The organism is Pantoea sp. PNA 14-12, from assembly GCF_004364735.1.
Classification (GTDB): Bacteria; Pseudomonadota; Gammaproteobacteria; order Enterobacterales; family Enterobacteriaceae; genus Pantoea; species Pantoea stewartii.
The window spans coordinates 115,076-172,746 of record NZ_SOAJ01000007.1 but is presented as its reverse complement, the minus strand read 5'-3'; the positions used below and the strand labels follow the sequence as shown (position 1 = coordinate 172,746).

Annotated in this window: 48 protein-coding genes and 1 pseudogene (2 of these 49 running past the window's edge); 15 read left to right on the top strand and 34 right to left on the bottom strand. The window is 54.9% G+C overall.

Annotated elements, in window-relative coordinates:
• From yrfG to pckA, 4 genes are all read left to right on the top strand, one after another.
• A protein-coding gene (gene yrfG / locus C7434_RS20330; RefSeq protein ID WP_033741616.1) for a GMP/IMP nucleotidase crosses the window boundary here: on the top strand, positions 1 to 106 show its 3' end. The gene continues 563 nt to the left of window position 1, outside the view; 106 of the gene's 669 nt are visible here — the last part of the coding sequence; the start codon falls outside the window, past its left edge; the stop codon is at positions 104 to 106.
• On the top strand, positions 103 to 504 hold the full coding sequence (gene hslR / locus C7434_RS20325; protein ID WP_006121008.1) for a ribosome-associated heat shock protein Hsp15: 402 nt from the start codon (positions 103 to 105) through the stop codon (positions 502 to 504). The genes yrfG and hslR overlap by 4 nt, the downstream gene beginning before the upstream one ends.
• 46 nt (positions 505 to 550) lie before the next feature.
• Positions 551 to 1,417, top strand: a complete 867-nt coding sequence (hslO, locus tag C7434_RS20320) for an Hsp33 family molecular chaperone HslO (protein ID WP_006121009.1) — start codon at positions 551 to 553, stop codon at positions 1,415 to 1,417.
• A gap of 281 nt (positions 1,418 to 1,698) precedes the next feature.
• Positions 1,699 to 3,318: a phosphoenolpyruvate carboxykinase (ATP) gene (gene pckA, locus C7434_RS20315; protein WP_054686900.1), complete on the top strand. Its 1,620-nt coding sequence runs from the start codon at positions 1,699 to 1,701 to the stop codon at positions 3,316 to 3,318.
• A gap of 36 nt (positions 3,319 to 3,354) precedes the next feature.
• Here the strand turns inward: pckA and envZ are convergent, their stop codons facing one another.
• Positions 3,355 to 4,719, bottom strand: a complete 1,365-nt coding sequence (envZ, locus tag C7434_RS20310; RefSeq protein ID WP_033741588.1) for a two-component system sensor histidine kinase EnvZ — start codon at positions 4,717 to 4,719, stop codon at positions 3,355 to 3,357.
• Positions 4,716 to 5,435, bottom strand: coding sequence for a two-component system response regulator OmpR (gene ompR, locus C7434_RS20305; RefSeq protein ID WP_001157751.1), 720 nt, complete (start codon positions 5,433 to 5,435; stop codon positions 4,716 to 4,718). The genes envZ and ompR overlap by 4 nt, the downstream gene beginning before the upstream one ends.
• A gap of 533 nt (positions 5,436 to 5,968) precedes the next feature.
• On the opposite strand from ompR, the gene yjbE reads away from it, so the two are divergent.
• The 4 genes from yjbE to C7434_RS20285 all read left to right on the top strand — a co-directional run bounded on the left by yjbE (position 5,969) and on the right by C7434_RS20285 (position 11,176).
• On the top strand, positions 5,969 to 6,217 hold the full coding sequence (yjbE, locus tag C7434_RS20300; RefSeq protein ID WP_006121012.1) for an exopolysaccharide production protein YjbE: 249 nt from the start codon (positions 5,969 to 5,971) through the stop codon (positions 6,215 to 6,217).
• Between the two features lie 148 nt (positions 6,218 to 6,365).
• Positions 6,366 to 6,842 (top strand): transcription elongation factor GreB, encoded by a 477-nt coding sequence (gene greB, locus C7434_RS20295; protein ID WP_033741594.1) that lies wholly within the window; start codon positions 6,366 to 6,368, stop codon positions 6,840 to 6,842.
• A 99-nt stretch (positions 6,843 to 6,941) separates the two neighbouring features.
• Positions 6,942 to 9,266, top strand: coding sequence for a Tex family protein (locus C7434_RS20290; RefSeq protein ID WP_033741596.1), 2,325 nt, complete (start codon positions 6,942 to 6,944; stop codon positions 9,264 to 9,266).
• A gap of 224 nt (positions 9,267 to 9,490) precedes the next feature.
• A complete protein-coding gene (locus C7434_RS20285) occupies positions 9,491 to 11,176 on the top strand; it encodes a sugar phosphorylase (protein ID WP_054632969.1) in 1,686 nt (561 codons plus the stop codon).
• Here C7434_RS20285 and C7434_RS20280 read toward each other — a convergent pair whose 3' ends face one another.
• On the bottom strand, positions 11,177 to 11,446 hold the full coding sequence (locus tag C7434_RS20280) for a YdgH/BhsA/McbA-like domain containing protein (RefSeq protein ID WP_006121016.1): 270 nt from the start codon (positions 11,444 to 11,446) through the stop codon (positions 11,177 to 11,179).
• A gap of 169 nt (positions 11,447 to 11,615) precedes the next feature.
• Positions 11,616 to 12,392, bottom strand: coding sequence for a pimeloyl-ACP methyl ester esterase BioH (bioH, locus tag C7434_RS20275; protein ID WP_033741601.1), 777 nt, complete (start codon positions 12,390 to 12,392; stop codon positions 11,616 to 11,618).
• Between the two features lie 38 nt (positions 12,393 to 12,430).
• Between bioH and gntX the strand changes: the two genes are divergently transcribed.
• The gene (gene gntX / locus C7434_RS20270) at positions 12,431 to 13,111 is read left to right on the top strand and encodes a DNA utilization protein GntX (protein WP_133745862.1); all 681 of its coding nucleotides are present in this window, start codon (positions 12,431 to 12,433) and stop codon (positions 13,109 to 13,111) included.
• 58 nt (positions 13,112 to 13,169) lie between these two features.
• Complete coding sequence (gene nfuA, locus C7434_RS20265; protein ID WP_033741605.1) at positions 13,170 to 13,745, top strand: Fe-S biogenesis protein NfuA; 576 nt, start codon at positions 13,170 to 13,172, stop codon at positions 13,743 to 13,745.
• A 37-nt stretch (positions 13,746 to 13,782) separates the two neighbouring features.
• On the opposite strand, the gene malQ is transcribed toward nfuA, so the two are convergent.
• From malQ to glpE, 5 genes are all read right to left on the bottom strand, one after another.
• Complete coding sequence (malQ, locus tag C7434_RS20260; protein WP_133745861.1) at positions 13,783 to 15,855, bottom strand: 4-alpha-glucanotransferase; 2,073 nt, start codon at positions 15,853 to 15,855, stop codon at positions 13,783 to 13,785.
• Positions 15,856 to 15,864: 9 nt separating this feature from the next.
• Positions 15,865 to 18,270 carry a maltodextrin phosphorylase gene (gene malP, locus C7434_RS20255; protein ID WP_133745860.1) on the bottom strand — a complete coding sequence of 802 codons (2,406 nt, stop codon included), beginning with the start codon at positions 18,268 to 18,270 and terminating at the stop codon, positions 15,865 to 15,867.
• A gap of 152 nt (positions 18,271 to 18,422) precedes the next feature.
• On the bottom strand, positions 18,423 to 19,181 hold the full coding sequence (locus tag C7434_RS20250; RefSeq protein WP_006121023.1) for a DeoR/GlpR family transcriptional regulator: 759 nt from the start codon (positions 19,179 to 19,181) through the stop codon (positions 18,423 to 18,425).
• A gap of 39 nt (positions 19,182 to 19,220) precedes the next feature.
• On the bottom strand, positions 19,221 to 20,039 hold the full coding sequence (glpG, locus tag C7434_RS20245; RefSeq protein ID WP_054632965.1) for a rhomboid family intramembrane serine protease GlpG: 819 nt from the start codon (positions 20,037 to 20,039) through the stop codon (positions 19,221 to 19,223).
• Positions 20,040 to 20,068: 29 nt separating this feature from the next.
• On the bottom strand, positions 20,069 to 20,395 hold the full coding sequence (gene glpE, locus C7434_RS20240; RefSeq protein ID WP_006121025.1) for a thiosulfate sulfurtransferase GlpE: 327 nt from the start codon (positions 20,393 to 20,395) through the stop codon (positions 20,069 to 20,071).
• A 231-nt stretch (positions 20,396 to 20,626) separates the two neighbouring features.
• Here glpE and glpD point away from each other — a divergent pair, with 231 nt between their 5' ends.
• Positions 20,627 to 22,132 carry a glycerol-3-phosphate dehydrogenase gene (gene glpD, locus C7434_RS20235; RefSeq protein ID WP_133745859.1) on the top strand — a complete coding sequence of 502 codons (1,506 nt, stop codon included), beginning with the start codon at positions 20,627 to 20,629 and terminating at the stop codon, positions 22,130 to 22,132.
• A gap of 1,503 nt (positions 22,133 to 23,635) precedes the next feature.
• Here the strand turns inward: glpD and glgP are convergent.
• The 6 genes from glgP to asd all read right to left on the bottom strand — a co-directional run bounded on the left by glgP (position 23,636) and on the right by asd (position 35,071).
• Complete coding sequence (gene glgP, locus C7434_RS20225) at positions 23,636 to 26,083, bottom strand: glycogen phosphorylase (RefSeq protein ID WP_033738164.1); 2,448 nt, start codon at positions 26,081 to 26,083, stop codon at positions 23,636 to 23,638.
• Between the two features lie 18 nt (positions 26,084 to 26,101).
• The gene (glgA, locus tag C7434_RS20220) at positions 26,102 to 27,535 is read right to left on the bottom strand and encodes a glycogen synthase GlgA (RefSeq protein WP_033738165.1); all 1,434 of its coding nucleotides are present in this window, start codon (positions 27,533 to 27,535) and stop codon (positions 26,102 to 26,104) included.
• A gap of 63 nt (positions 27,536 to 27,598) precedes the next feature.
• Positions 27,599 to 28,891 (bottom strand): glucose-1-phosphate adenylyltransferase, encoded by a 1,293-nt coding sequence (glgC, locus tag C7434_RS20215; RefSeq protein ID WP_133745858.1) that lies wholly within the window; start codon positions 28,889 to 28,891, stop codon positions 27,599 to 27,601.
• A gap of 13 nt (positions 28,892 to 28,904) precedes the next feature.
• Positions 28,905 to 30,884 (bottom strand): glycogen debranching protein GlgX, encoded by a 1,980-nt coding sequence (gene glgX, locus C7434_RS20210; RefSeq protein ID WP_162835476.1) that lies wholly within the window; start codon positions 30,882 to 30,884, stop codon positions 28,905 to 28,907.
• On the bottom strand, positions 30,881 to 33,064 hold the full coding sequence (gene glgB, locus C7434_RS20205) for a 1,4-alpha-glucan branching enzyme (RefSeq protein WP_039342704.1): 2,184 nt from the start codon (positions 33,062 to 33,064) through the stop codon (positions 30,881 to 30,883). The genes glgX and glgB overlap by 4 nt, the downstream gene beginning before the upstream one ends.
• Before the next feature lie 897 nt (positions 33,065 to 33,961).
• Positions 33,962 to 35,071: an aspartate-semialdehyde dehydrogenase gene (gene asd, locus C7434_RS20200; RefSeq protein ID WP_133745857.1), complete on the bottom strand. Its 1,110-nt coding sequence runs from the start codon at positions 35,069 to 35,071 to the stop codon at positions 33,962 to 33,964.
• A 219-nt stretch (positions 35,072 to 35,290) separates the two neighbouring features.
• Between asd and C7434_RS20195 the strand changes: the two genes are divergently transcribed.
• Positions 35,291 to 35,884 carry a YhgN family NAAT transporter gene (locus C7434_RS20195; RefSeq protein ID WP_006121032.1) on the top strand — a complete coding sequence of 198 codons (594 nt, stop codon included), beginning with the start codon at positions 35,291 to 35,293 and terminating at the stop codon, positions 35,882 to 35,884.
• 42 nt (positions 35,885 to 35,926) lie between these two features.
• Here the strand turns inward: C7434_RS20195 and gntU are convergent, their stop codons facing one another.
• From gntU to C7434_RS20175, 4 genes are all read right to left on the bottom strand, one after another.
• Positions 35,927 to 37,267 (bottom strand): gluconate transporter, encoded by a 1,341-nt coding sequence (gene gntU, locus C7434_RS20190; protein WP_039342707.1) that lies wholly within the window; start codon positions 37,265 to 37,267, stop codon positions 35,927 to 35,929.
• Between the two features lie 3 nt (positions 37,268 to 37,270).
• Entirely contained in the window at positions 37,271 to 37,807 is a 537-nt protein-coding gene (gntK, locus tag C7434_RS20185) for a gluconokinase (RefSeq protein WP_006121033.1), read from the bottom strand.
• A gap of 136 nt (positions 37,808 to 37,943) precedes the next feature.
• Positions 37,944 to 38,939 carry a gluconate operon transcriptional repressor GntR gene (gene gntR / locus C7434_RS20180; RefSeq protein WP_054632941.1) on the bottom strand — a complete coding sequence of 332 codons (996 nt, stop codon included), beginning with the start codon at positions 38,937 to 38,939 and terminating at the stop codon, positions 37,944 to 37,946.
• Positions 38,940 to 39,039: 100 nt separating this feature from the next.
• Positions 39,040 to 39,735 (bottom strand): pirin family protein, encoded by a 696-nt coding sequence (locus C7434_RS20175; protein WP_033738177.1) that lies wholly within the window; start codon positions 39,733 to 39,735, stop codon positions 39,040 to 39,042.
• Between the two features lie 359 nt (positions 39,736 to 40,094).
• Between C7434_RS20175 and C7434_RS20170 the strand changes: the two are divergent.
• A pseudogene (locus C7434_RS20170) lies at positions 40,095 to 40,588 on the top strand (GNAT family N-acetyltransferase).
• A 33-nt stretch (positions 40,589 to 40,621) separates the two neighbouring features.
• Here C7434_RS20170 and ggt read toward each other — a convergent pair.
• Positions 40,622 to 42,373: a gamma-glutamyltransferase gene (gene ggt / locus C7434_RS20165; protein WP_133745856.1), complete on the bottom strand. Its 1,752-nt coding sequence runs from the start codon at positions 42,371 to 42,373 to the stop codon at positions 40,622 to 40,624.
• 201 nt (positions 42,374 to 42,574) lie between these two features.
• Here ggt and C7434_RS20160 point away from each other — a divergent pair, with 201 nt between their 5' ends.
• Positions 42,575 to 42,862 (top strand): DUF2756 domain-containing protein, encoded by a 288-nt coding sequence (locus C7434_RS20160; protein ID WP_133745855.1) that lies wholly within the window; start codon positions 42,575 to 42,577, stop codon positions 42,860 to 42,862.
• Here the strand turns inward: C7434_RS20160 and ugpQ are convergent.
• The 10 genes from ugpQ to C7434_RS20110 form a co-directional block, all read right to left on the bottom strand.
• A complete protein-coding gene (ugpQ, locus tag C7434_RS20155) occupies positions 42,859 to 43,602 on the bottom strand; it encodes a glycerophosphodiester phosphodiesterase (protein WP_133745854.1) in 744 nt (247 codons plus the stop codon). The genes C7434_RS20160 and ugpQ overlap by 4 nt on opposite strands.
• Positions 43,599 to 44,672, bottom strand: a complete 1,074-nt coding sequence (locus C7434_RS20150) for a sn-glycerol-3-phosphate import ATP-binding protein UgpC (protein ID WP_033738186.1) — start codon at positions 44,670 to 44,672, stop codon at positions 43,599 to 43,601. Before C7434_RS20150 ends, ugpQ begins: the two co-directional genes overlap by 4 nt.
• A gap of 2 nt (positions 44,673 to 44,674) precedes the next feature.
• Positions 44,675 to 45,520, bottom strand: coding sequence for a sn-glycerol-3-phosphate ABC transporter permease UgpE (gene ugpE / locus C7434_RS20145; RefSeq protein ID WP_006121040.1), 846 nt, complete (start codon positions 45,518 to 45,520; stop codon positions 44,675 to 44,677).
• Positions 45,517 to 46,404 carry a sn-glycerol-3-phosphate ABC transporter permease UgpA gene (ugpA, locus tag C7434_RS20140; protein WP_006121041.1) on the bottom strand — a complete coding sequence of 296 codons (888 nt, stop codon included), beginning with the start codon at positions 46,402 to 46,404 and terminating at the stop codon, positions 45,517 to 45,519. The genes ugpE and ugpA overlap by 4 nt, the downstream gene beginning before the upstream one ends.
• Positions 46,405 to 46,459: 55 nt before the next feature.
• Positions 46,460 to 47,776: a sn-glycerol-3-phosphate ABC transporter substrate-binding protein UgpB gene (ugpB, locus tag C7434_RS20135; protein WP_033738192.1), complete on the bottom strand. Its 1,317-nt coding sequence runs from the start codon at positions 47,774 to 47,776 to the stop codon at positions 46,460 to 46,462.
• A 284-nt stretch (positions 47,777 to 48,060) separates the two neighbouring features.
• On the bottom strand, positions 48,061 to 48,768 hold the full coding sequence (livF, locus tag C7434_RS20130) for a high-affinity branched-chain amino acid ABC transporter ATP-binding protein LivF (protein ID WP_006121045.1): 708 nt from the start codon (positions 48,766 to 48,768) through the stop codon (positions 48,061 to 48,063).
• Position 48,769: 1 nt separating this feature from the next.
• Positions 48,770 to 49,537, bottom strand: a complete 768-nt coding sequence (gene livG, locus C7434_RS20125; protein WP_006121046.1) for a high-affinity branched-chain amino acid ABC transporter ATP-binding protein LivG — start codon at positions 49,535 to 49,537, stop codon at positions 48,770 to 48,772.
• Positions 49,534 to 50,805, bottom strand: coding sequence for a high-affinity branched-chain amino acid ABC transporter permease LivM (locus tag C7434_RS20120; protein WP_033738194.1), 1,272 nt, complete (start codon positions 50,803 to 50,805; stop codon positions 49,534 to 49,536). Before C7434_RS20120 ends, livG begins: the two co-directional genes overlap by 4 nt.
• Positions 50,802 to 51,728, bottom strand: a complete 927-nt coding sequence (gene livH, locus C7434_RS20115) for a high-affinity branched-chain amino acid ABC transporter permease LivH (RefSeq protein WP_033738195.1) — start codon at positions 51,726 to 51,728, stop codon at positions 50,802 to 50,804. The genes C7434_RS20120 and livH overlap by 4 nt, the downstream gene beginning before the upstream one ends.
• A gap of 128 nt (positions 51,729 to 51,856) precedes the next feature.
• Positions 51,857 to 52,981: a branched-chain amino acid ABC transporter substrate-binding protein gene (locus C7434_RS20110; protein WP_058701436.1), complete on the bottom strand. Its 1,125-nt coding sequence runs from the start codon at positions 52,979 to 52,981 to the stop codon at positions 51,857 to 51,859.
• A gap of 401 nt (positions 52,982 to 53,382) precedes the next feature.
• Here C7434_RS20110 and panM point away from each other — a divergent pair, with 401 nt between their 5' ends.
• Entirely contained in the window at positions 53,383 to 53,769 is a 387-nt protein-coding gene (panM, locus tag C7434_RS20100; RefSeq protein WP_033738204.1) for an aspartate 1-decarboxylase autocleavage activator PanM, read from the top strand.
• A gap of 43 nt (positions 53,770 to 53,812) precedes the next feature.
• Here the strand turns inward: panM and rpoH are convergent, their stop codons facing one another.
• The 4 genes from rpoH to ftsY all read right to left on the bottom strand — a co-directional run.
• Positions 53,813 to 54,670: an RNA polymerase sigma factor RpoH gene (gene rpoH, locus C7434_RS20095; protein WP_006121051.1), complete on the bottom strand. Its 858-nt coding sequence runs from the start codon at positions 54,668 to 54,670 to the stop codon at positions 53,813 to 53,815.
• 230 nt (positions 54,671 to 54,900) lie between these two features.
• A complete protein-coding gene (gene ftsX, locus C7434_RS20090) occupies positions 54,901 to 55,884 on the bottom strand; it encodes a permease-like cell division protein FtsX (protein WP_033738206.1) in 984 nt (327 codons plus the stop codon).
• Positions 55,874 to 56,542, bottom strand: coding sequence for a cell division ATP-binding protein FtsE (gene ftsE, locus C7434_RS20085; RefSeq protein WP_006121054.1), 669 nt, complete (start codon positions 56,540 to 56,542; stop codon positions 55,874 to 55,876). Before ftsE ends, ftsX begins: the two co-directional genes overlap by 11 nt.
• A gap of 5 nt (positions 56,543 to 56,547) precedes the next feature.
• On the bottom strand, positions 56,548 to 57,671 hold the 3' portion of the coding sequence (ftsY, locus tag C7434_RS20080; protein ID WP_133745853.1) for a signal recognition particle-docking protein FtsY. 586 nt of this gene lie beyond the right edge of the window; 1,124 of the gene's 1,710 nt are visible here — the last part of the coding sequence; its start codon lies off the right edge, out of view — the gene reads right to left on this strand; the stop codon is at positions 56,548 to 56,550.

The following is a 57,671-nucleotide window of genomic DNA, read 5'->3' as shown; positions in this document are numbered from 1 at the left end:
TTTAGGCATCCGTAATCCTGATTCCGGTCGTCCCGAACAACCCTTTCAGCGTCACTATGCGATAAGCCATTACCGCACAGTGATCCAGGCCTGGGAGCAGCTATGAAAGAAAAATCTGAAGACGGTGTTCGTCTTGATAAATGGCTTTGGGCGGCGCGGTTCTATAAAACCCGTTCCATTGCGCGCGAGATGATTGAAGGCGGTAAGGTTCATTACAATGGTCAGCGCAGCAAACCAAGTAAGCTGGTTGAACGTGATGCGGAGCTAACACTGCGCCAGGGCAATGATGAACGTACCGTCGTAATTACCGGGATCAGCGAACAGCGGCGCCCGGCCAGTGAAGCGCAGCAGCTTTATCGTGAAACGGACGCCAGCATTGAGAAGCGCGAAAAAATGGCGCTGGCGCGCAAAATGAATGCGCTGACTATGCCCCATCCCGATCGCCGGCCTGACAAAAAAGAGCGCCGCGATTTGATGAAATTTAAGTTATCGGGTGATGAGTAAGACAGGCCTTGATGCCGCTCACCGCCCGCCCAAAGAGAGAAAAATTATGTCTGTAAACGATCAACTGCGCCGTTATCTGTTTGAAAATGCTGCTGTTCGCGGCGAACTGGTCAACGTTTCAAACACCTGGCGTGAAACCATTAAAAACCACGATTATCCACCCGCTGTGCAAACCCTGCTGGGTGAGTTACTGGTGGCAACCAGCCTGCTTACCGCGACGCTGAAATTTGATGGTGAGATCACCGTGCAGTTGCAGGGCGATGGTCCGCTGACGCTGGCCGTGATCAATGGGAATAATCAGCAGGAATTACGCGGTGTCGCGCGAATGAAAGGCGAGATCCCTGACGACAGCACGCTTAAGAGCATGGTGGGCAACGGCTATCTGGTGATTACGATTACGCCAGAAAAAGGTGAGCGCTATCAGGGCGTGGTCGGTCTGGAAGGTGACACGCTGAGCGAATGCCTGGAAGATTACTTCATGCGTTCAGAACAGCTGCCAACCCGACTGTTTATCCGCACCAGCGATGCAGGCGCCGCCGGGATTCTGTTACAGGTTCTGCCCGCGCAGGACACGGATAAAGAGGATTTCGACCATCTCGCTACGTTGACAGAGACGATTAAAACAGAAGAATTGATCGACCTGCCGGCAACTGATGTGCTCTGGCGACTGTACCATCAGGAAGAAGTGACCGTTTACGATCCCCAGCCGGTGATCTACAAATGTACCTGCTCGCGCGAACGTTGCGGCGAGGTCCTGAAAACGCTGCCGCAGGAAGAAGTCGATGAGATTATTGCCGAAGACGGCAAAATCGATATGCATTGCGACTATTGCGGATCGCATTATGTTTTCGATGCTGTCGATATTGCCGGTATCCGCAGCAACTCCGTGGAAAACAGCAACCGTCTTCACTGATCCGACCAGGGCGGTTCTGCCGCCCTCACCTCTGCTTTGCTATGCCCTTAATTTATCTGATAAATTATCTTTTTTTACTTTCTTAACATCTTAAAAACGTTCGAAACACGACCTTAACGCGCCCTGAGTCGCATTTTTAAAAGAACATACCTTCCCCCTCAGACTCAGTAGAGTACACTGCGCGCGATCTGTCTCCTCGCCTGACCGGGCGGCCTTTGACCGACACGATCCCAAACTCTTTTTGCCCGTACAGAACAGACACCGATTTAAGGAGCAGTAAAATGCGCGTTAACGGCCTGACCTCGAAAGCCCTTGCCGATCTGGGCATCACCGATACCACTGAGGTGGTTCACAACCCTGATTACGACACGTTATTTCAGGAAGAGATGCGCCCGGAGCTCGAAGGTTTTGAGCGTGGCACCCTGACGCAAAGCGGCGCAATCGCAGTCGATACCGGGGTGTTTACCGGGCGCTCGCCTAAGGATAAGTACATCGTCCGCGATGACACCACGCGCGATACGCTGTGGTGGAACGATCAAGGCACCGGAAAAAACGATAACCAGCCTCTGTCGCAGGAAACCTGGCAAGCGCTGAAAAAATGCGTGACGCAGCAGCTTTCAGGTAAGCGTCTGTTTATTGTGGATGCCTTCTGCGGTGCCAATCCTGACTCACGCCTGAGCGTACGCTTTATTACCGAAGTGGCCTGGCAGGCACACTTTGTGAAAAACATGTTTATCCAGCCCAGCGCTGCCGAACTGGATAACTTCACGCCGGATTTTGTGGTCATGAACGGCGCAAAATGCACTAATCCGGACTGGCAGGCGCAGGGACTGCATTCTGAGAACTTCGTGGCCTTTAACCTGACGGAAAGGATGCAGCTGATTGGCGGCACCTGGTATGGCGGGGAGATGAAAAAAGGGCTGTTCGCAATCATGAACTACCTGCTCCCACTGAAAGGCATTGCGTCAATGCACTGCTCGGCCAACGTGGGTAAAGCCGGTGACGTGGCGGTGTTCTTTGGTCTGTCCGGCACGGGTAAAACCACATTGTCTACCGATCCGGATCGCCAGCTTATTGGCGATGATGAACACGGCTGGGACGATGACGGCGTGTTTAACTTTGAAGGCGGCTGCTACGCTAAAACGATTAATCTTTCTGAGCAGGCCGAACCCGAAATCTACCGCGCCATTCGCCGCAATGCGCTGCTGGAAAACGTTGTGGTGCGTGAAGACGGCAGTATCGATTTTGCGGATGACAGCAAAACCGAAAACACCCGCGTCTCCTATCCGATTCATCACATCGATAATATCGTGCAGCCGGTTTCCAAAGCAGGTCATGCGAAGAAGGTGATTTTCCTGACCGCCGATGCCTTTGGCGTACTGCCTCCGGTCTCCCGTTTAACGCCAGAGCAGACGCAGTACCATTTCCTGTCGGGATTCACCGCCAAGCTTGCCGGCACGGAACGTGGTGTGACCGCCCCCACGCCAACATTCTCAGCCTGCTTTGGTGCCGCCTTCCTGACACTGCACCCCACGCAGTATGCAGAAGTGCTGGTGAAGCGCATGGAAGCGGCCGGTGCGCAGGCTTATCTGGTTAACACCGGCTGGAACGGCAGTGGAAAACGCATTTCGCTGAAAAATACCCGCGCCATTATCAACGCGATTCTGGCCGGTGAGCTGGATGATGCGCCAACGGAAACGCTGCCGGTATTCAACCTTCAGGTCCCTAAAACCCTGGGCGATCTGGATGAAGACACCCTGGATCCACGTCGTAGCTGGGAAAGTGAAGCGAAGTGGCACGCTGCGGCGGATGATTTGGCCCAGCGTTTTATCACTAACTTTGAGAAGTATACCGATAATGCGGCAGGTGCCGCGTTGGTTAAAGCCGGTCCACAGCGCTAATCGCCACGGCGCGGCCTGAACCACCGCGCCGTTTTTTTAGCTCAGCGAAAGATTGCCGCTGTTTTGAACCGCTTCCGGATTTTCTGCTAACGGCAGCCAGGCACGGATGCGTAATCCTCCCCGCTCACTGTCGCCAATTTCCAGCGAACCCTGATGTGCATCGATAATACGCTGCACGATAGCCAGTCCCAGACCGGTACCGCTGGTGCTACGCGCACTGTCACCGCGCACAAAGGGCTGGAACAGATGGGCCAGTTGATCGGGTTTAATACCCGGGCCATCGTCTTCAACCTGGAACCAGGCGCGATGCAGTTCCCGACCGCTGCTGACCTTGATCCAGCCATTTCCATAACGTGCTGCGTTCACCACCAGGTTAGCCAGCGCACGTTTAATGGAAAGGGGATTAATCTCCAGCATCAACTCTTCCGCCATCACCGCATTTTCGATTTCACGCTCGTAACCGCTTTCTGCGGCCACCACTTCACCCAAAACGCTGTTCAGGTCGGCCAGTTCGGTCTGCATTTCCTGACCGGTGCGCAGGTAGTCAATGAACTGCTCGATGATGGCATTGCACTCTTCGATGTCTTTATTGATCGATTCGGCCAGATAGCCATCCTGCTCGTTCATCATCTCTGTGGCGAGGCGAATACGGGTCAACGGCGTACGTAAATCGTGGCTGACGCCCGCCATGAGCAACGTTCTGTCGTCAGCGAGCTGTTTAACCCCTGCCGCCATCTGGTTGAACGCGCGCGTGACCGAGCGCACTTCTGACGCGCCATACTCACGCAGTGGCGGCGGGATAATGCCTTTGCCGACCTGCAGTGCGGCGTGTTCCAGGTCCACCAGCGGGCGGTTTTGTATGCGGATAAATAGCCAGGCTCCGCCGATCGCCAGCAACATTATCGCCAGGGTATAGCGGAACAGCGGCGAGAAATCACCCTGGTGAATTTCAGTCAGCGGCACGCGCACCCAGATATCGGGCGACAGCCAGGTCTTTAACCAGACAACCGGGGAGTTTTTATTAACCTCGACGCGCACATCGGTCGGACCACCAAGCTGCTGCCCCATCTGATCGCTGAGGAACTTATAGTGCTGTGCCCAGCGCAGTCCGCTCTCCTCTGCCGCCGCATTGGTATAGAGCGAAATACCCAGTTCACGATAGATTTCGCGGCGAAACGCGGGTGGCACTTCCAGCTGCGTGCCATCTTCCAGTTGTAGACGGTCCGTCATCAGCATACGGACTTCATACGCCAGAACCTTATTGAACTGTTGCAGGCTGGGAAGAATGGCGAAGTTCAGCACCACCAGGTAGGTCGTTACCAGGCTGACAAACAGCAAGGTAACGATCAACAACAAGGTGCGGGCAAACGAACTTCGTGGCGAGAAGCGCAACCGCCTCATGCTTTACTGCCGTCCGGTACAAAGACGTAACCCAGGCCCCAAACGGTCTGGATGTAGCGTGGGTGAGCCGGATCTTCTTCCACCATGCGGCGCAGGCGAGAGATCTGAACGTCAATGGAACGCTCCATAGCGCTGTACTCACGACCGCGGGCCAGGTTCATCAGTTTATCGCGCGACAGCGGCTCACGTGGGTGACTCACCAGCGCCTTAAGCACGGCGAATTCGCCGCTGGTTAACGGCATAGGTTCATCTTCACGGAACATTTCCCGCGTGCCCAGATTGAGCTTGAACTTACCAAACGCGATGACCGCTTCTTCCTGCGAAGGCGCACCGGGCAGCTCATTGGCCTGACGACGCAGCACGGCACGAATGCGCGCCAGCAGTTCACGCGGGTTGAATGGCTTGGGAATATAGTCGTCCGCACCGATTTCCAGCCCCACGATACGGTCCACTTCTTCACCCTTAGCTGTGACCATGATGATAGGCATGGGGTTGCTCTGGCTACGCAGACGACGGCAAATCGACAGCCCATCTTCGCCAGGCAGCATCAGATCCAGCACCATCAAATGGAAGGATTCGCGGGTTAACAGACGATCCATCTGCTCGGCGTTGGCGACACTGCGCACCTGAAAGCCTTGTTCGGTAAGGTAGCGTTCAAGCAGAGCGCGTAAACGCATATCGTCATCGACGACCAGGATCTTGTAGTTTTCTTGCATTTTTAACTCCCAAAGGCGCGATTGCCTGAGCCAATATTGTTAAAAAAACATGTGGCACAGCGACAGTGTTTAATGGTTTATATTCTAGTCAAAATTGTTACAAAGCATATTAAACAGCAGCTTATATTTAAATTCACGTTCTGCTGACGGAGAAGCCGTTCCGTTTCGTCCTCCGTGGGACAGAATACGGCAAATCTGAAATATTGGCTAAAATTCCGCTATTTACTGGTTTTAACACCGTACCAGTGATAATCGCGCTAACAAAAACAACGGGTTGCCAGAAAATTTGACTTAAATCGAATCTGTTATTGCCCGCTTCTCCGGCAAGCTGCGGTTTATGACTCTGATAACAGCATATTCTTCCGCAAAAAAACAGGATAATACGCGACCGTTCTCGGATTAGTATGAGATCCGCTTTTAATGAGTCCACTTGCAGCTAAAGTCCAATAAATCAATCAGTAAAGCTCACTTTGCGTACTGCCTGATATCACCCAGACTAAAGCAACGCCAATCTGTCGCTTTACGGGGAAAACATGAAAAAAACGATCTTACTGCTGAGCGTACTGGCCTTGTCCAGCATCAGCCAAAGTTATGCCGCCCCTGCAGCCGGTGAAGCCGCCGGTGCACAGGCCACCACAACCGCTCAGGGCAACTCCAATGCCATCGGTATTGGTGCCATTGGCGCGCTGTTGGGCGTAGCGCTGGCGACCGCAGGTGGTGGCGGCGGTGATGGTAACAGCAGCAGCACCTCAACCACGACGTCGACCAAAGCGGGTAAATAAGTCAGCCTCCTCGCCTCATTGTCCTTCCCTGAGCGTGAAGCGCAGTAAAAGGGTTTTTAGCCTGTTAAAAACCCTTTTCTCGCCCCCTTTTTCGTCAGACCGGATTTGCTTTACACTGAAGCTCTTTTGATTTGACCGGCTGCAGTACATGAGAACGCGACTGATTACCCGTGAAGGTTTTAACACCTTAAAAGCTGAACTTGATTATCTGTGGCGGGAAGAGCGACCCGAGGTCACCAAAAAAGTGACCTGGGCTGCCAGCCTGGGCGATCGGAGTGAAAATGCCGATTACCAGTACAATAAGAAGCGTTTGCGCGAGATTGACCGCCGCGTCCGCTATCTCAGCAAAAGTCTTGAGCAACTGCGTATTGTGGATTATTCGCCCCAACAGGACGGCAAAGTATTTTTTGGTGCCTGGGTGGAAGTCGAGAATGACGACGGTGAAGTGAAACGCTTTCGTATCGTGGGCTACGATGAAATTTTTGGCCGTAAGGATTACATCTCGATTGACTCGCCGATGGCCCGTGCGCTGTTAAAAAAAGCGGTCGGTGATATGGCCATTGTCGAGACGCCAGCCGGGCCGGCCGCCTGGTATGTTAATGAAATTAGCTATATTGAAGCCTGATTCAGAATATCGCTGAAAGCAGGCCCATTCTCTGGCATTTTCGCCCATCAATCCGTATAACTATCGGCTATTTCTCAACCCAGAAAGCATAATAGTCCGATGATGAATGTTCTTAGCCAGCTAATTGCAAGTGAGCTCCAGGCGCGCCCCGAGCAAGTTGACGCCGCCGTCCGCCTGTTGGATGAAGGGAATACCGTGCCATTCATTGCACGTTATCGTAAAGAGGTGACGGGCGGTCTGGATGATACGCAACTCCGCCAGCTGGAAACCCGCCTCGGCTACCTGCGTGAACTCGCTGAACGCAGGCAGGCCATCCTGAAATCCATTGAGGAACAAGGAAAACTCACCGACGACCTGGCTCAGGCCATCAATACAACGCTCAGCAAAACAGAACTCGAAGATCTTTACCTGCCCTACAAACCCAAACGCCGCACCCGTGGGCAAATCGCCATCGAAGCCGGTCTGGAGCCGTTGGCCGAGACATTGTGGCAGGATCCCTCGCACGATCCGGAGCAGCTGGCTGCAGGTTATGTGAATGCCGATAACGGTGTCGCCGATGTGCGCGCAGCCCTTGATGGCGCGCGCTATATCCTGATGGAGCGCTTTGCTGAAGATGCCGCGCTGCTGGCTAAAGTACGCCACTATTTGTGGAAGAATGCCCATCTGGTATCGAAAGTGGTGGAAGGTAAAGAGGAAGAGGGCGCGAAATTCCGCGACTATTTCGACCACCATGAGCCGCTGCATACCGTACCGTCTCACCGTGCACTGGCGATGCTGCGCGGACGTAACGAAGGCGTGCTGCAGCTGTCGCTGAATGCCGATCCGCAATTTGATGAGCCACCGCGCGAAAGTCATGGCGAAACCCTGATTGCCGAACACCTGAACCTGAGACTGAATAACGCGCCCGCCGACAGCTGGCGCAAGGCTGTGGTCAGCTGGACCTGGCGCATCAAGGTGATGCTGCATCTGGAAACTGAGCTGATGGGCACGGTTCGCGAGCGGGCCGAAGATGAGGCCATCAACGTCTTTGCACGCAACCTGCACGATCTGTTGATGGCGGCACCTGCGGGCATGCGTGCCACTATGGGCCTGGATCCGGGCCTGCGTACCGGCGTGAAAGTTGCCGTCGTTGACGCAACCGGCAAGCTGGTCGCCACCGATACCGTTTATCCCCATACCGGCCAGGCCGCGAAAGCGGCGGCGGCCGTGGCGGCGCTGTGCGTGAAGCACCAGGTCGAACTGGTGGCGATCGGAAACGGTACCGCCTCACGTGAAACCGAACGTTTCTTCCTTGATCTGCAAAAGCAGTTCCCGCAGGTCACGGCGCAAAAAGTGATCGTCAGCGAAGCGGGCGCATCGGTCTACTCCGCGTCAGAGTTAGCGGCGCAGGAGTTCCCGGATCTGGATGTCTCCCTGCGCGGGGCGGTTTCTATTGCCCGCCGCTTACAGGATCCGCTTGCCGAGCTGGTGAAAATCGACCCGAAATCCATCGGTGTAGGCCAGTATCAGCATGACGTCAGCCAGAGTCAGCTGGCGAAAAAGCTGGATGCGGTCGTGGAAGACTGCGTGAATGCCGTCGGCGTTGATCTGAACACCGCTTCCGTACCGCTGCTGACGCGCGTAGCAGGTCTGACGCGCATGATGGCGCAAAATATCGTCGGCTGGCGTGACGAAAACGGGCGTTTTCAGAATCGTCAGCAGTTACTCAAGGTGAGCCGCCTGGGGCCGAAAGCCTTTGAGCAATGCGCAGGCTTCCTGCGTATCAATCACGGCGATAACCCGCTGGATGCGTCTACGGTTCACCCCGAAGCCTATCCGGTCGTCGAGCGCATTCTGGCGGCCACGGAACAGGCCCTGACCGATTTGATGGGCAATCCGGCCAGCCTGCGGAATCTGAACGCTGTGGACTTTACCGATGCGCGTTTCGGCTTGCCGACCGTGACTGACATCATGAAAGAGCTGGAAAAACCCGGCCGCGATCCCCGTCCTGAGTTTAAAACCGCGCAGTTCGCGGAAGGCGTGGAAACCCTGAACGACCTGATGCCGGGCATGGTGCTGGAAGGTGCGGTCACTAACGTCACTAACTTCGGTGCTTTCGTGGATATTGGCGTTCATCAGGACGGGCTGGTCCATATCTCTTCCCTGTCCGATAAGTTTGTGGACGATCCGCATCAGGTCGTGAAGGCGGGCGACATCGTCAAAGTCAAAGTCATGGAAGTGGATCTGCAGCGTAAACGTATCGCGCTTACTATGCGTCTTGACGAGCAGCCGGGTGAAGGCCATGCCCGCAGTGGTAAGAGCAGCACGGCACGTGAAGAAAGACGTCCCGCAGCGAACAAAGGCCGGGCGCGTCCCGCCAGTCAGCCAGCAGGTAACAGCGCCATGGGTGATGCCCTGGCTGCGGCCTTCGGTAAGAAGCGCTAGTTAACGGCGGTTACGTCGCCTCTTTCCCGGTGCGGAAGGAGGCGACGCTTCACCCTCTCTTCCCCTTTACGCTGTTCTTAGCCCTCCGCCAGGCCTTGCCTGCCAGCAAGCCGTTGCGCCCTTTCGCTGGCTACGCGTGCGATTAAGTTGAAAATCCTCACCCTGACGCTACGCTAAAAAGACGCCCGTGATAATAACGACACCCGCTGTGGCAGCCCCTTAAAATGGAAAAAATCACTGCTTTACTCGATGCGATTTATGCCGATGCCTTTCCACAGGCTTTACGTGAACGCCTGCTCGTCCTGATTGCAGACGCTCGCGATACCACAAAATTGCCACGTAAAGCGCACTGGGACGAACAGGATGTCGTACTGATTACCTATGCCGATCAGTTTCGCGAACCGAATACGCCTACGCTCCGCACTTTCTCACGCTTTTATCAGCAGCATTTGCAGTCGACCTTTCCACTGGTGCACCTTCTGCCGTTCTATCCTTATTCGTCCGACGACGGTTTTTCCGTCATCGATTACCATCAGGTCAATCCGTTATGTGGCGACTGGCATGACATTGCCCTGCTGCATCAGGAAACACGACTGATGTTCGATTTTGTCTGTAACCATATGTCGGCGCACAGCGCATGGTTTAAGCATTATCTTGCACAGGATCCGGGCTGGGATGATTTTTTTATAAGCCTGCCGCCCACTACCGATCTGAGTGCGGTAACGCGGCCACGGACGTCGCCCTTGCTCACCCCGTTCACGCTGGCAAACGGTGACATTCGTTTTGTCTGGACCACCTTCAGCGCCGATCAAATTGACCTGAACTTTGCCAGCCCTGACGTGCTGCTGCGCATGGTTGAGGTCCTGCTCGACTACCTGAAACGTGGAGCCGATTACGTACGGCTGGATGCAGTGGGCTATATGTGGAAAACACCCGGCACCACGTGCATTCACCTCGAAAAAACGCATCTGCTGGTCAAACTGTTTCGTGCCATCGCCGACGAGGTTGCACCGGGCACCGTGATCATTACTGAAACCAATGTGCCGCATAAAGACAACATCAGCTATTTCGGCAAGGGTTATGATGAAGCCCAGATGGTGTACCAGTTCTCGCTGCCGCCGCTGGTGCTGCACGCCATCCACACCGGCTCGGCGCGTGCGTTACGCCAATGGGCCAGTACCCTTACGACAGGCAATGGCAATACCACTTTTTTCAATTTCCTGGCATCGCACGATGGTATTGGCCTGAATCCGGCACGCGGTATTTTATCTGAAGTGGAAATTACCGCCCTGGTGCGCGATCTGGCGCTGGAAGGTGCGCTGATCTCGTACAAAAATAATCCTGATGGCACAACCAGCCCCTATGAAATCAACGTGACCTATTTCGACGCGCTCAACCGTGAAGGCGATGACGATGAAACGCGGCTCAAACGCTTTATGTTAGCGCACGCTATCTTACTGGCGTTTCCGGGCGTACCCGCCATTTATATCCAGAGCATACTGGGTGCACGTAACGATTATGAGGGCGTACGCGAAGCCGGCCATAACCGGGCGATCAACAGGCAAAAATATGCGATGCCGGAGATTGAAGACGCGCTGGCAAACAGGAACGGTTTACGCCATCAGGTTTATACGCATTTGAGTAAACTGATTCAGCAGCGTCGCCGTCTGGCCGCTTTCCATCCTGATAATCCGATGCAGCTCTTTCAGAGTGACAATGCGCTGTTAATAATGAAGCGTGATGAGCCCGCCCGCGGCGATGCGTTACTGTGTGTATTTAATCTCAGTGGCAGACAGGTTAAAGCGCAGTTACCCGAAGCGCGCCTTTTTCAGGATGTGATCAGAGGTGAGAAGGTGGATGGCACCCAGCCCGTGGTGCTGGATGCCTGGCAATTCATGTGGCTACGCTAATTACTTGTACACTTCCGCAGTTGCACTGAACTTACCGTGCTCACGGCCCGCGATCACCAGGAAGTACTTGCCGCCCTTCTCATCCGCTGCTTTTGACAGCTTCTTCTTGGCATCCATTGGCGAGGTGGTTTCTGCCGTGGTGTTTACGGTACCAATTTTGGTCAGATTCATCTTCTGCACTTCTTCTTTGGTGACTTCTTTCGCCGCCAGTGCAGAAAATGACACTGCGCCCATCATCACTGATGCAACTACCCATTTCATAACCTTCATTTGTCTACCCTCATTCATGATCCATTGTTGAGATGTAAGCAGCCGCAAATCGCTTAAGGCTATATCGAACGGCATAGTCATTTCCCTGACTAATCGCATAGAAGTGCAGCGGCCTTGCTCACTCATCAAGTATTGCCGCTACACAGAAATTTGCCAGTTACGGTCTGGGTTAACTGTCTAATCCGCTGATAAATGAAATAATATGCTGGCAGAAGGCGTCAGGATGAGAAATAAACGGCGCATGTGCGGCTTTGTCTGTCACAACAGAAGGCGATGCCGGTAACTGTTGGTCAAGCTGTTGCGCAATGCGACGGGGCACCAGACCATCCAGCGCGCCATAGATGCGCAGAAAAGGCAGCGAAAGCGTGGCAAGCCTGTCACGTAAATCGCATTCGCTCAGAATTTGCAGGCCACCATTCAGCACCGCTACGTCGGGCATCGGCTGTGACAGCACAATGTCTTTCAGCTGGCGTGCATCGGCGCGGGCGCTTTCCGAGCCCATGGTTTGCAGAGCCAGAAAACGCTCAACGGTACGCTGAAAGTCCTGACTCAGCTGCTGCTGAAAGTTATGTAAGGTTAAAGGGGCAATCCCAGGCCAGTCATCGCGGGCGGTAAAGCAAGGTGACGAGGCGACGGTAATCAGGGCACGTAATCGTTCGGGGACGCTCAACGCCAGCTGCGTGGCAACCAGCCCGCCCAGAGACCAGCCCAGTACAGTGGCGCGCGAGGGCAGATGCGGCTCAAGCACCTGTGCCATCGCTTCCAGCGACATTGCCGGAAATCCCTGGCTGCGGCCATAACCGGGTAAATCCACTAAGTGCAGACGGAAATGCGTGCTGAGTCGCGGCACGATGTTTTGCCACACTTCCGCATTCAGTCCCCAACCGTGCAGCAGCACAAGATCGTTATCTCCTTCGCCGCAGGTATGCCAGTAAAGTGAGCTCATCCGTTATGCTTCCATCATTCATTAATAAGGAGGCCACTATGCTACCAATCCCCGCCCTGTGTTGGCTATGCCAGTTGCCGCTACGTCTTGCCCGGCACGGCATTTGCTGTGTCTGTCTGCGCCAGTTGCCCCGCCTGCCCCCGTTATGCCCGGTGTGCGGTCAGCCTGCCGCTTCTGGCAACCTGGCCTGCGGGCGCTGCCTGCGTCACCCGCCGCCCTGGCAGACGTTAGTCTGCGTCAGCGCCTGGCAACCCCCGCTCAGCACATGGGTAAACCAGTTAAAATTCTCCGGGACAACCGCACTAAGGGTGATGCTGGCGCGTTTGCTTTTGTTAAGCTGGTTGAATGCGTACCGTAGCAAACGGACGAGCCGTCCCGATCTGCTGATGTGTGTTCCGCTGCATTCACGACGCTGCTGGTGGCGCGGCTACAATCAAACGGCCCTGCTGGCCGCACCCCTGGCTCACTGGCTGGGCTGTGCATTCAGTCCGGCGTTATACCGACGGCGCGCAGGTGCCGTTCAGCATCACTTAAGCGCCCGCCAGCGTCGTCGCAACTTGCGAGGAGCGTTTCATCTTGAAGCCGATGTCACCGGACGCCATATCGCCCTGATCGATGATGTGGTCACCACCGGCAGTACGGTCAAAGAAATCAGCCGGCTGCTCCGGGCGCGAGGCGCAGCCAGCGTGCACATCTGGTGCCTGTGCCGTACCTTGTAGAGCCCGAATGATGGGCGTATTATAACCAACTAAATTAGTCAACTATTGAGCAACTGACATGATCCGAATTACTGATTCTGCCCAAGAGCATTTTTCAAAACTGCTGTCTAAACAAGAAGATGGCACCCAGATTCGCGTATTCGTGATTAACCCGGGTACGCCAACGGCCGAATGCGGCGTGTCATACTGCCCACCCGATGCGGTTGAAGCCACGGATACTGAACTTAAGTTTGAAAAACTGTCCGCGTATGTTGATGAACTGAGCGCGCCCTATCTGGAAGACGCTGAAATTGACTTCGTCACCGATAACCTGGGCTCGCAGCTGACGCTGAAGGCGCCTAACGCTAAGATGCGCAAGGTTTCTGACGATGCGCCACTGGTTGAGCGCGTTGAGTACCTGTTACAGGCGCAGATTAACCCACAGCTGGCCGGACACGGCGGACGCGTTTCGCTGATGGAAATCACCGACGACGGTTTTGCTATCCTGCAGTTTGGTGGCGGCTGTAACGGCTGTTCGATGATCGACGTTACCCTGAAGGATGGCATTGAGAAAGAGTTGCTGGCAGCCTTCCCGCAGTTAAAAGGCGTGCGCGATATTACTGAGCACCAGCGTGGCGAGCACTCGTTCTACTGATGTTCACGCGCGACAGCACCGCTGTCGCGCGTTCCCGTTATCCCGCCTTTCGCCGTTTAGTCACGGTTTTCAGTAGCTTATTGACGTCATCATCGGCAAAGATGCTTTCCAGTGGCTGCACCAGCTTGCGGCGCCAGTTGGGATATTGATCGACGGTGCCCGGCACGTTAACCGGCGTGGTCATGCCCAGCCAGTCCTCAGGCTGCAACCCAAGCAGTGCACTGTTGGTATCCGCCAGAAAACGGTGCACAGACTGATTCAGACCGGGCGTCATCGCCAGCGACGCCGCCTGTTTTGCGCTCCGTGCCGGCACCGCGCCCGCTTTATGTAGTGCATCGAGCAGCGCCTGCTTTTGCTTCAGTCGCTGCTGCTGCAGGTTGAGGACAGTTTTTTTATCGGGATAAAGCCCAAGCTCCTCGCCAAGCTGCAAATCGCCGCCACTCCAGAACCCTGTCAATGTGGGCAGATCGTGCGTGCTGGCGCTGGCGATTGACTGCCGTGGATAGGCCCGGGGCGCGCGATACTGGCCCTGCCTGCCCTGTTCAAACCACAACACTTTCCACGAAAAGACGCCACTGTCGCGCAGCAGACTGACAATCTCTTCAGGCACGGTACCTAAATCCTCGCCGATCACCATACAGCCCTGTCGGTGGCTTTCCAGCGCCAGAATACCTAACAGATCGTGAACCGGATAAGCCACATATGCCCCTTTATCCGCCGTTTCACCCGCCGGTACCCACCAGAGGCGCAGAAGCGCCATTACGTGGTCGATACGTAGCGCGCCGCAGTCACGCATATTCGCACGCAGGATGTCGATAAAGGGCTGATAACCTCTGGCCTGCAGAACATGGGGATCCATCGGCGGCAGCCCCCAGTTTTGGCCCAGCGGACCAAGCCGATCGGGCGGCGCGCCGATGGACGCTTTCAGCCGGTAGAGCTCTGGATCGTGCCAGGTTTCAGCGCTGCCTTCTGCTACGCCGACGGCCAGATCGCGGTACAGGCCGACACTCATACCCAGCGCCTGACTGCGCGCCCAGCACTGCGAAAACTGCTGCTGCGCCAGCCATTGCAACCATTGCCAGAAAGCAATCTCCTCGCCGTGCTGTTCGCACCAGTTCTGCACCTCCGCGGAGCGGCAGTCACGCCAGCTTTCGGACCAGGCAGGCCAGCCTGTCAGTGCGGAGCCTTCACGCTGCATGTCTGCCTGCAGACCGTCATAAACGGCCTGATAGCGCAAACTGTCGCCCCCTTGCTGGATAAATTCGGCAAAGCCTTGTTTCTGCTCATCTTCCGCACGCCGGGCCTGGAACTGAGTCCAGCTATGGCGCAACGCCGTCAGCTTCAGCGCCATCACTGCATCGTAATCCACCCACTCACTTTCCCGGGCCTTGCTGAGTGCTTTTTGGGTTTTCGCGCTTTTCCACCACTTTTGCGCCGCGCGGCTCTGCTGGAAATCCTCTACCTGTGCCACATCGATATAGATAATATTTAACCAGCGACGGGACGACGGACTGTAAGGGCTGGCAAAAGCGGAGCTGGCCGGATAGAGCGCGTGCAGGGGATTCAGGCCGACAAAATCACCACCGCGCGCGGCAAGCTGCTCCAGCAAATATTCCAGATCGCCAAAATCACCAATGCCCCAGTTTTTCGCTGAACGCACGGTATAAAGCTGAACCAGCGCGCCCCAGCGTTTCTCTCCGGCACGCAAGGCCGGGGGGAGATAACAGCGGCGCGGCGCGACGATCACTCTCGTCTGCCACGTCCGCTTGCCCTTGCTCAGGGTAAGCTGGTGATAACCCTGTCCCAGAGGAGAAGGCAGCGTAAAGGGCGCACCACCTTCGAGTGTTCCGCTAAAAATTTTGCCTTTCTCTGTCTGCAACTGCCAGCTTATGCGACCGTCAATCTGTGGCGCCAGCACGCGTTGGCGATTACCGCTGAAGACCACAACAGGCGGCAGCGGTGATTTGCTGGCTTTCTGCGGATTTTCCATCACGGCGAGCAAGGCACGCTTTGTCTCATCGCTGATCGCTTCCGGTTCACCGTTCGCATTGAAGTACGTCAGCGCTATTCCTGCCGCCAGTGCGGCTTTATCAAGTGAAGAGGATGTCATCGCAATTCCTTAGCGTTGCGCCTGCCAGATGCGCTGTTGGTAGTCCCGAATCGAACGATCCGAACTAAAAAACCCGGCTCGTGCCGTATTGAGAATGGCGGCGCGCGTCCAGGCTTCCTGATCGCGCCATAACGCCTCAACGCGTTTTTGCGCATCGACGTAAGCCTGATAATCCGCCAGCACCAGCCAGGGATCGCCATTTTTTGTCAGACTCTCCAACATTAGGTCGAATGCATGCTTATCGCCATTACTGAACTTCCCTTTTTTCAGAGACGTCAGTAATTCATCCAGCTCTTTGTTATGCTTGCGGATCTTTTGCGGCTTGTAACCTGCCGCTTTAAGCGCCTTAACCTCATCCACGGTATGGCCGAAAATAAAGATGTTCTCTTCGCCGACCTGTTCGGCGATTTCTACATTCGCCCCATCCAGCGTGCCAATAGTGAGTGCGCCATTTAATGCCAGCTTCATGTTGCCTGTGCCTGAGGCTTCGTAGCCCGCTGTGGAGATCTGCTCCGACAGATCGGCAGCAGGGATCAGGTATTCGGCTGCCGTAATGCGGTAATCCGGCATAAAGACGACTTTGAGTTTGTCGCCAACAAGCGGGTCGTTATTCACCACGTCTGCCACCTTGTTGATGGCATAGATAATGTTTTTTGCCAGGTAATAACCCGGTGCGGCTTTGGCACCAAAGAGAAACACGCGGGGAATCATGCTGGCATCATCGGGATTATCGCGAACGCGTTTATAGCAGTGCAGAATATGCAACAGGCCTAAATGCTGACGCTTATACTCATGCAGTCGCTTGATCTGCACATCAAAGATCGCTTCTGGATTAACAAGGATGCCGGTGCGCTGCGCAATGTAGGTAGCCAGACGCGCTTTGTTATGGCGCTTAACCGCACGGAAGCGCTCACGGAAGGCAGGATCATCCGCACAGGGCTCCAGCCCCTGTAAGGCCGTCAGATTACTGACCCATTCGCATTGAAGCGTATCGTCAATCAGGCTCGACAGGGCGGGATTACACTGCTTAATCCAGCGGCGCGGCGTGATGCCGTTCGTGACATTGTGGAATTTTTGCGGCCAAAGCTGATGGTACTCGGGGAAAAGATCGGTCACGACCAGGCCGGAATGCAGGGCCGCCACGCCATTCACTGCAAAACCGCTCACCACGCACAGGTTTGCCATGCGCACCTGACCATCGGCCACCACTGCCAGCTTCTTCCATATCGCTTTATCACCTGGCCAGCGCTGTTTAACCTGCTGTTTCAGGCGGCGATTAATCTCTTTGATAATGACCATATGACGCGGCAGCACACTGCGCATCAGCTTTTCATCCCAGCGTTCCAGCGCTTCAGGCATTAAGGTGTGATTGGTATAGGCAAACACGCGGCTGGTGATATGCCAGGCCTCATCCCAACTCAGCTGATGCGCATCCAGCAATACACGCAGCATTTCCGGTATAGCGATGGTGGGATGCGTATCGTTTAGCTGGATCACTTCATGGTCTGGCAGGGCATGGATTCTGCGCCCTGCCTGATGATGACGTCGCAAAATATCCGCCACTGCGCAGGCACACTGAAAATATTGCTGCATCAGGCGCAGGCGTTTTCCCTGTGGGTGATTATCGTTGGGATAAAGCACTTTGGTCAGGCTGGCGGCATCAATCCCCTGCTGTTCAGCCTGTAAAAACTTACCATCGTTAAACAGCGTCAGGTCAAAAGGATGTTCGCTGGTGGCTTTCCACAGCCGTAACGGCAGTGTCACCCCGTTACGGTATCCCGTGATCGGCAGATCCCAGGCTTCCCCGCGAAGATAAAGGGCAGGTATCCATTCCAGGCGACCTTCATCGCGCTTGATCACTTTTCCACCCAGCCCGACACGCACATCCAGCGCTGCGTTATGGCGAAACCAGGGATAGGTGTCGCGCTCCCAGTCATCCGGTTCTTCAACCTGTTTGCCCTCTGCGAAACGCTGGCGGAACAGGCCATATTGATAATTCAGCCCATGTCCGGTTGCAGGCTGGCCTGCCGTCGCCATGGCGTCCATGTAACAGGCCGCCAGCCTTCCCAGGCCGCCGTTACCTAAGGCTGGATCGACCTCTTCTTCCAGCAGTTCGCTCAGCTCAACCTGATGTTCAGCCAGCAGGGCTTTTACCTCATCAAACCAGCCCAGATTAAGCAGGTTATTGCCCGTAAGACGTCCCAGCAGAAATTCCATCGACAGATAGTTCACATGACGTTGTGGCGAGAGGGATCGGGCGGTGGGCTGCACACTGATCACATCATTCATTGCGGCACTGAGTGCCTGCCACCACTGATGCGGCGTCATTTGCCTGGCGGAGGTGTAGCCAAGATGTTGCCATTGGCGGGTTAATGCAGCCTGAAAGCGGGATTTATTGAATTTCTGCTGTGGCATATCACTCCCTTTGTATCCATATGGGTAAGGTAAACATGGCATGCGCATGGGCCGGCAACATGGCCAGCGACCGTTTTAATTAAATACGTGAGTGCGGGAAAAAGCGACAGACTGAGGTAAAAAACGCCAGTTTACTCACTGGCGGGCAGGAATTAGCAAAGTTCGAGGTGAACGTCGTGCTGTTCAATCACCTTCATGACGCTGGCGGGCGGCATTTTATCGGTATAAAGATAATCAAGCTGGCTCATATTGCCCAGGTTGACCATGGCATTACGTCCAAATTTCGAGTGATCCACAACCAGCATGACACAGCGTGAGTTCTCGATGATGGCGCGCTTGGTGCGCACCTCGTGGTAGTCGAACTCCAGCAGTGATCCGTCCATATCAATGCCGCTAATCCCGAGGATGCCGTAATCAAGGCGAAACTGTGAAATAAAGTCCAGCGTCGCTTCGCCCATGACCGCGCCGTCACGGGTACGTACTTCGCCACCCGCAATAATGACTCTGAAGTCCGGTTTGCCCATCAACAGCATGGCTACGTTCAGGTTGTTCGTCACCACGCGCAGATCGCTGTGGCCCAGCAGCGCATGCGCCACCGCTTCCGGCGTAGTGCCGATATCAATAAACAGCGTTGCGCCGTCGGGAATCTGGCTGGCAACGCGCTGGGCAATGCGCGCTTTTTCGGCCGACCACATCATTTTACGGTCCTGCCAGGCGGTGTTCTCCGAGCTGGAGGGCAAAGCCGCCCCACCGTGGTGCCGTTGAATTTTATTTTGATCGGCAAGGTCGTTTAAATCACGACGAATCGTTTGTGGGCTGACTTCAAAATGGTCGACCAGCTCCTCAGTACTGACATATCCCTGACGCCGAACCAGATCAATAATGGCGTCATGACGTTGCGTCTGCTTCACATTCCTCTCCTGTTTCGGGCTTATTCTTCTTCGTTGTGACTAGCGTTTTTTCTTGCGCGTATCAACAAATGCCATCGCCAGGCCAACCAGTAGCCCACCCACGTGCGCGGCGTTGGCGATGGCCAGACCAAAGGCCCCAAACCAGCCGACCACCAGCCAGACGAGGGCAAATCCGATTAACCCGCGCTCCAGACAGATACCACTCTCAGGATCGCGTTCGCCACGCAGCCAGCAATATCCCATTAATGCATAGACCACGCCGGACAGACCACCAAACCAGATGCCGCTGAACTTTGCCTGCAGCCAGCCACTGAGCAGGGCGGAGATCAGTAAAATGACAAAAAGTTTGCCGCTGCCTAACCGTTTTTCTACCGCTCCGCCGAGATACCACCACCACATCAGGTTAAACAGGATATGCAGCAGCGAAAAATGCAGCAACGCATGACTAAACCAGCGCCAGACCTCAAAGTGCTGATCGGCATCGGGCCAGGCTAACCAGTACATTACGGTGCGATCGCCCAGCACCTGCATCAGAATAAAGACGGCGATACAGGCCAGCATCACGACGGTCGTCAATGGTCCGGCCCGCTCACGTATGTTTGCCCAGATGTTGCTGCGCTCATAGCGCAGGCCGCTGTCGGTTTTACCACTTTGCCAGCTCGCTGCCAGGTAGCGCGGATGATTGGGATCGCGCACGAACGCCTGAAGTTCGTTTTCGACCATTGAAAGCTGACTTTCATCATCCAGCACAATGACATAGTGACTTTCATGCTCAATACGCAATTTCACGCCACGCGTCGCCATGTAGTCAACAAAAGCCTGCGCCATGCGCGGCTGATTAAATTGGGTAATGCGCATTACTCACTCTCCGTGTTACGCCCGCTTATTTATTCAGCGCCGCTGGCAACCTGTTGAGGAAAGGCGGCGCGCCAGGCGTCAAATCCGCCATCTATACTGTAAGCCGTGGCAAATCCCTGACCATGCAGATAGTCCGCCGCGCCCTTACTGCTGTTGCCGTGATAGCACATCACCAGTACAGGCAGGCTCATGTCAGTGGTGCTGATGAAATCATTGAGGTTGCTGTTCGACAAATGCAAGGCGCCGCGAGCATGGCCGAGTGCAAAACTTTGCGCATCGCGAATATCCACCAGCACTGCGCCCTGCTCAAGATGCGCCTGCGCCTGGTGAACATCGATACATTGGTAGGTTTCCATGGTGTCTCTCATCATGTTTCATCATCAAAATGACAGCTAGTGTAACCCGATAATCCTCGGCAATAACCTGACAATAATTGTGGCTACTCACCTTTCCGCACACATAATGTTATCCATATCACGCAAAATTGTTTTTAAGCGGTTAAATACTGGCATCAATGTTGGTTTGCGATTATGATTATGCTCGAAAACGAACATAAGTGAACTATTCCGAACATCGGAGGAGACAACGTGGAAACCAAAGACCTGATCGTTATCGGCGGCGGCATCAACGGTGCTGGCATCGCAGCAGACGCTGCAGGACGCGGACTGTCGGTGTTAATGCTAGAGGCGCGGGACCTGGCTTGCGCGACCTCTTCCGCCAGTTCAAAACTGATTCATGGTGGCCTGCGCTACCTTGAACATTATGAGTTTCGTCTGGTAAGTGAAGCGCTGGCTGAGCGCGAAGTGCTGCTAAAAATGGCACCGCATATCGCGTTCCCGATGCGTTTCCGCCTGCCGCACCGTCCGCATCTGCGCCCGGCCTGGATGATTCGCACCGGTCTGTTCATGTATGACCACCTGGGCAAACGCACCAGCCTGCCGGGCAGTAAAAGCCTGACCTTTGGGCCGGATTCGGCGCTGAAGCCTGAAATTAAACGTGGTTTCGAGTATTCCGACTGCTGGGTCGATGATGCCCGTATGGTCGTCCTCAATGCGCAGGAAGTGGTTAAGCATGGCGGTGAAGTGCGCACCCGTACCCGCGTTACCCGCGCGTGGCGTGAAAATGGCCTGTGGATGGTCGAAGCAGAAGACATTGACAGCGGCAAAACCTTGACCCGGCAGGCCAAAGGTCTGGTCAACGCAGCCGGCCCCTGGGTTAAGCAATTCTTTGACGACGGGCTGGCGCTGAAGTCGCCCTACGGTATCCGCCTGATCAAAGGCAGCCATATCGTGGTGCCACGCGTTCACAATGAGAAGCAGGCTTATATCCTGCAAAACGAAGATAACCGCATTGTGTTTGTCATTCCGTGGATGGACGAGTTTTCCATCATCGGCACAACCGACGTGGAATATAAAGGCGATCCGAAAAATGTCGCTATTGACGACAACGAAATCGACTACATCCTGAAAGTGTACAACGGCCACTTTAAAAAGCAGTTAACGCCTGACGATATCGTCTGGACCTATTCCGGCGTGCGCCCGCTGTGTGATGATGAATCGGATTCGCCGCAGGCCATCACCCGTGACTACACGCTGGACGTCCGTGATGAAAACGGTAAAACGCCATTACTGTCGGTCTTTGGCGGTAAATTAACGACCTATCGCAAGCTGGCTGAGCATGCGATGGAGAAACTGGCGAAGTATTATCCCAAGGCTGGCCCGGCCTGGACGAAGAACTGCGTATTGCCCGGCGGTAATATCTCTGGCACCAGTGATGACTACGCTGCCAGCCTGCGCCGCCGTTATCCGTTTATTACTGAAAACATGGCGCGCCACTATTCCCGCACTTACGGCAGCAACACGGAACTGCTGCTCAACGATGCAACGTCGCTGGAAGATCTGGGTGAGAACTTTGGCCACGAGTTTTATGAGGCCGAACTGCGTTACCTTGTTCAGCATGAATGGGTGCGTGAAGTCGACGACGCTATCTGGCGCCGCACCAAGCAAGGTATGTGGCTCAATGAAGCTCAGCAGGCCCGTATCGCTGAGTGGCTGGCGGAGAAGGCCAAGCCGACGCTGTCGCTGGCCTCGTAACAGCGCGTGAGCGCTGAGCGTGCGGCACAACAGGTTACGGCCTGTTGTGCCGTTTTTTTTTGCCTGCGCGGTCCTTTCGCTCGTTCAGATTACCGCCAGGACGTCATGTGAGCTCATCCTGAAATCCCTCATCCGCTCAGCGGGTGGGAAGGCCGCCCAACTCCCCCGCTTTGAGATTTGCGCCTGCTCAGGCGTTTTTATTGCTTTGGATACCGATAATTGATGCTTGTGCGAGAAGTCTTTTCAGGCACTGAGAAGGTTTGAGTCGCTGACAGCTTATGAAGCGCTGAGAGGGTTTCGCTCGCCAGACGGCCTGGAGTTTCAGCCAGCCCGGTGCGGGCGACCGACAAGGGGCCGCCAGCCGCCGCGGCCCCTTGACCCCGGGCTCCCGTCCTGCCCACCCGCCGCTTCGCGGTGCCTTCGCTCCTTCAGGATTTCTGCGGACCGCCAGGACGCGCCATCCGTGGCGCGGCCCGGCTCTCGCCGACGTCCTGTCGGCTCATCCGGAAATCCCTCATCCGCTCAGCGGGTGGGAAGGCCGCCCCAACCCCCCGCTTCACTATCTCTGTGTTAAAGCCACTTCCGGTGTCGCTGTAGGTGACCGGAAAGTCCTACAGTCTGCTGGTTTTGAATCAATGCCTGTTTATAAAAACTTTTTTGAATCCCACTGCACACATTCACTACAGACAACACCCGCTTTTAAAAGAAACCAGGACTGACAGGCGGGGGTTTTTCTGCCGGCATCCGGCGCGCTGAGGAGGGAACGGAGGCCAGGACGGAGCGGCAGGGATGCCGCGCAGAGGACGGCTGCGCCAGGGACGGCGCATCCGGACGGTCCGTCAGGCCGGAGTGAGAGACGAAGGAACAGCGACGGCTGCCGGCCGCCGGGATTGTTAAGGGGCTGGCGCAAGCCCCTTAACCCGGCCGCCTGCACGGACTGGCTGAAACTGCCATCGCCTGGCGGGCGGAAAATTCCCCGATGCAGGACCGTAATCTTCCCGCCCCGCGGCCAAACAGACAAATCCTCAGACAACACCACACCACATCAGTAACACGATCCCACAGGCAGGGGGTTCCTGCCGGCATCCGGCGCGCTGAGGAGGGAACGGAGGCCAGGACGGCGCATCCGGACGGTCCGTCAGGCCGCAGTGAGTGACGAAGGAACAGCGACGGCTGACGGCCGCCGGGATTGTTAAGGGGCTGGCGCAAGCCCCTTAACCCGGCCGCCTGCACGGACTGGCTGAAACTGCCATCGCCTGGCGGGCGGAAAACTCCCGGTGTACGACCGTAATCTCCCCCGCTCCGCGAGCAAAATATTCCCGGCGCACAACCGTAATCTCCCCCGCCCGGCGGGCAAAATATTCCCGGCGCACGACCGTAATCTCCCGCGCCCCGCGGGCAAAATACTCCCGGCGCACAACCGTAAACCCTCACCCCACGAACAACGCCCCCAATAAAAAAGGGGCTGTCACCAGCCCCCTCAATATCAACTTTACCGCCAGACTACAGCCTCACCGGCGAAATATTCCAGATCTCATCCGCATACTCCTGAATCGTGCGGTCAGACGAGAAATAGCCCATGCCAGCGATATTCATGGCGGCGCGGCGCTGCCATTCGTCTGGCTGACGATACAGTTCATCGACCTTATCCTGCGTATCCACATAACTGCGGTAATCCGCCAGCAACTGGTAGTGATCGCCAAAGTTCACCAGCAAATCGAACAGGTTACGGTAGCGGCCCGGATCCTGCGGGCTAAAGACACCCGAGGCGAGCTGGGTCAGCACCTGGTGCAGTTCGGCATCTTCTTCATAGTACTTACGCGGGTTGTAGCCTGCCTGACGCAAGGCTTCGACCTGCGGAGTGGTGTTACCAAAAATAAAGAAGTTTTCTTTGCCCACATGCTCCAGCATTTCGACGTTGGCACCGTCCAGCGTGCCAATGGTCAGCGCACCGTTGAGGGCAAATTTCATGTTACTGGTGCCCGAGGCTTCGGTACCTGCTGTCGAGATTTGCTCAGAGAGATCGGCCGCCGGAATAATAATCTGCGCCAGACTCACGCTGTAGTTAGGGATAAAGACGACCTTCAGCTTATTTTTAACCTGAGGATCATTGTTAATCACCTTCGCCACATCGTTAATCAAATGGATAATGTGCTTGGCAACGTAGTACGCCGAAGCCGCTTTACCCGCAAAAATATTCACGCGCGGCACCCACTCGGCATCGGGATCGGCCTTGATGCGGTTGTAACGGGTAATCACGTGCAGGACGTTAAGTAACTGGCGCTTATACTCATGAATACGCTTGATCTGAACGTCGAACAACGCGTTAGGATCGATCACCACATCGAGGTTTTTCGCCACCCAGACGGCGAGCCGTTTTTTGTTTTCCAGCTTGGCATCCGCCACTTTCTCAATAAAGGCCGGGTAATCGATACAGGCTTTCAGCTCGCTGAGCTGGCTTAAATCTGTCCGCCAGTTACGACCAATCTGCTCATCCAGTAATTCAGACAGAGGTGGGTTTGCCAGCGCCAGCCAGCGGCGCGGCGTAACGCCATTGGTTTTGTTGCAGAAACGGCCGGGGAACAGGCGGGAGAAATCGGCAAACAGGGACTGAACCATCAGGTTCGAGTGCAGCTCTGAAACGCCATTGACCTTGTGACTGACGACCACGGCCAGCCAGGCCATGCGCACCCGGCGCCCGTCGTTCTCATCAATGATAGAAATGCGCGACAGCAGATCCCAGTCGTCAGGATAATATTCCTGAATCGTTTTAAGGAAAAAGTCGTTGATTTCAAAAATGATGCTGAGGTGGCGCGGCAGGATCTTGCCAATCATATCTACCGGCCAGGTTTCCAGCGCTTCGCTCATCAAGGTGTGGTTGGTATACGAAAACACCTGGCAGCACACATCGAACGCATCATCCCAGGTAAATTTATGCTCATCAATCAACAACCGCATCAGCTCGGGAATCGCCAGCACCGGATGGGTGTCATTGAGGTGAATGGCAATTTTGTCCGCCAGGTTGCCCCAGGTCCGGTGCATCGTCCAGTGACGATTCAGAATGTCCTGCACGGTAGCCGACACGAGGAAATATTCCTGGCGCAAACGCAGTTCCCGACCGGAATAGGTTGAGTCGTCGGGGTAAAGCACGCGGGACACGTTTTCTGAGTGGTTCTTGTCTTCCACAGCCGCAAAATAGTCACCCTGATTGAATTTACCCAGGTTGATTTCGTTACTGGCCTGCGCGCCCCACAAACGTAACGTGTTAGTAGAATCCGTATCGTAGCCGGGGATGATTTGATCGTAGGCCATAGCCAGAATCTCTTCGGTTTCCAGCCAGCGAACCTTGGCCCCTTCGTGCTGAACACGGCCACCGAAGCGAACTTTATAACGGGTGTTGAAACGCTGGAACTCCCACGGGTTGCCGTATTCAAGCCAGTAATCCGGTGACTCTTTCTGCTCGCCATCCACAATATTCTGTTTGAACATGCCGTAATCGTAGCGAATGCCGTAGCCGCGGCCCGGCATACCGAGCGTTGCCAGCGAGTCCAGGAAGCAGGCCGCGAGGCGACCCAGGCCACCGTTACCCAGACCGGGATCGTTCTCTTCTTCCATCAACTCGGCCAGATCGAGGCCCATTTCGTCGAGCGCCAGATTGAGATCGTCGTAGATCCCCATCGCCAGCAGAGCATTGCCCAACGTGCGCCCCATCAGAAATTCCATCGACAGGTAATAAACCTGCCGCACATCCTGAGAAAGTTGCGCGCGGTTAGAGCGCAGCCAGCGCTCAACCATACGATCGCGCACGGCCAGCAGTGCGGCGTTCAGCCATTCGTGTTTATTCGCAATGGAAGGGTCTTTACCAATGGTGAACATCAGTTTGTATGCAATTGAGTGCTTTAAAGCATCAACCGTCAACGTAGGTGAAGCGTAAGTGAATGGTGTATTCATTTTCAGTTTCCCAATCCGTTACAACAAACGTTGATAAAGATCGCGGTAGGCTTGAGCGGCGACCTGCCAGCTAAAATCCATCCCCATCGCCTGACGCTGCACATAACGCCACAGTGAAGGGCGAGACCACAACACAAACGCGCGACGAATGGCCCTTAATAAAGACCAGGCATTACTGTCTTCAAAACTGAATCCACTGGCAATACCATCCGCAAGGTTTTCCAGCGAACTGTCGTTTACCGTATCGGCCAGGCCGCCCGTGCGACGCACTAATGGCAGGGTGCCATATTTCAGCCCGTAGAGCTGTGTCAGACCACAAGGCTCGAAGCGGCTTGGCACCATGATGACATCCGCGCCGCCAACAATGCGATGCGAAAACGCTTCGTGGTAGCCAATCTGTACGCCAACACTGCCGGGATGTTCCGCCGCAGCGGCCAGAAAACCCTGTTGCAGTTCGGCATCACCTTGCCCTAACAGCACCAGTTGTCCGCCCTGAGCCAGCAAACCGGGCAGCGCTTCCAGTACCAGATCCAGCCCTTTCTGCCGGGTCAGGCGGCTGATCACGGCAAAAACGGGGGCTTTGTCGTCCACCTTCAGTCCCATTGCCACCTGCAGCTGACGCTTGTTTTCCGCTTTGGCTTCCAGCGTATCGCGGTTATAGCGTGAGCTCAGCAGCAGATCATGGGAGGGATCCCAGATTGCCGGATCGACACCATTTAACACACCGCTTAAACGCCCTTCGCGCATCCGTTGGGCCAGCAGGGTTTCCATGCCGTAACCGTATTCGGGCGTGGTGATTTCATGCGCATAGGTTGGGCTTACGGCCGTCACATGATCTGCGTAAAACAGGCCCGCTTTCAGATACGAGATCTGTCCAAAAAACTCCAGGCCGTACATATTAAAAAAGGATTGTGGCAGTTGAATCTGATCCAGATGATGCGCGGAAAACAGTCCCTGATAGGCCAGGTTATGCACGGTGAAAACGGATTTTGCAGGCCGTCCACGCGCTTCAAGATAGGCACAGGTCAGCCCTGCATGCCAGTCGTGTGCGTGGACGATATCGGGCCGCCAGTAGCTGTCCAGACCGCAGCCTAACTCACAGCCCATCCACCCCAGTAAAGCAAAGCGTAAATAGTTGTCGACGTAGGCAAACTGCGATTCATCATGATAAGGACTACCCGGACGATCATAGAGATCAGGGGCATCAATTAGGTAAATGCCTACCCCATCAAACTGCCCAAACAGTAAGCGAACGGGCCCGGCAAACGTCTGCAACTCCGCCACCAACTGCGTATCCGGTATTCCTTTACGTAATGCAGGAAACGCGGGAAGTAACACTCGCGTATCTGTTCCACCCGCAATTTGTGCCTGAGGTAATGCCCCGACTACATCAGCCAGCCCGCCCGTTTTCAACAGCGGGAAAAGTTCTGAACAGACATGTAAAACCTGCATCCTCGACCTCATTAAGTTACCAGGCACGATCCTCGTGCCGATGGGTTGTGTGCCGCTTGTCGTTTATTGTCCCGCACTACTGAGTTTGGCCAGCATGGCGCGGGTCACCAGTACAATGCCTTCTTCTGAACGGAAAAAGCGGCGGCTGTCTTCATCAGGGTTTTCACCAATCACCATCCCTTCTGGCAACACACAGGCGCGGTCAATGACGCAGCGGCGCAGACGACAGGATCGGCCAACCACCACATCAGGCAGCAGTACCGTTGAATCAATGTTGCAAAATGAGTTCACCCGCACGCGGGAAAACATAACCGAATTCACGACCACCGAGCCCGAAATAATGCAGCCGCCAGAGACCAGGGAATTCATTGTCATACCATGGCTACCGGAACGGTCCTGGACAAACTTCGCCGGGGGTAAGGGTTCCATATGGGTACGAATCGGCCAGCTGCTGTCGTACATATCCAGTTCCGGTGTGACCGAGGCCAAATCGAGGTTCGCACGCCAGTAAGCCTCCAGCGTACCGACATCCCGCCAGTAAGGCGGAGCCTCGTGATCGTTTTGCACACAAGAGATCGCAAATGAATGGGCGTAGCCCTCACCACTTTCTACGACCTTCGGCAAAATATCTTTGCCGAAATCGTGGCTTGAACCGGCCTGATGCAGATCGTCCTCCAGCAAACCATAGAGATACTCGGCGTCGAAAACGTAAATCCCCATGCTGGCGAGCGATTTTGTGTCATCGCCCGGCATGGTTGGCGGCTTCGGCGGCTTCTCCACGAAATCGATTACTTTATTGTTTCCGTCAACCGCCATCACACCAAACGCGGTCGCCTCTGCGACGGGCACCGGCAGACACGCGATCGTGCAGCGGGCATCGTTCAGCACGTGATCCAGCAGCATTCTGGAGTAATCCATTTTGTAGATGTGATCGCCTGCCAGGATAACCACATACTGCGCGTTGTAACGCCGGATAACGTCGAGGTTCTGGGTCACCGCATCCGCTGTGCCGCGATACCAGTGCTCGGTGGAAAACCGCTGCTGAGCCGGAAGCAGATCAACAAATTCATTCATCTCTTCGTTGAAGATAGACCAACCACGCTGAATATGTTGAGTTAACGTATGAGATTGATACTGCGTAATGACGCCGATACGGCGAATGCCGGAGTTAACACAGTTGGAGAGCGCAAAATCGATAATGCGGAATTTGCCGCCAAAATGAACGGCGGGCTTGGCGCGTTTGGCGGTCAGATCCACCAGGCGCGTCCCGCGTCCTCCAGCGAGTACAAGGGCGATGGTTTGTGTAGGGAGCTGGCGCGCCAGCATAAGATGTTCTGCTCTTTCTAATTTAACCATGTCTGACTCCTTATCATTGCTTTTGGAACACACACACAGCGTGTGCGGGACCATGCCAGACAGTTAATCGGATGGGGTTACATTCCCCGGTAAAAGGAGGAAGGACGTGCCATTCTCCGTCTGGTAAGGCGATATCACATTGCGTATCTGTCGCATTTATTGTTATTAACCAGCAACCAGAGAGCAGAATTTGCAACCTGCGCATGCCCTGCTTCCAGCCGCCTTCATCCACAGGTTTACCCTGGTCATCCAGCCACTCGACATTGCCGTCCTCGTTCTGCCACCAGCTATCCGCAGTGAGTGCCGGAATGCGCTTACGCAGGTGAATCAGCGATGCGGTAAAGTCGACAAGGCCTTTTTCTTCATCGTCCCACTTGAGCCAGGTCAGTGGGTTGTCCTGGCAGTAGGCATTATTGTTGCCGTGCTGGGTTTGACCACGCTCGTCCCCGGCCAGCAGCATCGGTGTGCCCTGAGCAAGCAACAACGTCGTCAGCAGCGCTTCCGTGCTGCGCCTGCGGCGCTGGGCCACATCCGCACTGACCACCAATCCTTCTGTACCATGGTTATGGCTGTAATTGTTACCGTGTCCGTCACGGTTTTGTTCGCCGTTGGCTTCATTATGTTTTTGACTGAAGCTCACCAGATCGCGCAGCGTGAAACCATCATGCGCGGTGATCATATTCAGGCTGGCATGGGGCTTGCGGCCATTGTGCTGAAAAAGGTCGCTTGAGGCGGCAAACCGGCGGACAAAATCCCCCATCGTCACATCCCCATGCAGCCACGTCCGGCGGGCCGTATCACGAAACTGATCGTTCCATTCAGCAAACTGTGCGGGGAAATTCCCTACCTGATAACCATTGGGGCCAATATCCCAGGGCTCGGCAATCAGTTTAACCGTTGACAGGATCGGGCAGGCGCGCATGGCCTCGAACAGCGCGGCGTCGCGATGGTAATCAGGCTCACGCCCCAGAACCGGTGCCAGATCAAAGCGAAAGCCATCCACGTGGCAGACGCGCACCCAGTAGCGCAACGCCTCCAGTATCCAGTTCATGACCTGAGGATGGCTGAGATTGAGTGTGTTACCGCAGCCAGTCCAGTTGTGATAACCGCCCTGGTCGTCGAGCCAGTAATAGCTGGCATTGTCGATGCCGCGAAAGGATATTGTCGGCCCGGTCTCATCCAGTTCTGCTGTATGGTTAAACACCACGTCCAGGAGCACTTCGATGCCCGCAGCATGCAGGCGCTTCACCGTCTGCTGAAACTCCTGCAGCGGAGACAGCCCATCCTGGCCGGAAGCATAACGAGGATCGACCGCCCAGAGGGCAAAAGGGTTATAGCCCCAGTAGTTGGTTAAGCCCAGACGCAACAGGCGCGGCTCGCTGGCAAAGTGGGCCACAGGCAGTAACTCGATAGCCGTAATGCCCAGTTGGAGCAGGTAATCGATCATCACAGGATGCGCCAGTGCGGCATAAGTGCCACGCAGTGCCTCAGGAATACCGGGATGCAGCTGGGTCAAACCGCGAACATGGGCTTCATAAATCACGCTGCTGCCCCATGGCGTGCGCGGTGCCTGATCTCCCTGCCAGTCGAAATCCTCCATCACCACGACAGATTTGGGTGCCAGCGCCGCGTTATCGCGTGTGTCGGGCTCCCTGTAGCCACAGTGGAAACGCGGATCGTCGGGGATGTCGCCCAGCACCGCTTTGGCACAGGGATCGACCAGCAGCCTGGCGGGATTGAAAACATGCCCCGCCTGCGGTGCCCAGGGGCCATAAACCCGGTAACCATAGCGCTGTCCGGGCTGGACGCCCGGGAGATAACCGTGCCAGATATCGCCGCTACGCGCAGGGAGTCCAACGCGCTGCTCAAGCCCGTTCTCGTCGAACAGGCAGAGTTCAACGCGCTCAGCATGATGGGAGAACAGCGTAAAGTTTACGCCCTTCCCGTCATAGCTGGCACCCAGCGGGTGGGGATGTCCGGCACGCACGATCATTCTCCCTCCCGCACCAACCATACCGTCGCCAGCGGCGGTAAGTTCAGGCTCAGTGACTGGGGACGACCGTGGCTTTCCTGCTGATCGGTATGGACACGATGATTACGTACGTCGCTGCCGTGATAGTCATGCTGATCGGTATTGATGACTTCGCGCCAGCTGCCCGCCTGATTGACGCCAAAGCGATAGCCCGGCCGCGGTACAGGCGTAAAGTTGCTGACGACAATGATTTCATTGCCTTCACGATCGCGACGCACAAAGGCAAAAACTGAATGTTCGGCGTCATCCACCACCAGCCATTCGAATCCGGCCGGATCGAAATCAAGCTGATGAAGCGGGGTGTAATATTGGTAGGTATGGTTCAAATCACGCACCAGACGCTGCACACCGTGGTGCCAGTTGTCTTCCCCTTCCAGCAAATGCCAGTCCAGGCTGACATCATGGTTCCACTCTTTGCCCTGTGCGAATTCGTTGCCCATAAACAGCAGTTTTTTACCCGGGAACGCCCACATCCAGCCGTAGTAGGCGCGGAGGTTGGCAAATTTTTGCCAGGCGTCGCCGGGCATGCGATCCAGGATAGAGCGTTTACCATGCACTACCTCGTCGTGGGACAACGGCAGGACAAAGTTTTCGCTGTAGTTGTACATGATGCCGAAGCTCATCAGGTTGTGATGGTAACGGCGATGAACGGGATCGAGCTTCATGTAGTCGAGCGTGTCATGCATCCAGCCCAGATTCCATTTGTACCAGAATCCCAGGCCGCCGCTTTCAGGAGGACGTGAAACGCCGGGATAATCGGTAGACTCTTCGGCCATCGTCACCGTACCGGGCGCGACATGCCCCAGCGTGCGGTTGGTGTAGCGCAGGAAGTTAATCGCTTCGAGATTTTCCCGACCGCCATATTGATTGGGGATCCATTCGCCCTCGGCGCGGCTGTAATCGCGATAGATCATTGAAGCAACGGCATCCACGCGCAGACCATCAATACCAAAACGTTCCAGCCAGTAAAGCGCGTTGCCTGACAGATAGTTACTGACTTCGCGGCGACCAAAGTTGTAAATCAATGTGTTCCAGTCCTGATGGTAGCCTTCACGCGGATCGCTGTGTTCGTACAGTTCTGTGCCATCGTATTTCGCCAGGCCAAAGTCATCGCTGGGGAAATGGCCTGGCACCCAGTCCAGCAGAACGTTGAGTCCCGCCGCATGGGCCGCCTCGATAAAGTGACGGAAATCATCCCGGGTGCCAAAACGGCGCGTGGGCGCATACATGCCCAGCGGCTGATAGCCCCAACTGCCGTCAAAAGGATGCTCATTGATGGGCAGCAATTCGATATGGGTAAACCCCATCTCTTTCACGTAAGGCACCAGCTGTTCAGCCAGCTCTTTGTAGCTGAGCCAGAAGTTGTTGTCGGTATGGCGACGCCACGATCCCAGGTGAACTTCGTAAATAGAAACAGGCTTGTCGAAGCCATTGGCCGCTTTACGGGCCTCGGACATCTCGACTTTTTCTGGCAGGCCACAAATCATCGAGGCCGTTTGTGGCCGCATTTGCGCCTCAAAGGCATAGGGATCGGCTTTGATTCGCAACTGACCCTGCGCATCAATGATTTCAAATTTATAGAGCTGCCCGTTAATGGCCCCGGGAACAAACAGCTCCCAGACCCCCATTTCCTGGCGCAAACGCATCGGATGGCGACGGCCATCCCAAAAGTTGAAATCACCGACAACGGAGACACGACGCGCATTAGGAGCCCAGACGCAGAAACGCGTGCCGATGACGCCATCAATCACATCACCATGCGCGCCCAGGGTTTCATAAGGCCGAAGGTGAGTCCCTTCCGCCAGCAGCCACAAATCCATCTCCTGCAACAGAGGACCAAAGCGGTAAGCATCATCGATGAGGTTTTGCTGACCATGCCAGTTCACAGCCAGTTGATAGCGAAAGGGATTCTTACGACGAGGAATAACGCCGCTGAAAAACCCGCGCGCGTCATCGCATTTCAGTTGAGCAAGCTTACGTCCTGTGGAGGTTTCGATAACCCAGACTTCAAGGGCCTCGGGGAGCAACGCCCGCACTTCAAGACCGTTTTCCGTTTTATGCATCCCCAGCAGCGAAAAGGGGTCGGAATAGTTACCCGCAAAAAGGGCATTGATCGCCTGGCGATCGGGTAGCTCTGACATGACTTTCTTCCTGTGATAGTTGGCAGGCTAAAAGACCACGATGCACGCGCTATCGCATATCTCTTGCGCTGCTCTTCATTGAGCCATGAGTACAGCGGCGTGGGCGCCAGCAAAAAACGCTTGTCACCACGCGCCTCCTTAAATCACAACCAGTAAGCATTAAGCCTGTCTGCTTGATGCCAATCCCGCAGTATCACCAGACGACTATCCGGCACTCCGAGACATTAGATAATTTTGACTTTTCCCTAGCGTCCGGTTCCTGATGCAATCCTGCGCCATTCGGACGATTTTCCTGTATACCGTCGACTTCAACCGCGGAGCCGGTATGTGAGCGCCCTTGCACAATGATGAAAAACAGTAAAATATATTAATACATAACGGATTTATGTCTCATAATCTTCACTCAAATGCAGTATCTTTTTTTGGCGCGATCATCATGCCTGCGTGCCGTATGGACGAAAGGCGGTCAACGGCCTGCCGGGCTCGCCACCTGTCTTACGCGCCGGGAGCCGTGAGCCACGGCGACATTTCCCTGGCCGCTTTAACATGACATAAAACGGGCAACTGCCGAGTGTGCGTTAACAGTGTGACAGGATGCTGCTCACACGCCGGAACCACGCGCCTTTTGAAAAAAAACGCGGCCAGCTTGCACCGAAAAAAGTCTGTCTTTACCAGCCAAAACAACCAGTTAGTGAATACATTAAAACAGCCCGTCTGTTACACGCCTATGTTAAATCATAGCTTGGCGGCGAGCGTTGACAGAGCAGATCAGCAAAAATTTATTTCTGGACAGGCAAAAAGGGGAAGCGGATCACTTAGTGATCGTAACGGTAGAACAGTTTGCAGGGATTTGTAGAAAAAAGACCGGAAAAACCCGGTCTTTTTCGTCTTTCAGATTTAGTCGATCAACAGACGTAACATGCGGCGCAACGGCTCAGCCGCACCCCACAGTAGCTGATCGCCCACGGTAAAGGCCGAGAGGTATTCTGGCCCCATATTCAGTTTGCGCAGACGGCCGACCGGCGTGTTCAGCGTCCCCGTTACCGCCGCAGGCGTCAGTTCACGCATAGTGATTTCACGATCGTTAGGCACGACTTTTACCCATTCATTATGGGACGCCAGCAGTTGCTCAATCTCGGCCAGCAGCAGATCTTTTTTAAGTTTCAGCGTGAAAGCCTGACTGTGACAGCGCAGCGCACCGACACGGACGCAAAGTCCATCGACAGGAATGACGCGCGGGGTCGCCAGAATCTTGTTAGTCTCAGCCTGTCCTTTCCACTCTTCGCGGCTTTGGCCATTATCAAGCTGCTTGTCGATCCACGGAATCAGGCTGCCCGCTAACGGCACGCCGAAATTATCCGTCGGCAACGTGCCAGAGCGCGTGAAATCCGTCACGCTACGTTCGATATCCAGAATGGCAGAGGCAGGATTTTGCAACGAGGTCGCCACGTGATCGTGCAGCATGCCCATCTGTGTGAGCAGCTCGCGCATGTGACGGGCACCGCCCCCGGACGCAGCCTGATACGTAGCCACGGAAACCCATTCAACCAAATCATGTGCGAACAGGCCGCCCAGTGACATCAACATCAGACTCACCGTACAGTTGCCGCCAACAAAAGTTTTGATGCCGCTGTCGATGCCCTGACGAATAACCTGATGGTTAACCGGATCCAGGATAATAATGGCATCGTCTTTCATGCGCAGCGTGGACGCCGCATCAATCCAGTAGCCATTCCAGCCACTGGCACGCAATTTCGGATACACCTCAGAGGTATAGTCGCCGCCCTGGCAAGTAATGATGATATCCAGCGCCTTCAACGCGTCAATATCAAAGGCGTCCTGCAATGTTCCCTGCTGTTTGCCCGCAAACGTCGGGGCCGCTTCACCATGTTGTGAAGTGGAGAAAAAGACCGGATTGATTACATCAAAATCACGTTCTTCACTCATGCGGGACATCAGCACTGAACCCACCATACCGCGCCAACCCACTAAACCTACATTCTTCATGTCATATCCGTTTCAGGGTGATAAACACCTGACTTTCTCATCGAAGGGAAAAGTGTCGTGGTACTTTCACGCCACTCTGCGTAATAATCAACGTTGCCTGTGATGATTAACTCTACAAAATGCAGATTTTCTGGCAAGTGAATTAATGTAATCGGGCCAACTTTTTCAGCAGCCCTGCTAATAACCCGGCTTTATCTATAACGAGAAGATGTTAAACGAATGACTGAAATGATCTCAGCAACAATATTATTGTTGTTAATAATGGATCCGTTGGGCAATTTGCCGATTTTTATGTCGGTTTTAAAGCATCTGGAACCCAAACGTCGGCGCGTCGTGCTTATTCGCGAAATGCTGATTGCCCTTATCATCATGTTGTTGTTTTTATTCACGGGCGAACGCATTCTGGCCTTCCTTAATCTGCGTACCGAAACCGTCTCCATTTCCGGTGGCGTTATCCTGTTTTTAATCGCAATTAAGATGATTTTCCCCTCGCCGGAAAGCAGCAGTACCGGGTTACCGGCGGGCGAAGAACCCTTTCTGGTGCCGCTGGCCATCCCACTGGTGGCGGGGCCTTCACTGCTGGCGACACTGATGCTGTTATCCCACCAGTATCCGAACCAGATGTCGCATCTGGTTGGAGCCTTACTCATCGCCTGGGGCGTAACGGTGATGATCCTGCTGTTATCGGGCCTGTTTCTGCGTCTGCTGGGGGACAAAGGCGTTAACGCACTGGAGCGCCTGATGGGATTGATCCTGATTATGCTGGCGACGCAGATGTTTTTAGACGGGATTCGTGTGTATCTGAAGCTATAGCTGTCGGCGTTAACCCGGGCAGCGTTGCCCGGGTTAAATCGCTCAGGTGAGCAGGGTAAAGGCGATCATCCCGACCACCGCGCCCACGGTGCCTAAAATGGTTTCCATCAGCGTCCATGTCTTGAGCGTTTCACCTTCGGTCGCGCCGGTGAAGCGGCCAAACAACCAGAAGCCCGCATCATTAACATGGCTGATAATAATGGAACCGCCGCCGATGCAGATGGACAAGGCTGCCAGTTGTGCGCCGGAGTAATGCAACGGTTCTATCACCGGCATGATCAAGCCCACCGTCGTCAGGCAGGCCACCGTCGCCGACCCCTGAATCACCCGGACCGCACCGGACAGAATAAAACAGGCCAGAGCAACCGGCAGCCCGGCACCGGTTAAGGCATTGCCCAGTACCGGCCCTACGCCAGAATCAACCAGCACCTGTTTAAAGACGCCGCCCGCTCCTATTACCAGCAAAATAATCCCCGCAGGCTGCAGCGCACTGCCACAAATCTGCATCACTTTTTCTTTATCCATGCCCTGACGGTACGCCAGGCCATAGATAGCGACCAGACAGGCCAGCAGAATCGCGATGAAGGGATGCCCGATGAATTCCAGCCACTCGTAAAGTGTAGAACCCTCAGCGGTAAAGCGTGCACCAATGGTTTTCAGTCCCACCAGCACAAGTGGAAACAGGATAAGCGCCAGGCTAAAGCCAAAAGAGGGCAGCTTGCCGGCATCAACGTCGGGCTGATGATCTTCCGGTGGTGCGCTGAACGTTACGCGCTTCGCGATAAAATTGCCAAACAACGGCCCGGCAATCAGCATGCCCGGCAGAGCGGCACACAGCCCAAGCAAAATCATCCAGCCGAAATCCGCATGCATTTGCGAAGCTAACAGCATGGGCGCAGGGCCCGGCAGCAAAAAGGCCGCCGCCGCCGCCACACCGGCAAACAAGGGAATAACCAGCCTGACCAGGTTATCCCCTGTCCGCCTGGCGACAGCGAATGCGATGCTAATCAGCAGCACTACGGCCACCTCAAAGAACAGCGGCAACGCGCAGATTAAGCCGGCAATGCCCATGGCAAAATGCGCCCGGCTCTCGCCAAAGGTTTTCAGCATGCGAATCGCAATCTGATCCACCGCCCCGGTTTCGTGCAGGATCTTGCCAAACATGGCACCCAGCGCCACGACGATGGCTAAGAAACCGAGCGTGCCGCCCATGCCTTTCTGCATCGTTTCCGCGATTTTATCCAGCGGCATGCCCGACAACAGACCCGCGCCCACAGAAACCAACATCAGGGCAAGAAAAGCATGCATCCGGGCTTTCATCACCAGAAAAAGCAGCAGCAGGACAGAGCCTGCTGCAGTCAAAATAAGTGTTGCGGTATTCATGGTCTAGCCTTGATTGATTGCATCCTTAATGGTTGCAACCGTTGCCGCTACAACCTCGTCCAGGGAGTGCGTGATATCGACAGCCAGCACATCCGTTTCATCCGCACCCGGCTCTTCCAGCGTCGCAAATTGTGTTACCAGCATTTGCGGCTTAAAGAAGTGCCCTTTGCGCGCTTTCAGACGCGATTCGATGGTGTCGAAATCCCCTTTCAGGTAGACAAAACGCAGGTTGTCGTTGCCCTGTCGAAGCATATCGCGGTAATGCTTTTTCAACGCTGAGCAGACGATGATCGAGATCGCCTGCGTACGTTGCATGGCGAACGCCGCGTCGTTCAATGCCTGTAACCATGGCAAACGGTCGTTATCGTCCAGCGGATGGCCTTCTGCCATCTTTAAGATATTGGCGCGGGGATGAAGAAAATCGCCATCGAGAAAAGCGGTGTTCAACTGGTGGGAGACCCGGTTTGCCACAACGGATTTGCCGCTGCCTGAAACACCCATCAAAATAAAAACGTGATGTGGCGTGGATTGCGTCGTCATTTTCTACTCCGGCAAGTCAATGTGCCATGTTACCGATAACAATGATGCTTATCATTCTCCTGGTGACATTACACTCTGGCAACCTTTTTACTGACTGAAGCCTTAAAGTGTGAGCTGACTCATAAATTTGCGCGAATCAGATACTGCCGCCTTCCACAATAGCAAATCCCATATCCAGCGGCTGGCTGGCCCGGTTTTCGCCGGCAATGCGCGCCAGTAACAACGCGGCCGATTCACGACCTATTTGGTCACGCGGCGTCAGAACCGTCGCCAGCGCAGGCGTCACCACCTGACTGATATCATGACCGTGAAAACCGGCAATAGCCATTTGGGAAGGCACCTGAAGCCCCTGACGCTGGCACTCAAACATCGCGCCCACCGCCAAATCGTCGTTGGTACAGAACAGGCTGTCCGTCTGAGGATAGCGTCGCTGCGCTTCGCGGAGCAATTCGCCACCGGCACTGAAAGAGGAGGCTTCTTCCATCATGACACTGCGCGGCGTTAATCCGGCTTCGCGCATGGCACTTTCATAACCCCGCTGCTTTTGCAGCGTGCGTTCATCCAGGCGCGCGCCCAGATAAACGGTATGACGGTGCCCTTTTTTCAGAATCGCCAGCGTCATTTGCCGGGCGGCTTCGACGTTGTCAAAGCCTACCGCCATATCCAGACAGGGCGTAACGCTGTCCATCATTTCAATCACCGGAATACCGGCCACCTCCAGCATGCGTAACGTCCCTGCTGTATGTGTGCGTTCGGTCAGAATCACGCCATCGATGTTCCAGCCAAGCAGCGACCGCAGTTGGCGCTCCTCTTTTTCCGGGTTATAACCAAAGTGTGCCACCAGCGTCTGGTAACCGGCTTCATCCGTCACCGCTTCGATTCCCCGCAGAACATCGGCGAACACCTGATTGGTCAGCGAGGGCAGCAACACGCCGATGGCGCGGCTGGTCGCGTTGGACAGCATATCGGGAGCGCGATTGGGGATGTAACCCAACTCATCCAGCGCAACGGCGATCTTCTCCCCCAGCGCAGCCGACACCTGCTCAGGATTGCGCAGATAACGACTGACAGTCATTTTGGTGATACCGATACGATCGGCAACGTCCTGTAAAACCGGTCTTTTCTTCTTCATCGTAAGCGCCTGGATCTCGCTGAAAGCACATGACGACGAGTCTACCACTTTTTTACAGGCAGATTGCTAATGGGGCGAGACAGGCTCGCCCCCTTCAGGCTCAGACCGGCGGCAGGTCGAACAACAACACTTCGGCCGCGCTGTCGGCTTCAAGCGTCAGGCCAGTTTCGTCCCAAACGGCAAAGGCATCACTGTTTGACGCGGATTGCCCGTTCACCTTCACGTCGCCTTTGACAACCTGAATCCAGATACGGCGTCCCGGCTCAATGGTCACGCTGTCGCTTTCGCCTGCCGCAAATACCCAGCGCGATAGCGTCATGTCCTGCCAGACTTTGAGCGAACCGTCACGGGCATCCGGGGTGAGGATAAACTGGCGACCCTGCACATCCGGAAAGCGACGCTGATCGTAACGCGGCTCAATCCCCGTGCGCTCTGGAATGATCCAGATTTGGTAAAGATGCAGCGGTTCTGTTTTGCTGGCGTTGTATTCTGAATGACGTACGCCGGTACCTGCACTCATGATCTGGAACTCACCCGCGGGAATCTGTTCCTTGTTGCCCATGCTGTCCTGGTGTTCCACGGTACCCGACAGGACATAGGTCAAAATTTCCATGTCTTTATGCGGATGCGTACCAAATCCCTGGCCGGGATCGATCACATCTTCATTAATCACCCGCAGGGCTGAGAAGCCCATAAAATTTGCATCGTAATAGTTGGCAAACGAGAAGGTGTGCCAGCTGTCCAGCCAGCCATGATTAGCGTGGCCACGTTCTTCAGCTTTACGTAAATAGATCATGTTCAAATCTCCTCACTGTTTTTTATAGTTTGGTATCAGGTGAGAAAGATTGATAGCTGAAAAACTTCACCTCTCTGTTCAAAAATTATGAACCTCTGGCAAAGGGTTGTTGAACGGAACTGAAGGAAAGCAGGACGGGCGCGCAAAAAAAAAGCCAGCACCCGGCTGGCTAAATAATACTGGAAGCAATGTGAGCAATGTCGTGCTTTCTGACGTCTCGACAACATCCAGAAGGCATGACAATAATAATCATTATCATTCTCGTCTGTAAAGCGCTTTTGTGTATTATTTCTGTTGACGCCTGACGTAAATCCCCTGATGTTTAAAGGGCTTACCACGTGCTCATAAGGATAACCGCCATGCCTTCAGTGATGATTCGCCATGCTGTCCCGGCTGATGCCCCCGCGTTAACTCGTCTTTACAGCCAGCCTGGAACCCAGGCCGCAACCCTGCACCTGCCCTATCCCTCGCCCTCACTATGGGAGAAAAACTGGCCAGTCCACGCGCCGGTGTGCATATGTTGGTAGCCTGTATTGATGAGCAGGTGGTCGGGCAACTCACGCTTGAAGGCGTTACGACAGCACGGCGGCGACACTGCGCCAGCATAGGGATGGGCGTTGATCCGGCGTTTCATCGACGCGGGGTGGGCAAAGCTTTGATGGCGGCAATGGTCGATCTTTGCGACAACTGGCTTCAGGTGACGCGCATTGAACTGACGGTCTTTGCTGATAATCACAAAGCAATCGCGCTGTACCAGCAGTTCGGTTTCCGAATTGAAGGCACCGCGCAGCGCTATGCGATACGCGAGGGGAACATGACAGATGCGCATTTTATGGCGCGTATCAGAGCATAACGAAACGGGCAGCCAGAAGGCTGCCCACCGATATCAATAACCGGCACTCAGATCGCCCACCGTGCGGGGATCAGACGCACCGTACAGCGTACCGTCAGGACCAATCATAATACTTTGTGTACTGCCCATGGCCGGTTGCACTTTAACGTGTTGCCCTTTCGCTTCGAGTAAGCGCAACGTATCCGGGCTGAAGCCCTTCTCAACCCGTAACTGATCGGGCAGCCACTGGTGATGGAAACGCGGCGCATTGGTCGCCTCTGCCACGTTCATGCCGTAATCAATGCTGTTCACGACCATTTGTAATACCGTGGTGATAATGCGACTGCCGCCCGGGCTACCGGTAACCAGCCAGGTTTTTCCGTCCTTCGCAACGATAGTCGGTGACATTGAGGATAACGGACGTTTGCCAGCCTGCACCGCGTTGGCTTCCCCGCCCACCAGCCCATATACATTCGGCGTGCCCGGTTTGGCCGAGAAATCATCCATCTGGTTGTTCATCAGAATGCCGCTGTTACCCGCTACGATGCCACTGCCGAAGTTAGTGTTTAAGGTGTAGGTGACCGCAACCGCATTGCCGCTTTTGTCCACCACAGAGAAGTGAGTGGTTTGATTACTTTCGTAAGGGGCCAGTTTACCGGGCTTAATATCACTGGATGGCCGTGCCTTCGCCAGATCGATTTTCTGTGCCAGCGATTTGGCATAGGCTTTGCTGGTCAGCGCCTGCCACGGGACTTTGACGAAGTCTGGATCGCCCAGATACTCGGAGCGATCCGCATAGGCATACTTCTCTGCTTCAGCCATGACCTGCATGGAGTCGGCGCTGCCAAAACCCATTTTTCCCAGATCGAAATTTTCCAGGATATTCAGGATCTGCACGATATGAATACCGCCCGATGAGGGTGGTGGCATCGAGAAGACCTCATAGCCCCGGTAAGTGCCGCTGATCGGCTTACGCTCTACCGCATGATAGGCCGCGAGATCGGCTTTCGTTATCAGGCCGCCATGCTGCGCCATCTCGGCCGCAATCTGGTCGGCAATCTTGCCTTTATAAAACGCATCCGGGCCTTGTTGTGCGATCAACTGCAGGCTGTGAGCCAGATTCTTTTGTACCAGACGTTCGCCTTTCAGCCAGGGCGTGCCATCCGGTTTGAAGAAAATAGCTTTACTGTTGGGATGGGCGAGCAGGACTTCCTTGCCATAGGTGTTAAGATCGTCCGCCAGCGCATCATTCACGATAAACCCGTCGCGCGCCAGTTTGATGGCAGGTGCCAGCAGTTTATTCAGCGGCAGCGTACCGTATTTGTTCACCGCCAGCGCAAAGCCAGCCACGGTGCCAGGCGTGCCTGAAGCCAGCGGTGACGTTAGAGAAAGCTTACTGTCGGCGTTGCCTTGCTTGTCCAGGAACATATCGCGCGTGGCCGCCGCCGGGGCCATTTCACGAAAATCGATCGCCGTGGTCTGTCCTGATGCCGTTCGCAACAGCATAAATCCACCGCCGCCCAGGTTGCCCGCCTGCGGATGCGTCACTGCCAGCGCGAAGCCAACCGCCACAGCGGCATCGACCGCGTTACCGCCCTGACGCAGGATATCCACGCCCACATTGGTGGCCAGCGCATCGACTGACGCTACCATGCCGTTATGGGCTTTGACCGGATGAAACGTATCGCTGTCTACGCCATAGGAGACGGGCGGCGCCTGAACCGGGGCGGCATTTGCCCCCGTAACAACAGTAAAACTCATTAGTAGTGACCAGCTCAGCTGGCGTAACCTGGCTTGCATCATCATTCCGTTCCCACCTTCACGGTTATTTACATTTCTTTATCCTTTATGTAACTGACTACAAACAAAGCCGAATATCAAGGATTAACACAAATTCAGTGCACTCCTGGAGCAGTAATCTGAACCAGCGCATAAACTTACGCTAACGACCACATGACCTGCTTCAGGCATGCACACACAGCACCGGTCGTTTACTGGAGGATTAAAATGAAAAAGTGGCTTATGGTTTTCGCCGCCCTGCTGCCGTTAACCGGCATGGCGAACATGCTAAACAGCACGAATGATCCCAACAAGCCTAGCTATAATCCCAGCCAGCAACGCATGCAGACCCAGATGCTTAACCAGTCGCAGCAACAGCAGACGAAGTTACAGCAGGACCAGCAGCGGCAGAATCAGGACGTACAGCGGAAGTTGCAGGAGCAGCGGGATAGTGCCCAGCAGCGCGTGATCAAATCGCAGCCGGGCCAGCAGCAGAACCAACAGAATATGAACTAGTGAAAATCGGGGCCAATGCTGTCGATGCTGTCGGTACAGATGGCATCGACGCCCCATTTCAGTAATGTCCTTGCCCGTTCCGGGCTGTTCACGGTATACACCAAAATACGCAGATCGGCCTCTTTCAGCTCAGCGACTCTGGCCTCAGTGAGGACCTTGTGATTCAGGTGAATTGAAGTGCAGTCCAGCGCCCGCGTCTTCGCCTGCCATGCGTTATCCCAGTGATGAGATAACAGGCCGCGCGGCAGTTGTGGTTCGGCCTGCATGGCTGCTTCCAGTGCCACAAAGGAGAACGAGGATAGAAGAGGAAGAGGTTGCCCCTGCCACAGCGTGGCAGCGGCCTGCGCAATGGCGCGTCCGGTTTCGGCGTCGGTCCCTGTGGTCGGTTTAATTTCGATATTGGCCATCAAGCCATGCTGACGGCAGCGTGCCGCGACCTCATCCAGTCGGGCCAGCTTTTCGCCCTGAAAGGCCGCGCTGAACCAACCGCCCGCATCAAGCTGCGACAGCTTGTCCCACGGGAGCTCGCCCGCAATGCCCCAGCCGTCGCTGGTGCGATCTAACGTATCGTCATGCAGCAGAAAAATGTGCGCATCTGCCGAGAGTTTGGCATCAAACTCAATCATCAGATGTCCGTATTTTGCGCCAACGTCAATCGCAGCAAGGGTATTTTCAGGTGCCAGCTTGCCACCACCACGATGGGCGACAATGCGCGGATAGGGCCATTGCTTTTCACTCATTCCAGACGCTTCCCGTGACTTGAATCGAAGAAATGTAACGCCTCAACAGGCAGATGCAGCCACAGGGTGCTGCCTGCTTCAGGGCGCTCGCTATGGGGTAAGCGTACCACTAAACGTGCCTCACCGATGCGACCGTGTGCCAGATTGTCGGCACCCAGCATCTCAAGCGTCTCAACACGGAAGGGAATGCCGCCCTGCTGCTGGCTACTGAGTTGAACATGTTCGGGCCGGATACCGAGCACCACGGGGCGATTGGCCCATTTGGCTTTGCCCTCGCCCACCGGAATAGCGTGGGACGCATCAACCACAAAGCGCGCGCCATCTTCGCTGAAATTGCCCTGTATCAGACTCATCGCGGGGGACCCCATAAAGGAGGCCACAAACAGGCTGGCCGGGCGCTCGTAAACATCGACCGGCGTGCCAATCTGTTCCAGCACGCCTTTGTTCATCACCATCACGCGCTGGGCCAGCGTCATCGCTTCAACCTGATCGTGCGTCACATATAAGCTGGTCGTTTGCAGACGGCGATGCAGTTGCTGAAGCTCAAGGCGCATTTGTACGCGCAGGCGCGCATCCAGGTTAGAGAGCGGCTCGTCGAACAAAAATACGGCGGGTTCACGCACGATGGCACGCCCCATGGCCACGCGCTGGCGCTGTCCACCGGATAACTCACGTGGACGGCGCGTTAACAGATGATCCAGCTCCAGGCTCCGTGCCGCATCCAGCACGCGTTGGCGAATATGCTCTTTACTCATCCCACGAATTCTGAGGCCGTAAGCCATATTTTCTTCGACGGACATATGGGGATAAAGTGCGTAGTTCTGGAACACCATGGCAATGCCGCGATCCTTGGGCTCCTCATGCGTGACGCGTTTATCCGCGATATAAATATCGCCGGACGTGACGCGCTCCAGTCCGGCCACCATGCGCAACAGCGTGGATTTGCCACAACCCGAAGGGCCTACCATCACCATAAACTCGCCGTCATTGATCGTGACGTTGAGCGGCTGGATGATTTGATTTTTACCGTCGTAAGATTTGGTCACCGCCTGAAGGGTTACGCCTGCCATCACTATTTCTCACTCTCAACCAGACCACGCACGAAGGCGCGCTGCATAACAAACACCACCACCACGGGTGGAATCAGGGTTAATAACATTGCGGCCATGACTTCGTTCCACTGCGTTGGCGAACCGCTGGTAGAAATCATGCTTTTGATCCCCGCCACGGCCGTGCCCAGGCTGGCGTTATCAATGATTAATAATGGCCAGAGGTACTGGTTCCAGCCATAGATAAACGTGATAACGAACAGCGCCGCCAGATTGGTTTTTGACAAGGGCAGCACGATGTCCCAGAAAAAACGCATCGCGCTGGCACCGTCAATGCGCGCGGCTTCAATGAGCTCATCCGGCAGCGACATAAAGAACTGCCGGAACAGGAAAGTGGCCGTCGCGGAGGCCATCAAGGGCAGTGTCAGACCGCTGTAGCTGTCCAGCATGTTGAGATCGGCAATCACCTGCACCGTTGGGAAAATGCGCACTTCGACCGGCAGCATCAGGGTGATAAAGATCATCCAGAAGAACAGTGAGCGCAGGGGGAAGCGAAACCACACCAGGGCAAAAGCGGACAGAATCGACACCAGAATCTTACCGACGGTGATACCCAGCGCCATGATAACGCTGTTCATCAGCATCAGGCTAAAGGCCGGACCGTTGCCGTTCACGCCCTGCGTCCAGATATGCGAAATGTTTTCCCACAGGTGAGTACCGGGAATCAGCGTCATCGGGACGTTATAGACGGCGTCGTTATCCAGCGTGGCGGCCACAAAGGCCACATAGAGTGGAAACAGGATGGTCAGAATACCCAGCACCAGGACGACATGGCTGAAAATGTCCAGCCCGCGACGATTTTCAATCATTGATATTGCACCTTACGCTCGACGAAGCGGAACTGAATAACGGTCAGCGCGATAACCAACAGCATCAACACCACGGACTGCGCAGCAGATGAGGAGAGATCCAGACCGGTAAAGCCTTCACGATAAATCTTATAGATGAGCGTCGTCGTCGCCTGGACCGGGCCACCGCCTGTCGCGGCATCAATGACCGGGAACGTATCGAAGAAGGCATAAATCAGGTTAACCACCAGCAGGAAAAAACTCACCGGGGTAATCAACGGAAGCGAAATAGAGAAGAACCGACGCACCGGCCCTGCCCCATCAATGGCGGCGGCTTCGACCAGCGACTTTGGTATCGACTGTAACGCGGCAAAAAAGAACAGGAAGTTGTAGCTCATCTGCTGCCACACTGAAGCCAGCACCACCAGGAACATGGCCTGGCCGCTGTTCTGTGCGAAGTTCCAGTTATAGCCCATGTGGTTAAGCAGGTAGCTCAGCAACCCCAGGCCGGGACTGAACAGAAACATCCACAATACGGCCGCGATCACCGGTGCCACCGCATAAGGCAACAGCAGCAACATCTGATAGAGCTTGCGCAGGCGTACGACGTAGTCCACCAGCGCCGCCAGGAGCAATGAGGACACCATGCCAAAAAAGGCGACCATGCTGCTGAACTTGATGGTGGTCCAGAAGGTGTCCAGATAAAGCCCGTCGGAAAAGAGCCGTTCAAAGTTCGCCAGACCCACAAAGGTGCTGGAGATGCCGAAAGGATCCAGGTTTTGCAGTGAATACCACAACGCTTCACCCGCTGGCCAGACAAAGAAAATAGCGGTGATCAGGAGTTGCGGCAGCACCAGCAAATAGGGTAACAGGCGATTACGAAACACCGGGCGAGATGGAGACATAACGTTCTCTGACTTGGGTGAAAAAAGGCCAGCCGGAGCTGGCCTGCAGAACGGATTATTTATTCTGTTGCTCGAAACGACGCAGCAGCTCATTACCCCGCTTCACGGCGTTATCTAACGCAGCCTGCGGTGTCTGCTTGCCGGTCCAGACGCTTTCTAACTCTTCATCCAGGATGGTACGAATCTGCGGCATATTCCCCAGACGCATGCCTTTGGTGTAAGGCAACGGCGGTTTGTTCATCATCTGGCGAATCGCAATATCCGCACCTGGGTTTTTCTCGTAGAAGCCTTCTTTCTTCGTCAGCTCATACGCGGCGGTAGTAATAGGCAGGTAGCCCGTTTTCTGGTGCCATTCCGCGGCAATTTTTGGCTCGGTAAGGAACTTCATAAATTCCGCCGCGCCTTTGTAGGTATTGGCATCTTTGCCTTTCATCACCCACAGGCTGGCACCGCCGATAATCGCGTTCTGCGGGGCATTCGGAATATCCGCATCGTAAGGCATCATGCCGACGCCGTAATGGAATTTGGCGTAATGGCGGATATCGGCCAGTGAACCTGACGAGGCCGTGGTCATGCCACAGTCACCGTTATAGAACTTCGCGGTCGATTCATCTTTACGACCAAAATAGGTGAAATCACCTTTCTTGTTCATGTCTTCCAGCAACTGGATATGGCGAACCTGCGCCGGTTTATTGAATTCCAGTACCGCATCGGTGCCGTCGAATCCGTTATTTTTTGTGGCCACCGGCAAACCGTTCCAGGCGCTGAAGTTCTCAATCTGAATCCACCCCTGCCAGCCGCTGGCATAGCCACAGCTCATGCCTGATTTACGCAGTGCATCGGCATCTTTTGCCAGTTCCTGCCAGGTTTTGGGTGGCTGATCCGGGTTTAAACCGGCTTTTTTAAACGCATCTTTGTTGTAGTACAGCACAGGCGTGGAGCTGTTGAACGGTTGCGAGATCAGCTGGCCTTTTGAATTGCTGTAGTAAGCCGCGACCGCAGGAACAAACTGCTTCTCGTCCATTGAAATGCCCGCGTCTTTAAAGACCTGATAAACAGGCACAATGGCTTTAGAGGCCATCATGGTGGCGGTGCCCACTTCGTAAACCTGCAACAGCGCGGGCGCTTTTCCGGTGCGGACCGCGGCGATACCTGCCGCCAGACTTTGTTCGTAGTTCCCTTTGTACACAGGGACGATTTTGTAGTCAGGGTGTTCCTGGTTAAAACGTTGTGCCAGTGAGTCAACTTCTTTGCCTAACTCGCCTTCCATTGAGTGCCAGAAAGGGATCTCAGTGACGGCCAGTGCATTACCACTGATCGCCAGACCGAGCAGGGCGCTCATCAGGCTACGACGAAAAGTAACAACGGACATAGGATTTTCCTGTTCAGGTAGGTACGCGCGCTATCACGCATTTTTTGCTCGCGAAGTAACATGACATGTGGAAATGACGGAAAAATAACAGTCAGATGACGGAAAAATGACGACAGAATGTCAGGATATGACAGTGATAAGCGCGTTTAATGGACCGGAAAGCGCCGGGCTGAACCGCGCTGCTGAAGCAGAGATAAGTATGTGCCGTAAGGGAAGGAAAATTCGCCGGGTGACAGCCCGGCACAGAGCCTGCAGTCACCCGGCGTAGATGATGGCGGGGAAACCTAGGCGCCCAGATAGGCGCTGCGCACGGCTTCATTCGACAGCAGTGCCGCACCGCTGTCCTCCAGCACGACATGACCATTTTCCAGTACGTAGCCCCGATCGGCCAGCTTCAGCGCCTGGTTCGCGTTCTGTTCAACCAGGAAAATCGTCATACCTTCGCTGCGCAGTTGCTCAATCGTGTCAAAAATCTGCTGGATAATAATCGGCGCCAGACCCAGAGAAGGCTCATCAAGTAACAACAGGCGCGGCTGGCTCATCAACGCGCGGCCAATGGCGAGCATTTGCTGTTCACCGCCCGACATGGTGCCCGCACGCTGCACCTTACGCTCTGCCAGACGTGGGAACAGGGTGTAAACGCGCTCGATGCGCGCCAGATACTCCGGGCGACTGGCAAAAAATCCGCCCATGGCCAGGTTCTCTTCCACCGTCATGCGTGAGAACACGCGGCGACCTTCGGGCACGATGGCAATCGCCTCACGCATAATGCGCGCCGTTTGCCAGTCGGTAATGGTTTTGCCGTCAAACGTGATCGTACCGCTGGTGGCGCGCGGCTCGCCGCATAATGTGCCCAGCAAAGTGGTTTTGCCTGCACCGTTTGCGCCAATCAGGGTGACGATTTCGCCCTGATCGATATGCAAACTGACATTATGCAGCGCCTGAATTTTGCCATAGTGCGCACTGACATTATCAATGGTTAACATGGCCATATTACGCCTCTCCTAAATAGGCACGGATCACATCCGGATTATTACGAATCTCTTCCGGCGTGCCGTTCGCCAGTGGCGTGCCCTGATTCACCACATAAATACGGTCAGAAATGCCCATTACCAGCTTCATATCGTGCTCAATCAACAAAACGGATACCTTATGCTCGCCTCGTAACTCGGCGATCAGCGCATCCAGCTCATGCGTCTCTTTCGGGTTAAGTCCGGCTGCCGGTTCATCCAGCATTAAAATCTCCGGCCGCGTCACCATGCAGCGGGCGATCTCCAGTCGGCGCTGCTGACCGTAAGCCAGGTTACCGGCCTGGCGATTCGCCATATCGAGTAAGCCAACCCGCTCAAGCCAGGTGGCAGCGCGATCCAGCGCCTCGCCTTCACTGCGGCGAAAAGCCGGGGTTTTCAGTAGCCCCGCAAACACGCCACTTTTCAGGTGCTGGTGCTGGGCGACTAACAGGTTTTCAATCACCGTCATTTCGCGAAATAAACGGACGTGCTGGAAGGTCCGCACGATCCCCATACGGGCGATCTTCTGTCCGGGCAGGCCAGTCAGGTTCTTGTCGCGTAAGGTGATACTGCCGCCCGTTGGCTTATAAAAGCCGGTCAGGCAGTTAAAGACAGTGGTTTTACCTGCACCGTTTGGACCAATAAGCGACACAATTTCCTGGGGGCGCAATTCCAGTTTAACGTTGTTCACGGCTAACAGACCGCCGAAGCGCATCATCAGGCCTTCAACGGCTAATAAAGGCTGACTCATGCCTGTTCTCCTTGTTTACCCTGACGCAGTTTCAGGTGCGGTCGTTTCATCGGCAGTAAGCCTTGCGGACGCCAAATCATCATCAGCACCATCAGCGCCCCCAATACCAGCATGCTGTATTCGTTGAGGTCGCGCATCAGCTCACGCGAAACCACCAGCAAAATGGCGGCCAGAATAACGGCAAACTGCGAGCCCATTCCGCCCAACACCACGATAGCCAGAACAAAAGCGGACTCGACAAAGGTAAAGGACTCCGGACTGACAAAGCCCTGGCGAGCGGCAAACAGCGTTCCCGCGAAGCCAGCAAAGACGGCGCTGATAGTAAACGCGGTCAGCTTAATGCGGGTCGGGCTCAAGCCCAGCGAACGACAGGCGATCTCATCTTCACGTAACGCTTCCCATGCCCGACCCAGCGGCATGCGCAGCAGGCGGTTGATCACAAACAGCGTCAGCACCACCAGCAACAACGCCACCAGATAGAGGAATATCACCCGGTCGTTAGGATCGTACTTCATGCCAAAGACATCGTGAAACGTGCCCCATCCCCCCTCGCTGACGCGACGGCCAAACTCCAGGCCAAAAAAGGTGGGCTTAGGAATCTGAGCAATCCCATTCGGACCGCCGGTGATTGCCGTGTTATTGAGCAGCAGAATACGGACGATTTCGCCGAAGCCGAGCGTAACAATAGCCAGATAGTCACCGCGCAAGCGCAGCACCGGGAAGCCGAGCATCAGGCCAAATGCGCCCGCCACCAGGCCCGCCAGCGGCAGGCTTTGCCAGAAACCAAAACCATAGTAATGATTAAGCAGCGCGAAGGTATACGCGCCAATGGCATAGAAACCACCGTAGCCCAGCACCAGCAGACCCGACAGCCCTACGACCACGTTCAGTCCCAGACCCAGCATGATGTAGATCAGTGTCAGGGTGGCAATATCGACGCTGCCGCGTGTAACCAGGAACGGCCAGATAACCGCCGCGGCGATCATCAAGCCCATAATGGCTTTTTGCTTTGGCGTTGAGCCGTCGAAGCCCGGCAACACCAGGCCACCACCGCTACGTGTCAGCTTGCCCTGAAACAGCGGACGTAGCAGTTGAAACAAAAACACAACGGCACAACCGATGAATATCCAGTTCCAGCGCACGCTGCCGGCATTCACTATCTGTAGCTGCGTACCATTCAGATCGAGGCGCATTCCCATAAAGAAGGCCGCCAGCACCAGCAGCATGACCGCTGAAACAATCGCATTGACCAGACCAAGGCGTTTCATACTTTCTCCACCTCCGGGCGGCCCAGAATACCGGTAGGCATGACCAGCAGCACCACAATCAGTAAGGCAAACGACACCACATCTTTGTATTCGGTGGAGAGATAAGCCGAGGTCAGCGCTTCGGCAATGCCCAGCACCAGCCCGCCAATCATCGCGCCGGGAATACTGCCGATGCCGCCCAGGACCGCCGCAGTAAAGGCTTTCATCCCCGCCATAAAGCCGATAAACGGGTTAATCGAGCCATAAAACTGCCCCAAGAGCACGCCCGCAACCGCCGCCATCGCCGCACCAATCACAAAGGTCAGCGAGATCACCCGGTCAGTATTAATGCCCAGCAGGCTGGCCATTTTGAGGTCTTCCGCACAGGCGCGGCAGGCGCGTCCCATGCGGGAATAACGGATAAACAGGGTCAGGGCCAGCATTGCCAGGAACGTGACCACCCAAATCACGATCTGCATCGTCGACAGCGTGGCGGCAAAGCCGTTACTTTCGCCCAGCGTCCACTGGCCGGTGATTAAGCTCGGCAGGGCAAGGTCACGTGAACCCTGCGTCAGGCTGACGTAGTTTTGCAGAAAGATGGACATTCCGATGGCGGAGATCAACGCAATCAGACGCTTGGATGCCCGTACGGGACGATAAGCCACCCGTTCGATGCTCCAGCCATAGGCACTGGAGATGATAACGGCCATAACAAAACCGGCGGCAATCATGAGCCAGCCGGTATCAATACCCATCATCATCAGGGCTGCAATAACCATAAAAGAGACATAGCTACCGATCATATAGACTTCGCCATGGGCGAAGTTAATCATGCCGATAATGCCGTAAACCATGGTGTAACCGATGGCGATCAGCGCGTAGGTGCTCCCCAGAGTCACCCCGTTGAACATCTGCTGAATAAAATAGAGAAACTGCTCGGACATAGTGAGGACCTGCTCAGAAACCAGAAAACCCCTCTCCTGCTGCCAGAAGAGGGTTAGCCAGGCGATGGCGCGTCAGTCACGCCTTCTCCTGCTTCCCCGCTGTCGTACGACGGGGAAGAATCAGTGCCTTATTTAACTGCGGTAGACGAACCGTCTTTGTGCCATTTGAAGACGCCAAACTCGAAGCCTTTCAAATCGCCTTTCTGATCCCAGCTCAGGTCGCCCATCACTGTCGGAACCGGTGCGCCGGTTTTCAGGTTCTTCGCTATCGCATCCGGCTCATCGCTCTTACTGCGCTCCATGCCGGTCACCAGAGACTGGATAGCCGCATAGGTTGTCCAGACAAACGGGCCGGTAGGATCTTTACGGTTAGACGCGCTATTCGCTTTGATGGCGTCCACGATGGCCTTGTTCTGAGGCAGCTGGTCGTAACGTTTTGGCAGGGTTACGTAGAGCCCTTCTGAGGCGTCGCCCGCAATGTTAGACAGCGAGGCGTTGCCCACACCTTCTGGCCCCATAAAGCCTGCTTTCAGTCCTGCCGCTTTTGCCTGACGCAGAATCTGGCCCAGCTCCGGGTAATAACCACCGTAATAAACAAAGTCGACGTTTTCTTTCTTCAGTCGCGCAATCAGCGTTGAGAAATCTTTATCGCCCGCGGTGATCCCTTCAAACATCACCACGTTGCCGCCTTTCGCTTTCAGGGTTTTCTGTACCGATTCTGCCAGACCCTGGCCGTATTGCTGCTTGTCGTGCACCACAGCAATGCGTTTTGGCTTGATGACATCCAGAATGTAGTTCGCCGCGGTTGGACCCTGATCAGAATCCAGACCGGTCGTACGCATCACATCGGCATAGCCGCGTGCAGTCAGTTCTGGCGCGGTAGCCGCAGGCGTAATCATCAGCACGCCTTCATCGTTATAGATATCTGATGCAGGCTGCGTAGAGGAGGAGCACAGGTGACCGATAACATATTTAATACCGTCATTGATGACCTTGTTAGCCACCGCAACCGCCTGTTTCGGGTCACAGGCATCGTCATATTCGACACCGACCAGTTTGTCGCCGTTTACGCCACCTTTGGCATTGATGTCTTTAATCGCCTGTGCGGCGCCGGTAAATTCCATATCACCATATTGCGCGACCGGGCCAGTAGCGGCACCTACGATAGCGATCTTAATGTCTTTCGCTATTGCCGCATGGCTCATCGCCAATGCAATGCATCCTGCCAGTAACGCGCGACCTGTCATTTTCATGCGAACTACCCCATCAGTTATGTCGTGTTTGTTGTGAGTGGTTTTATTTTGGCCAGATAAAGGGGAAAACTGATTTAACAATAAGGAGTTAGCACGCTTTTCTGGCTTTTATTAATAATAAGGCTTTATATTTCAGTCTATTAAACAGGAAGTTTATTCTGTAAAGCAACTGACATATTCATGATTCGCGGCCAAAAGCAGCATAATCAACTGGATGCAATGCGCGGCTTTTGTTCACCAGGCCAGCGCGTTATGCTGGCTTTAAATGCTGACTACCTGTTTATAACTATTATCCTGGCACTCTGTCGCTGTTTTGACCTGTTTTATTGCGTAAAATGTGCCGGGGTTCTGATTACGGGAATTGACTACACTTTCGGCTTTTACACGGACAGGTGTTTGTTATGAAGCTTACTATTTTGCGGTTGACCTCTCTAACGCAGCAGGATCGGATCGATCTGGGGAAAATCTGGCCTGAGAGGGATTTGGCCACGCTGGAAAACGCGTTAAATGAAAATCACCGCCTTTATGTCGCACGCTTCAACGACCGTTTGCTGGCGGCGTTACAGTTAGAGATAGCCGGTATCCACGGTAAAGTGCATCATCTGACCGTCAGAGATGTCACGCGACGTCGCGGTGTCGGGCAATATTTGCTGGAAGACACGATGAAGCAGAACCCATCGCTGGAGGACTGGTGGATTGCTGATGACGGTAGCGAAGATCAACGCGTTCGAGCGGCGTTTATGCAGGCCTGTGGATTTCGTGCGCAGGTTGATGGCTGGGTAAAATAAATCGCGGGCAATAAAAAGGGCGACCTGAGGTCGCCCTGTCTCGTCAGGCTTCGATAGCCATTCGGAGTTTTTTCATCGCGTTCTTCTCAAGCTGTCGGACGCGCTCAGCAGAAACACCGTATTGATCGGCCAGTTCCTGCAGGGTGGTTTTGTTGTCTTCGTCCAGCCAGCGGGCACGGATGATATGCTGGCTGCGCTCGTCCAGCCCTTCCATTGCATAAGTCAGCTTATCGGCTGCATGCGATTCCCAGTTGTCCTCTTCGATGCCGTCCGCAAAGTCAGAGGTTTTATCCTGGAGATACAGCACCGGCGCCATGGATTTTCCTTCGCCGCTTTCGTCGTCAGCGGACATATCGAAGGTCATATCCTGAGCCGCCATGCGCGATTCCATTTCTCGCACATCTTTGCTGCTCACGCCCAGCTCACGCGCCACCATCTCGACTTCATCCTGGTTAAACCAGCCCAGACGCTGCTTGGTTTTACGCAGGTTAAAGAACAGCTTGCGCTGTGCCTTAGTGGTCGCCACTTTCACGATGCGCCAGTTACGCAGCACATACTCGTGAATTTCTGCTTTGATCCAGTGAACGGCAAAGGACACCAGACGAACACCCACTTCAGGATTGAAGCGACGAACGGCTTTCATCAAGCCAATGTTACCTTCCTGGATCAGGTCAGCCTGAGGCAGGCCATAGCCAGAATAGTTACGAGCGATATGAACAACAAAGCGTAGGTGAGACAGGATCAGCGTCTTTGCCGCATCCAGATCGCCCTGGTAATGCAGCCGTTCAGCCAACGCTTTTTCCTCTTCTGCCGACAGCATCGGCCAGGTGTTGGCAGCCCGAACGTAAGATTCCAGGTTGCCCAGAGGAGCAATAGCTAAAGTTTGCATTTCTTTGGTCATTCAAACCCTCACAAAATCAGTGGAATTGCCGCATCTTTCCATAAGCGCACGTCACATTATGTCAACGTCGCAGGAAAACCAAAAGCAATCTGTGCTACTTAGAAAACAAAGTTATCCACAAGTTCAATTATAGCAGTGAATATTTTACACACAGATGACAGCAGGGCAACATCCTCTGCGCCCACTGTCGGCAGCAGAGGATGATTATAACAAAAAAATGTTGCAGCGCTTTACTGGGGCGTAAATCGACGTAAATGTTGTACGGTTGCCAGCCAGGCGGCAATCCAGCCGATAATGGCGGCGATGAGCAACAGCAGTAACGCCTCATCCCAGGAGAACCCTTCCAGAGAGAAGGTGGTGCCAAATACCGACGCCACCTGAGCCACAACAGACTGCAGGCGCAGCACCAGCACTTCAGACAGGATCAGGGAAAGTACCGCGCCACTAAACCCCAGTAACGCGCCACCATACAGGAACGGCCGCAGGATAAATCCATCTGTTGCCCCGATCAGCTTCTGAACGTTGATCGTATCGCGGCGGGCAAAAATACTCAGCCTGACGCTGTTACCAATCACGAGGAAGACCGCCACGATCATCAGGATACCGATCATCGACGCAATTTGACCGACCAGGCCGGTCAGCGCCGCCAGACGGGCAAACCAGCTGTCATCCATCCGTACCTCATCGACGCCCTGCACTTTCGCCACTCTGTCGCGTAACGTTTGCATGGTGTCCGAATTCTGGAAGTTGAGCTTTGGCGTAATGATAACGACAGCAGGCAGCGGATTCTGTTCCAGCATGTCCATCGCGCCGCCGAAGCCTGACCAGTTGCGGAATTCATTCAGGGCTTCTTCACGCGTCAGATAGTTAACGTGATCCACACCCTCAACCTGTTTCAGTTGCGCGGTCACATTCTCAGCAGCCGTATCATCCAGCGTTTTTGAGAGATACACCGTCAGTTGCGGCGCGGGATACCACTGCGAAGCCGCCTGACTGACGTTTTTCCACACCATATAGCAGACGCTGGGCAGCGTCAGGGAAATCGCAATCACCATCACTGTCAGCAACGTCGCCAGCGGCTGACGCCACATATCTGACAGCGTACCGCGTAGCGCGTAGCGCCACTGTTCCTGCCAGCCACCGCGTAACGCTTTGCTCTTTGACGGTTGCTTCGCCTTCGGGGCTGCCGCGCGTTTGTTGCGTTTATTGACCATCGTGGCCTCCGTGCAGGCGTCCTTTATTCAGCGTCATTACCCGATAATTGCGGCGACCAATAAGGGCAACATCATGCGTCGCCATCAAAACGGTCACACCTACGCGGTTAAACTCTTCAAACAGGCGCAGGATGTCTTCTGACAGCGCCTCATCCAGGTTACCCGTTGGTTCGTCAGCCAGCAGAACGGCGGGCTTATTCACGACGGCACGGGCAATACCGACACGTTGCTGTTCACCGCCGGAGAGCTGAATAGGAAAACTTTTCGCTTTGTCGAGCAGGCCCACTTTATCGAGCGCCGCCGAAACACGACGACGGATATCCTCGCCGCTGGCACCGGAGATGATCAACGGGATGGCCACATTGTCATAAACGCTACGATCCATCAGCAGATGGTGATCCTGAAAGATCATCCCGATCTGACGACGCAGGAACGGCACTTCGCTGTTACGTAGGCGCGAAATATCGTGTCCGCTAAACCAGATTTGCCCGGCGCTGGGGCGCTCAATGCCACAAATCAGCTTCAGCAACGTACTCTTACCTGCCCCGGAGTGGCCGGTCAAAAACGCCATTTCGCCAGGACGCAGATTAAAATCTACGCCCTGCAGCGCCTGACGTCCGCCGAGATATGCCTTACTGACCTCTTCAAAGCGAATCATCCTAATTAGTCCTCTCGGGCAAACAGTGCCTCAATAAAATCCTCGGCCTTGAAGGGCCGTAAATCGTCGATGCCTTCTCCGACACCGATATAACGGATGGGGATGCCAAACTGATCGGCGACCGAGAAAATCACGCCACCTTTGGCTGTCCCATCCAGTTTAGTCAGTGTAATGCCGCTCAGCCCTACCGCTTCATGGAACAGTTTGGCCTGGCTGATGGCATTTTGCCCGGTACTGGCATCCAGGGTCAGCATGACTTCATGTGGCGCCTGCTCATCCAGCTTCTTCATCACACGGGTAATTTTCTTCAGCTCTTCCATCAGGTGCGATTTATTTTGCAAGCGCCCTGCGGTATCCGCGATCAACACGTCAACGCCACGTGATTTGGCCGCCTGGATGGCATCGAAAATCACCGAGGCAGAATCCGCGCCGGTATGCTGCGCGACAACGGGAATGTTGTTGCGCTGGCCCCAGACCTGAAGCTGTTCAACAGCTGCCGCACGGAACGTATCGCCCGCCGCCAGCATCACAGATTTACCTTCTGCCTGATACTGACGTGCCAGCTTGCCGATGGTGGTGGTTTTACCCACGCCGTTCACGCCGACCATTAAGATAACAAACGGGGTTTTACCTTCGACATTCAGCGGTTCATCGACTTTCGCCAGGATCGCCGCCATTTCGCTTTTCAGCAGGCCATAAAGCGCTTCCGCATCGCGCAGTTGCTTACGGTCAGCATGCTGCGTCAGGCTGGTAATAATGCGCCGCGTCGTTTCCACGCCCACGTCGGCAATCAGCAGTTGTTCTTCCAGTTCTTCGAACAGGTCATCGTCGATTTTCTTGCCACGGAACAGGCTGATAAAACCCGAGCCCAGGTTCTGGCGGGTCTTCACCAGGCTGCGCTTCAGGCGGGCAAAGAATCCCTCTTTGGTGGGACGCTCCTGTTCCTGCTCGTGCGCTACCAGCGGTGCGGCGGCTAACGGAAGATCGCTGACCGTGTCGTCTGGCGCTGTCGCCCCGGCATCGTGCCCGACAGTTTCAACGTTAACGACGTCCGCGTCTCCCAGCGCCAGCGCAGCCAGTTCTTCGTCACTCAACGGCGCATCGTCCGCCTGTTCAGTTTCAGCGATGG

Coding starts and splice junctions, on each gene's coding strand:
- hslR (WP_006121008.1), top strand. CDS start 103: ATGAAAGAAAAATCTGAAGACGGTGTTCGTCTTGATAAATGGCTTTGG.
- hslO (WP_006121009.1), top strand. CDS start 551: ATGTCTGTAAACGATCAACTGCGCCGTTATCTGTTTGAAAATGCTGCT.
- pckA (WP_054686900.1), top strand. CDS start 1,699: ATGCGCGTTAACGGCCTGACCTCGAAAGCCCTTGCCGATCTGGGCATC.
- envZ (WP_033741588.1), bottom strand. CDS start 4,719: ATGAGGCGGTTGCGCTTCTCGCCACGAAGTTCGTTTGCCCGCACCTTG.
- ompR (WP_001157751.1), bottom strand. CDS start 5,435: ATGCAAGAAAACTACAAGATCCTGGTCGTCGATGACGATATGCGTTTA.
- yjbE (WP_006121012.1), top strand. CDS start 5,969: ATGAAAAAAACGATCTTACTGCTGAGCGTACTGGCCTTGTCCAGCATC.
- greB (WP_033741594.1), top strand. CDS start 6,366: ATGAGAACGCGACTGATTACCCGTGAAGGTTTTAACACCTTAAAAGCT.
- C7434_RS20290 (WP_033741596.1), top strand. CDS start 6,942: ATGATGAATGTTCTTAGCCAGCTAATTGCAAGTGAGCTCCAGGCGCGC.
- C7434_RS20285 (WP_054632969.1), top strand. CDS start 9,491: ATGGAAAAAATCACTGCTTTACTCGATGCGATTTATGCCGATGCCTTT.
- C7434_RS20280 (WP_006121016.1), bottom strand. CDS start 11,446: ATGAAGGTTATGAAATGGGTAGTTGCATCAGTGATGATGGGCGCAGTG.
- bioH (WP_033741601.1), bottom strand. CDS start 12,392: ATGAGCTCACTTTACTGGCATACCTGCGGCGAAGGAGATAACGATCTT.
- gntX (WP_133745862.1), top strand. CDS start 12,431: ATGCTACCAATCCCCGCCCTGTGTTGGCTATGCCAGTTGCCGCTACGT.
- nfuA (WP_033741605.1), top strand. CDS start 13,170: ATGATCCGAATTACTGATTCTGCCCAAGAGCATTTTTCAAAACTGCTG.
- malQ (WP_133745861.1), bottom strand. CDS start 15,855: ATGACATCCTCTTCACTTGATAAAGCCGCACTGGCGGCAGGAATAGCG.
- malP (WP_133745860.1), bottom strand. CDS start 18,270: ATGCCACAGCAGAAATTCAATAAATCCCGCTTTCAGGCTGCATTAACC.
- glpG (WP_054632965.1), bottom strand. CDS start 20,039: ATGCGCATTACCCAATTTAATCAGCCGCGCATGGCGCAGGCTTTTGTT.
- glpE (WP_006121025.1), bottom strand. CDS start 20,395: ATGGAAACCTACCAATGTATCGATGTTCACCAGGCGCAGGCGCATCTT.
- glgP (WP_033738164.1), bottom strand. CDS start 26,083: ATGAATACACCATTCACTTACGCTTCACCTACGTTGACGGTTGATGCT.
- glgA (WP_033738165.1), bottom strand. CDS start 27,535: ATGCAGGTTTTACATGTCTGTTCAGAACTTTTCCCGCTGTTGAAAACG.
- glgC (WP_133745858.1), bottom strand. CDS start 28,891: ATGGTTAAATTAGAAAGAGCAGAACATCTTATGCTGGCGCGCCAGCTC.
- glgX (WP_162835476.1), bottom strand. CDS start 30,884: ATGATCGTGCGTGCCGGACATCCCCACCCGCTGGGTGCCAGCTATGAC.
- glgB (WP_039342704.1), bottom strand. CDS start 33,064: ATGTCAGAGCTACCCGATCGCCAGGCGATCAATGCCCTTTTTGCGGGT.
- asd (WP_133745857.1), bottom strand. CDS start 35,071: ATGAAGAATGTAGGTTTAGTGGGTTGGCGCGGTATGGTGGGTTCAGTG.
- C7434_RS20195 (WP_006121032.1), top strand. CDS start 35,291: ATGACTGAAATGATCTCAGCAACAATATTATTGTTGTTAATAATGGAT.
- gntU (WP_039342707.1), bottom strand. CDS start 37,267: ATGAATACCGCAACACTTATTTTGACTGCAGCAGGCTCTGTCCTGCTG.
- gntK (WP_006121033.1), bottom strand. CDS start 37,807: ATGACGACGCAATCCACGCCACATCACGTTTTTATTTTGATGGGTGTT.
- gntR (WP_054632941.1), bottom strand. CDS start 38,939: ATGAAGAAGAAAAGACCGGTTTTACAGGACGTTGCCGATCGTATCGGT.
- C7434_RS20175 (WP_033738177.1), bottom strand. CDS start 39,735: ATGATCTATTTACGTAAAGCTGAAGAACGTGGCCACGCTAATCATGGC.
- ggt (WP_133745856.1), bottom strand. CDS start 42,373: ATGATGATGCAAGCCAGGTTACGCCAGCTGAGCTGGTCACTACTAATG.
- C7434_RS20160 (WP_133745855.1), top strand. CDS start 42,575: ATGAAAAAGTGGCTTATGGTTTTCGCCGCCCTGCTGCCGTTAACCGGC.
- ugpQ (WP_133745854.1), bottom strand. CDS start 43,602: ATGAGTGAAAAGCAATGGCCCTATCCGCGCATTGTCGCCCATCGTGGT.
- C7434_RS20150 (WP_033738186.1), bottom strand. CDS start 44,672: ATGGCAGGCGTAACCCTTCAGGCGGTGACCAAATCTTACGACGGTAAA.
- ugpE (WP_006121040.1), bottom strand. CDS start 45,520: ATGATTGAAAATCGTCGCGGGCTGGACATTTTCAGCCATGTCGTCCTG.
- ugpA (WP_006121041.1), bottom strand. CDS start 46,404: ATGTCTCCATCTCGCCCGGTGTTTCGTAATCGCCTGTTACCCTATTTG.
- ugpB (WP_033738192.1), bottom strand. CDS start 47,776: ATGTCCGTTGTTACTTTTCGTCGTAGCCTGATGAGCGCCCTGCTCGGT.
- livF (WP_006121045.1), bottom strand. CDS start 48,768: ATGGCCATGTTAACCATTGATAATGTCAGTGCGCACTATGGCAAAATT.
- livG (WP_006121046.1), bottom strand. CDS start 49,537: ATGAGTCAGCCTTTATTAGCCGTTGAAGGCCTGATGATGCGCTTCGGC.
- C7434_RS20120 (WP_033738194.1), bottom strand. CDS start 50,805: ATGAAACGCCTTGGTCTGGTCAATGCGATTGTTTCAGCGGTCATGCTG.
- livH (WP_033738195.1), bottom strand. CDS start 51,728: ATGTCCGAGCAGTTTCTCTATTTTATTCAGCAGATGTTCAACGGGGTG.
- C7434_RS20110 (WP_058701436.1), bottom strand. CDS start 52,981: ATGAAAATGACAGGTCGCGCGTTACTGGCAGGATGCATTGCATTGGCG.
- panM (WP_033738204.1), top strand. CDS start 53,383: ATGAAGCTTACTATTTTGCGGTTGACCTCTCTAACGCAGCAGGATCGG.
- rpoH (WP_006121051.1), bottom strand. CDS start 54,670: ATGACCAAAGAAATGCAAACTTTAGCTATTGCTCCTCTGGGCAACCTG.
- ftsX (WP_033738206.1), bottom strand. CDS start 55,884: ATGGTCAATAAACGCAACAAACGCGCGGCAGCCCCGAAGGCGAAGCAA.
- ftsE (WP_006121054.1), bottom strand. CDS start 56,542: ATGATTCGCTTTGAAGAGGTCAGTAAGGCATATCTCGGCGGACGTCAG.